This is a genomic window from Lacrimispora amygdalina, assembly GCF_003432035.1.
Taxonomy (GTDB): Bacteria; Bacillota; Clostridia; order Lachnospirales; family Lachnospiraceae; genus Lacrimispora; species Lacrimispora amygdalina.
Genome location: NZ_QOHO01000059.1, coordinates 1 through 52,973 on the forward strand (window position 1 = coordinate 1; position 52,973 = coordinate 52,973).

Annotated in this window: 53 protein-coding genes and 1 other RNA gene; 7 read left to right on the forward strand and 47 right to left on the reverse strand. The window is 43.4% G+C overall.

Annotation, left to right across the window (positions count from 1 at the left end; genetic code table 11):
- Positions 1-276: 276 nt before the first annotated feature.
- The 4 genes from ssrA to DS742_RS17870 form a co-directional block, all read right to left on the reverse strand.
- Positions 277-619, reverse strand: a transfer-messenger RNA (tmRNA) gene (gene ssrA, locus DS742_RS17855).
- Between the two features lie 75 nt (positions 620-694).
- On the reverse strand, positions 695-1,738 hold the full coding sequence (locus DS742_RS17860; RefSeq protein ID WP_117418378.1) for a ribonucleotide-diphosphate reductase subunit beta: 1,044 nt from the start codon (positions 1,736-1,738) through the stop codon (positions 695-697).
- Positions 1,739-1,785: 47 nt separating this feature from the next.
- Positions 1,786-4,044 carry a ribonucleoside-diphosphate reductase subunit alpha gene (locus DS742_RS17865; protein WP_117418331.1) on the reverse strand — a complete coding sequence of 753 codons (2,259 nt, stop codon included), beginning with the start codon at positions 4,042-4,044 and terminating at the stop codon, positions 1,786-1,788.
- 138 nt (positions 4,045-4,182) lie between these two features.
- Positions 4,183-5,139, reverse strand: coding sequence for a tRNA dihydrouridine synthase (locus DS742_RS17870; protein WP_117418332.1), 957 nt, complete (start codon positions 5,137-5,139; stop codon positions 4,183-4,185).
- Positions 5,140-5,274: 135 nt separating this feature from the next.
- Between DS742_RS17870 and DS742_RS17875 the strand changes: the two genes are divergently transcribed.
- On the forward strand, positions 5,275-6,156 hold the full coding sequence (locus tag DS742_RS17875; RefSeq protein WP_117418333.1) for an N-acetylmuramoyl-L-alanine amidase family protein: 882 nt from the start codon (positions 5,275-5,277) through the stop codon (positions 6,154-6,156).
- A 73-nt stretch (positions 6,157-6,229) separates the two neighbouring features.
- Positions 6,230-7,903 (forward strand): S8 family peptidase, encoded by a 1,674-nt coding sequence (locus DS742_RS17880; RefSeq protein ID WP_170313512.1) that lies wholly within the window; start codon positions 6,230-6,232, stop codon positions 7,901-7,903.
- Positions 7,904-7,982: 79 nt separating this feature from the next.
- Here DS742_RS17880 and rd read toward each other — a convergent pair whose 3' ends face one another.
- From rd to DS742_RS17910, 6 genes are all read right to left on the reverse strand, one after another.
- Positions 7,983-8,141: a rubredoxin gene (rd, locus tag DS742_RS17885; protein WP_024295966.1), complete on the reverse strand. Its 159-nt coding sequence runs from the start codon at positions 8,139-8,141 to the stop codon at positions 7,983-7,985.
- A 70-nt stretch (positions 8,142-8,211) separates the two neighbouring features.
- Positions 8,212-8,796 (reverse strand): 4Fe-4S binding protein, encoded by a 585-nt coding sequence (locus DS742_RS17890; RefSeq protein WP_117418334.1) that lies wholly within the window; start codon positions 8,794-8,796, stop codon positions 8,212-8,214.
- Positions 8,783-9,013, reverse strand: coding sequence for a 4Fe-4S binding protein (locus DS742_RS17895; protein WP_117418335.1), 231 nt, complete (start codon positions 9,011-9,013; stop codon positions 8,783-8,785). The genes DS742_RS17890 and DS742_RS17895 overlap by 14 nt, the downstream gene beginning before the upstream one ends.
- Before the next feature lie 154 nt (positions 9,014-9,167).
- Positions 9,168-9,515, reverse strand: a complete 348-nt coding sequence (locus DS742_RS17900; RefSeq protein WP_117418336.1) for a cupin domain-containing protein — start codon at positions 9,513-9,515, stop codon at positions 9,168-9,170.
- 96 nt (positions 9,516-9,611) lie between these two features.
- Complete coding sequence (locus DS742_RS17905; protein WP_117418337.1) at positions 9,612-9,953, reverse strand: arsenate reductase family protein; 342 nt, start codon at positions 9,951-9,953, stop codon at positions 9,612-9,614.
- 78 nt (positions 9,954-10,031) lie between these two features.
- Positions 10,032-11,150 (reverse strand): 5-methyltetrahydropteroyltriglutamate--homocysteine S-methyltransferase, encoded by a 1,119-nt coding sequence (locus DS742_RS17910; RefSeq protein WP_117418338.1) that lies wholly within the window; start codon positions 11,148-11,150, stop codon positions 10,032-10,034.
- A gap of 161 nt (positions 11,151-11,311) precedes the next feature.
- On the opposite strand from DS742_RS17910, the gene DS742_RS17915 reads away from it, so the two are divergent.
- Positions 11,312-12,241, forward strand: coding sequence for a LysR family transcriptional regulator (locus DS742_RS17915; RefSeq protein ID WP_117418339.1), 930 nt, complete (start codon positions 11,312-11,314; stop codon positions 12,239-12,241).
- Positions 12,242-12,327: 86 nt separating this feature from the next.
- On the opposite strand, the gene DS742_RS17920 is transcribed toward DS742_RS17915, so the two are convergent.
- From DS742_RS17920 to pepF, 21 genes are all read right to left on the reverse strand, one after another.
- A complete protein-coding gene (locus tag DS742_RS17920; RefSeq protein WP_147325822.1) occupies positions 12,328-13,707 on the reverse strand; it encodes a hypothetical protein in 1,380 nt (459 codons plus the stop codon).
- A 163-nt stretch (positions 13,708-13,870) separates the two neighbouring features.
- A complete protein-coding gene (locus DS742_RS17925) occupies positions 13,871-14,302 on the reverse strand; it encodes a BMC domain-containing protein (RefSeq protein ID WP_117418341.1) in 432 nt (143 codons plus the stop codon).
- Positions 14,303-14,329: 27 nt separating this feature from the next.
- Complete coding sequence (locus DS742_RS17930) at positions 14,330-14,764, reverse strand: EutP/PduV family microcompartment system protein (protein WP_117418342.1); 435 nt, start codon at positions 14,762-14,764, stop codon at positions 14,330-14,332.
- 4 nt (positions 14,765-14,768) lie between these two features.
- Positions 14,769-15,152 carry a BMC domain-containing protein gene (locus tag DS742_RS17935; protein ID WP_117418343.1) on the reverse strand — a complete coding sequence of 128 codons (384 nt, stop codon included), beginning with the start codon at positions 15,150-15,152 and terminating at the stop codon, positions 14,769-14,771.
- Positions 15,153-15,457: 305 nt separating this feature from the next.
- Positions 15,458-17,335, reverse strand: coding sequence for a DUF4914 family protein (locus DS742_RS17940; RefSeq protein WP_117418344.1), 1,878 nt, complete (start codon positions 17,333-17,335; stop codon positions 15,458-15,460).
- A gap of 477 nt (positions 17,336-17,812) precedes the next feature.
- On the reverse strand, positions 17,813-19,087 hold the full coding sequence (gene purD, locus DS742_RS17945; RefSeq protein ID WP_117418345.1) for a phosphoribosylamine--glycine ligase: 1,275 nt from the start codon (positions 19,085-19,087) through the stop codon (positions 17,813-17,815).
- A complete protein-coding gene (gene purN / locus DS742_RS17950; protein ID WP_117418346.1) occupies positions 19,084-19,686 on the reverse strand; it encodes a phosphoribosylglycinamide formyltransferase in 603 nt (200 codons plus the stop codon). The genes purD and purN overlap by 4 nt, the downstream gene beginning before the upstream one ends.
- Positions 19,680-20,705 carry a phosphoribosylformylglycinamidine cyclo-ligase gene (gene purM, locus DS742_RS17955; protein WP_117418347.1) on the reverse strand — a complete coding sequence of 342 codons (1,026 nt, stop codon included), beginning with the start codon at positions 20,703-20,705 and terminating at the stop codon, positions 19,680-19,682. The genes purN and purM overlap by 7 nt, the downstream gene beginning before the upstream one ends.
- Before the next feature lie 27 nt (positions 20,706-20,732).
- Positions 20,733-21,248 (reverse strand): 5-(carboxyamino)imidazole ribonucleotide mutase, encoded by a 516-nt coding sequence (purE, locus tag DS742_RS17960; RefSeq protein ID WP_117418348.1) that lies wholly within the window; start codon positions 21,246-21,248, stop codon positions 20,733-20,735.
- Positions 21,249-21,491: 243 nt separating this feature from the next.
- A complete protein-coding gene (locus DS742_RS17965) occupies positions 21,492-23,324 on the reverse strand; it encodes a methyl-accepting chemotaxis protein (RefSeq protein WP_170313513.1) in 1,833 nt (610 codons plus the stop codon).
- 108 nt (positions 23,325-23,432) lie between these two features.
- Complete coding sequence (locus DS742_RS17970) at positions 23,433-25,508, reverse strand: aminopeptidase (protein ID WP_117418350.1); 2,076 nt, start codon at positions 25,506-25,508, stop codon at positions 23,433-23,435.
- Between the two features lie 4 nt (positions 25,509-25,512).
- The gene (locus DS742_RS17975) at positions 25,513-25,833 is read right to left on the reverse strand and encodes a DUF6142 family protein (RefSeq protein WP_117418351.1); all 321 of its coding nucleotides are present in this window, start codon (positions 25,831-25,833) and stop codon (positions 25,513-25,515) included.
- Positions 25,802-26,293: a VanZ family protein gene (locus tag DS742_RS17980; RefSeq protein WP_117418352.1), complete on the reverse strand. Its 492-nt coding sequence runs from the start codon at positions 26,291-26,293 to the stop codon at positions 25,802-25,804. Before DS742_RS17980 ends, DS742_RS17975 begins: the two co-directional genes overlap by 32 nt.
- A gap of 80 nt (positions 26,294-26,373) precedes the next feature.
- Positions 26,374-26,523 carry a hypothetical protein gene (locus DS742_RS28950; RefSeq protein WP_170313514.1) on the reverse strand — a complete coding sequence of 50 codons (150 nt, stop codon included), beginning with the start codon at positions 26,521-26,523 and terminating at the stop codon, positions 26,374-26,376.
- 12 nt (positions 26,524-26,535) lie between these two features.
- On the reverse strand, positions 26,536-27,213 hold the full coding sequence (gene pyrE / locus DS742_RS17985) for an orotate phosphoribosyltransferase (protein WP_117418353.1): 678 nt from the start codon (positions 27,211-27,213) through the stop codon (positions 26,536-26,538).
- A 32-nt stretch (positions 27,214-27,245) separates the two neighbouring features.
- Entirely contained in the window at positions 27,246-28,148 is a 903-nt protein-coding gene (locus DS742_RS17990) for a dihydroorotate dehydrogenase (protein WP_117418354.1), read from the reverse strand.
- Positions 28,149-28,925 (reverse strand): dihydroorotate dehydrogenase electron transfer subunit, encoded by a 777-nt coding sequence (locus tag DS742_RS17995; protein ID WP_117418355.1) that lies wholly within the window; start codon positions 28,923-28,925, stop codon positions 28,149-28,151.
- A 9-nt stretch (positions 28,926-28,934) separates the two neighbouring features.
- Complete coding sequence (pyrF, locus tag DS742_RS18000) at positions 28,935-29,852, reverse strand: orotidine-5'-phosphate decarboxylase (RefSeq protein ID WP_117418356.1); 918 nt, start codon at positions 29,850-29,852, stop codon at positions 28,935-28,937.
- Between the two features lie 54 nt (positions 29,853-29,906).
- On the reverse strand, positions 29,907-30,563 hold the full coding sequence (locus DS742_RS18005; RefSeq protein WP_117418357.1) for a YkgJ family cysteine cluster protein: 657 nt from the start codon (positions 30,561-30,563) through the stop codon (positions 29,907-29,909).
- Positions 30,564-30,700: 137 nt separating this feature from the next.
- Positions 30,701-31,474, reverse strand: coding sequence for a nitroreductase family protein (locus tag DS742_RS18010; protein WP_117418358.1), 774 nt, complete (start codon positions 31,472-31,474; stop codon positions 30,701-30,703).
- A 34-nt stretch (positions 31,475-31,508) separates the two neighbouring features.
- The gene (gene pepF, locus DS742_RS18015; protein ID WP_242996582.1) at positions 31,509-33,293 is read right to left on the reverse strand and encodes an oligoendopeptidase F; all 1,785 of its coding nucleotides are present in this window, start codon (positions 33,291-33,293) and stop codon (positions 31,509-31,511) included.
- 140 nt (positions 33,294-33,433) lie between these two features.
- Here pepF and DS742_RS18020 point away from each other — a divergent pair, with 140 nt between their 5' ends.
- Positions 33,434-34,198, forward strand: a complete 765-nt coding sequence (locus DS742_RS18020; RefSeq protein WP_117418360.1) for a GNAT family N-acetyltransferase — start codon at positions 33,434-33,436, stop codon at positions 34,196-34,198.
- 3 nt (positions 34,199-34,201) lie between these two features.
- Here DS742_RS18020 and DS742_RS18025 read toward each other — a convergent pair whose 3' ends face one another.
- Positions 34,202-34,837 carry a GNAT family N-acetyltransferase gene (locus DS742_RS18025; RefSeq protein ID WP_117418361.1) on the reverse strand — a complete coding sequence of 212 codons (636 nt, stop codon included), beginning with the start codon at positions 34,835-34,837 and terminating at the stop codon, positions 34,202-34,204.
- Between the two features lie 173 nt (positions 34,838-35,010).
- On the opposite strand from DS742_RS18025, the gene DS742_RS29805 reads away from it, so the two are divergent.
- A complete protein-coding gene (locus tag DS742_RS29805) occupies positions 35,011-35,790 on the forward strand; it encodes a PocR ligand-binding domain-containing protein (RefSeq protein WP_117418362.1) in 780 nt (259 codons plus the stop codon).
- 59 nt (positions 35,791-35,849) lie between these two features.
- On the opposite strand, the gene DS742_RS18035 is transcribed toward DS742_RS29805, so the two are convergent.
- The 6 genes from DS742_RS18035 to DS742_RS18060 all read right to left on the reverse strand — a co-directional run bounded on the left by DS742_RS18035 (position 35,850) and on the right by DS742_RS18060 (position 42,174).
- The gene (locus tag DS742_RS18035) at positions 35,850-36,578 is read right to left on the reverse strand and encodes a YebC/PmpR family DNA-binding transcriptional regulator (protein ID WP_117418363.1); all 729 of its coding nucleotides are present in this window, start codon (positions 36,576-36,578) and stop codon (positions 35,850-35,852) included.
- 163 nt (positions 36,579-36,741) lie between these two features.
- Positions 36,742-38,148, reverse strand: a complete 1,407-nt coding sequence (locus tag DS742_RS18040; RefSeq protein WP_117418364.1) for a hemolysin family protein — start codon at positions 38,146-38,148, stop codon at positions 36,742-36,744.
- Positions 38,149-38,243: 95 nt separating this feature from the next.
- Positions 38,244-38,591: a type II toxin-antitoxin system PemK/MazF family toxin gene (locus DS742_RS18045; protein ID WP_117418365.1), complete on the reverse strand. Its 348-nt coding sequence runs from the start codon at positions 38,589-38,591 to the stop codon at positions 38,244-38,246.
- Positions 38,592-38,706: 115 nt separating this feature from the next.
- Positions 38,707-39,894: an alanine racemase gene (gene alr / locus DS742_RS18050; RefSeq protein ID WP_117418366.1), complete on the reverse strand. Its 1,188-nt coding sequence runs from the start codon at positions 39,892-39,894 to the stop codon at positions 38,707-38,709.
- A 3-nt stretch (positions 39,895-39,897) separates the two neighbouring features.
- Positions 39,898-41,424 (reverse strand): NAD(P)H-hydrate dehydratase, encoded by a 1,527-nt coding sequence (locus tag DS742_RS18055; RefSeq protein WP_117418367.1) that lies wholly within the window; start codon positions 41,422-41,424, stop codon positions 39,898-39,900.
- Positions 41,425-41,496: 72 nt separating this feature from the next.
- Positions 41,497-42,174: a redox-sensing transcriptional repressor Rex gene (locus tag DS742_RS18060; protein ID WP_117418368.1), complete on the reverse strand. Its 678-nt coding sequence runs from the start codon at positions 42,172-42,174 to the stop codon at positions 41,497-41,499.
- Between the two features lie 154 nt (positions 42,175-42,328).
- Here DS742_RS18060 and DS742_RS18065 point away from each other — a divergent pair, with 154 nt between their 5' ends.
- On the forward strand, positions 42,329-44,242 hold the full coding sequence (locus tag DS742_RS18065; protein ID WP_117418369.1) for an ABC-F family ATP-binding cassette domain-containing protein: 1,914 nt from the start codon (positions 42,329-42,331) through the stop codon (positions 44,240-44,242).
- A 41-nt stretch (positions 44,243-44,283) separates the two neighbouring features.
- Here DS742_RS18065 and DS742_RS18070 read toward each other — a convergent pair whose 3' ends face one another.
- Together DS742_RS18070 and DS742_RS28955 are read right to left on the reverse strand one after the other, a co-directional pair.
- A complete protein-coding gene (locus tag DS742_RS18070; protein WP_242996584.1) occupies positions 44,284-45,315 on the reverse strand; it encodes an N-acetylmuramoyl-L-alanine amidase family protein in 1,032 nt (343 codons plus the stop codon).
- On the reverse strand, positions 45,251-45,493 hold the full coding sequence (locus DS742_RS28955) for a hypothetical protein (RefSeq protein WP_170313511.1): 243 nt from the start codon (positions 45,491-45,493) through the stop codon (positions 45,251-45,253). Before DS742_RS28955 ends, DS742_RS18070 begins: the two co-directional genes overlap by 65 nt.
- Positions 45,494-45,553: 60 nt before the next feature.
- Here DS742_RS28955 and DS742_RS18075 point away from each other — a divergent pair, with 60 nt between their 5' ends.
- Positions 45,554-45,769 carry a hypothetical protein gene (locus DS742_RS18075; protein ID WP_117418371.1) on the forward strand — a complete coding sequence of 72 codons (216 nt, stop codon included), beginning with the start codon at positions 45,554-45,556 and terminating at the stop codon, positions 45,767-45,769.
- A 104-nt stretch (positions 45,770-45,873) separates the two neighbouring features.
- Here DS742_RS18075 and DS742_RS18080 read toward each other — a convergent pair whose 3' ends face one another.
- The 7 genes from DS742_RS18080 to DS742_RS18110 all read right to left on the reverse strand — a co-directional run.
- Positions 45,874-47,148: an adenylosuccinate synthase gene (locus DS742_RS18080; RefSeq protein WP_117418372.1), complete on the reverse strand. Its 1,275-nt coding sequence runs from the start codon at positions 47,146-47,148 to the stop codon at positions 45,874-45,876.
- Between the two features lie 101 nt (positions 47,149-47,249).
- Positions 47,250-48,143, reverse strand: coding sequence for a LysR family transcriptional regulator (locus DS742_RS18085; protein ID WP_117418373.1), 894 nt, complete (start codon positions 48,141-48,143; stop codon positions 47,250-47,252).
- 68 nt (positions 48,144-48,211) lie between these two features.
- On the reverse strand, positions 48,212-49,642 hold the full coding sequence (gene purB, locus DS742_RS18090) for an adenylosuccinate lyase (RefSeq protein WP_117418374.1): 1,431 nt from the start codon (positions 49,640-49,642) through the stop codon (positions 48,212-48,214).
- 137 nt (positions 49,643-49,779) lie between these two features.
- Positions 49,780-51,222: an amidophosphoribosyltransferase gene (gene purF, locus DS742_RS18095; protein WP_117418375.1), complete on the reverse strand. Its 1,443-nt coding sequence runs from the start codon at positions 51,220-51,222 to the stop codon at positions 49,780-49,782.
- 25 nt (positions 51,223-51,247) lie between these two features.
- Positions 51,248-51,955 (reverse strand): phosphoribosylaminoimidazolesuccinocarboxamide synthase, encoded by a 708-nt coding sequence (gene purC, locus DS742_RS18100; RefSeq protein ID WP_117418376.1) that lies wholly within the window; start codon positions 51,953-51,955, stop codon positions 51,248-51,250.
- 146 nt (positions 51,956-52,101) lie between these two features.
- A complete protein-coding gene (locus tag DS742_RS18105; RefSeq protein ID WP_117418377.1) occupies positions 52,102-52,464 on the reverse strand; it encodes a hypothetical protein in 363 nt (120 codons plus the stop codon).
- 154 nt (positions 52,465-52,618) lie between these two features.
- The coding region (locus tag DS742_RS18110) for a hypothetical protein (RefSeq protein WP_242996586.1) at positions 52,619-52,973 on the reverse strand (355 nt) is incomplete at its 5' end.

Consider the following 52,973-nt stretch of genomic DNA (forward strand, 5'->3'; position numbering starts at 1 on the left):
CATTATTTTCTACTTACTATCAATTGATTTATCAGGTTAATTGGTTGACGTAATTTATAATCAGGACACCCGGTTCTCATTAAAGGCATTCGATTCAGCAAGTTGGAACATAGCTCTCAGGTCACTCACGAACATAAATAGATAGGCCGGTCAACCGATAACGTAATGAAAATCATATACCGAGACATATAAATGAAGAATCAAAAAAAACGAATCATAAAATTAAAGTCTATGCAACACGAAAATTAAAAAGCCTAGTATATACTAGACTTTTTTGAGTGGAGCAGACGGGATTTGAACCCGTGTCCAAAAACCAATTCCCTGTTCTTCTACTATCATAGTTAGTTCATTGACATTCCCTCCACAGCCCGGGAACTAACACCCTGACTGCTTCAGTAGCTTCATCATACACCCGTATGCTCAAAGCTTTGCATACGTCGTTTCTCACATAGTCGATGCCGGGATCTTAAAGTGTGAGTGCTCTAAGGCCGACAAGCTGCATTAAGCAGCTAAAGCTAATTTATTATTGTTAGCGTTTATATTTAGGTTTGCCATTTAACGCATCGCATACGGATAGCTTCACCAGCTGCATAGCCCCTGTCGAAACCAGTACTGCCCCTGACTGGTACTCTTCAAGAGAGCATTATCATAGTATCACGAAAAAAAACAAAAGTCAAGATCCACTGCTTTCCATCTACAGATCATCAATCAGGGCGCTGCTTTTTGCATAAGCGGTGCTTCTTGCTTCAAAAAAATCAGTTTTTATTAAATTTGCATTGCTGTACTGGCTGACCCAGGACATACTCTCCGGTTCTCTCTCATGCCCTTCGTAAATCCGTTCCCAGCCCAGACTTTCGCAACGGAAATTGCCCAGGTATTTGATATAGTCGGTAATCATTTCCTTTGTTAATCCAGGAACTTCATCTCCGATGGCATAGATTCCCCACGCGATTTCCTGCTCACACCCTTCTTTGATCATGCTTCGGTACTCATTGACGCATTCCGGCGTAAACAGCTGGGGTTCTTCCTTTTTCAGCTCCAGAATGATGTTGCGAAACAGCCATAAATGGGTGTTCTCATCCCGGTTAATATAACGGATCTCCTGGGAAGAGCCTGTCATTTTGTGATTTCGCCCAAGATTATAGAAAAACATGAATCCGCTGTAAAAATAGATTCCTTCCAGAATAAAGTTGGCAACTACTGCCTTCAGAAATGCCCTGCTGCTTTTATCCTTCTGAAATTCGTTATATAAATCTCCGATAAAAGTATTGCGGGCCAGTAAATGAGGATCATTCTTCCATTGATACAGAACCTCATTTCTCGTCTGGGGTTCGCAGATCGTATCCAGCATATAGCTGTAGCTCTGGCTGTGAACCGCCTCCTGAAATGTCTGGATTGCCAGACAGAGATTGATCTCATTGGCTGTTACATACTCACTGATGGCAGGTAAATTGGCAGTCTGAATGCTGTCGAGGAACACCAGAAACGATAAAATCTTATCGTACGCTCTCCGCTCACCCGGACTTAAAAGAGGATAATCCTTGCTGTCCCTTAAAAGATTAATTTCCTCCGGTATCCAGAAATTATTCATAGCCTGACGATACCAGTCACTTACCCAGGCATACTTCATGTTGTTAAAATCATTTAAATTAGTGGTATTGCCGTTTATCATCCGGCGCTCTCTTACTTCCACGGATCCTTCCGGGTTAAAAAGAGGTCTTTTCTTTAACTGTTCCATGAGATATGTCCCACTCTCCTTTTTTGTTGTCTCGTTTCCTTTATTCCTTAACTGGAGCATGCCTCACAGTCATCCACCTCCAGGCTTTTGGACCGGATGTAATAAATGGTCTTTACTCCCGATTCCCAGGCCAGAATATAGAGTCCCAGCACCTGCCTGAGCGTATAGTCATTGGTAATATACAGGTTCATGCTCTGAGCCTGGTCCACATGGCGCTGCCTGACACCTGCTGCCTTCACAGACCACTTCTGGTCAATGTAATGAGCATTTTTATATAACCAGAACGTATCCGGCGCAAGTCCCGGCGCAACCCTGGGAACAAGCCCGTTCTTTTTCTCTTCCAGATAGTACCGGTTCATAATGGGATCAAGTCCTGCCGTTGTTCCTGCGATCATGCTGGTGCTGCTGGTCGGCGCAACCGCAATCAGCCAGCCGTTTCTCATTCCCCATTCCTTTACTTTTCTGCTTAAGTCCGCCCATTCATGTGATTCATAGCCACGCTTCTTAAAATAATCCCCTGTCTGCCAGTCACTTCCTTCAAAAAAGGAATATCTTCCTTTTTCCCTCGCAAGATCACAGCTGGCTTCAATTGCGGCATAGTTTATCGTCTCAAAAACCTTGTCTGCAAAGGCCAGATGCTCCTCCGATTCCCAGGCAACTTTGTTATTTGCAAGCATGTGGTGGTAGCCGCTGACTCCCAGACCGATGGGGCGGTAACGCTCATTACTCACCTTTGCATAAGGAACCGGAAAATAATTAAGATCAATGACATTATCAAGCGCACGGACTGCACTTCGCACCAGCTGGGTTATTTCTTCCTTGCTGTTTACATCTATTTTTCCAAGAGACAGGCTGGCCAGATTACAGACGACAAAATCCCCCGGCTTTGTCACCGTCACTACCACGGTTTCTCCATCCACAGTCTCCACACTCTGTTTCACCTGTTCCACTGCACTCATGTTCTGGGCAATTTCCGTACAGAGATTGCTGCAGTAGATCATCCCTTTATGGCTGTTGGGATTGGCTTTATTCACTGCATCCCGGTTAAATGTAAACGGAGTTCCTGTTTCCACCGCACTCTTTAAAACCAGCCGGATGATATCCTTAATGGGAACCACTCTCTTATGGATTCTGCTGTCATTCACGCACTGGAAGTAACGTTCCTCCCACAAATCCCCCCAGCAGTCTTCCAGGGCCCAGCCCTTTACAGTGAGAATCTCATGAGGACACATTAGATACCAGTCACTTTCTATGTCTTCCTTCGCCTGCCTCCAGAAAAGGTCTGGATAGCATACTGCCGGGAAAACATCGTGTGCCTTCATGCGGTCATCTCCATTATTAGTCCTGAGCATTAAAAATTCCGGGAGATCTTTGTGCCACACATCCAAGTATACCGCTACCGCACCCTGACGCATTCCCAGCTGGTCCACTGCAACAGCAGTATCATTGGCAAGCTTGATCCACCGGATCACACCTCCGGCCGCCCCCTTAAACCCGCGTATAGAGCTTCCGGCCGCCCGGACCTTACCAAAATAAAGGCCCATGCCGCCGCCAAATTTGCTGATCTTTGCAAAGCTGTCAATGCTTCGGTAAATCCCATCCAGGCTGTCCGGCACTGTATCAATAAAACAGGAAGAAAGCTGATGATAAGGCTTTCTTGCATTGGATAATGTGGGGGTCGCCATAGTCACCTTTAAGGTGCTGAGCATATCGTAGAACCGCTTTACCCAGCCGTCCCGGTCCTCCTTTTCCAGCATGGCAAGATGCATGGCAATTCCTAAAAACATCTCCTGGGGTGTTTCAAGAGGGACGTTTTCCCTGCTATGGATTACGTAACGGTTCAGCACCAGTTCCAGACCGGAATAAGTAAACAGACGGTCCCTGGTATGATCGATATAAGATTCATACCGGTCAAGTTCTTCTTTCCTGTAGTTTTCAAGAATATAACTCCCGTAAAGCTTCTCTCCTGTTAAATAAACAACTTTATCATAAAAGCTTTTTATGTTATACCTGCTAAGCTCAGCTCTCCGGATTATCCCAAACCGGACCAGATAGATTCTGGCGCTGATATATTCCCAGCCGGATGCTTCCTGGGTTGTGAGCTCTACTGCCGCCTGAATCAGTGCAGAAAGCTTTTCTTTCAGCATCATGTCCTCTTTAAAAAATGTCATAAACTTTATATAAAGTTTATCCAGACTGTAAGACGGAAGAATCCACTCTTTCTCTATCTCATCAAACACCGCACTTAATTCAGGGACTTCCTTAAAATATGCCAATATCTCATTTTTACCGTATAATTCATCCATTCTGATTCCTGCCATTCTGTCACGTTATAATAATATCAATAACTGTTATTAAAAGCTATATTCATGAATATACCACAAGATATTGTTAATTTCAACCATCCAATCACAAAATATTCGTTTTTTACTTTTTTACCAAGATCATTCACACTGGGAATCCGTAGAGGATTTTAATTCCAGATCTTTAAAAAGTGCCTCCACAGCCGGGATATAATCGAAAAGATTCTGGGACTTTTGTATCTTTTTCCCATGCTTTTCTCCGCCTTCAAAAGACGGAAGCATGTAAGCCCAGAGTTCTTTCATTTTAAACAGCACATTCCGGTCACCGGAAATAGTCTCCTGGTATCCGGAAAGGATCTGGTCGTGAAACGCCTTTAACTGTTCCTTTTGAAGACACCCTTTGCCTTTTATTTCCCCCGCAAGCATAGGATTGGACACAAGCCCCCTCCCAAGCATAACCCGCTTCAGAGACGGAAAGGTCTGAATCAGCCGCTTATAATCCTGGGGACTAAAAATATCACCGTTGTAGCAGACGGGATTTTTACTGGATGAAAGCGCCATCTGAAACATGTCCCAGTCTGGAGTATTCCGGTAAAAATCTTTTTGGATTCTGGGGTGAATAATCAGCTCTTTTACCGGGTATTGATTATAAATTTCCAGGAGCCGGTGAAATTCCTCCCGACTGTCCTTTCCAATTCTGGTTTTAATGGAGATTTTCATATCTATAGAAAAGATCCGGTCTAAAAACTGGTCTAACCGGTCCGGTACTGCCAGAAAACCGGAGCCTCTTAGTTTGGACACAACAGTCTTAGATGGACAGCCTAAATTTAAATTTACCTCTTTATATCCATATTTTTTAAGTTCCATGGCGGTCCAGACGAAACCCTCCCAGTTGTTGGTCATAATCTGGGGGATCGTCTTTATCCCCTCATTATGTTCCGGAAGTATATCATTTTTTTCTCTGGAAGAAAACTCACGGTTCTGGTTGGGGACAATGAATGGCGTATAGTAAACATCCACATCCTTAAAAAATTTATGATGTGCATTCCTGTAAATGTATCCTGTGATCCCCTCCATGGGGGCAAAGTAATAGTTCATAAGCAGTTCTCCTGTTCCATTTTTACATTCCCCATTCTACCACAGGAGATGGAAAATTCATAGAATACCATTTGCAGAATATGACATTTAGTGCTATAATATTGTGAAAAATGCCATTGCTCAGGAGGATTTATCATGATTCGTTTCAACAAGATTCTTAAACGCACCGCCGGTACGATATTGCTTGCAGCACTGTTTTCATCTTCTATTATTTCCACATCAAAAGCGGAAGAAGAAAGCGGGCCTGCTTTCGCTCCTCCGGTGAGTAAAACTACTGTGCCTGAGATCGGTCCTGGAATGAGTCTAAGATCCAATTGTGTGGTTGTACTGGACCCTGGGCACGGAAAAACAGAAGGCCATTACTCCGGCTGCCATTTCGACTACAACGGAACTACCTATTATGAAGATATCATCACGATGAAAATAGCCAACTATACGAAAGAATATCTGGAACAAAATTCCAATTATACGGTGTATCTGACCAAAGACAGCTCCGAAGTCACGGTTCCCCTGGATCAGCGTGCTGCTTTTGCTGCTTCCGTCCGCGCAGACTTATTTGTCAGTCTCCATGTGGATTCCATTGCAGGCAACGGCACCACCAGGAACGCTTACGGCGCCAGCTCCATGTCTCCCAGAACCGGACGCTTTCACAACGACATCGCCATTCAGTCCCAGGAAGCAGCAAATACGATTTTAAACCAGCTCACTGGTCTCGGGCTTCACAACCGGGGGCTAATTCTTCAGGATTCTAAAAACGGAACCTTATATCCGGATGGAAGTACTGCTGATTACTATGCAATCCCACGTTATTCCCAGATGTACGGTCTCCGGGGCTTTATTATTGAACATGGATACATCAACTGTATCAGCGACTTAACCGGGTTTCTCTCCACAGATGAGCAGTTAAAAAAACTGGGAGAGGCTGATGCCAAAGGAATCATAGAATATTTAAATAAAGCTGGAAAATCCACTTTTGTCCCTGACGGTAACAGCAGTCAGACACCTCCCACTAACTAAGAACTCATAATCCCTGCCTCCCTGCATAAAATGTATCATACATTACGGCCAAAGCCGGCAGGGAGGTATTATTTTGTCAAAAATTCTGGATAACAGCTATTATGATTTGATGATCAGCACTGCCCTGGCTCCAACCTATGATACCGGTGATAATATCACCTATTTAAACAGACAAAACTCTCTGCTTCATATCCCTGCCGGCAGCGGAGATCCCTGTGACCTTGGAAAATACTCCTACAGCAGCTTCCCTACCATCTATACCCTTGCCTCTACCATAAGCCTTGAAAAATCAGGAGTTACTACGGTACAGACCAATCCGTATCTGGCTTTATTCGGGCAGGGGGTACTGGTGGCTGTCATTGACACCGGGATTGATTACCGGCACCCTGCATTTCTCTTTAACGATGGTACTTCCCGGATTCTTACCATGTGGGATCAGACCGATCAGTCAGGCACGATTCCGGACGAATTTACCTTTGGTTCCGAATACAGCAGGGAGCAGATCAATGCTGCACTTCAGTCACCCGATCCCTTATCCGTTGTTCCCACTACAGACGTGCTGGGGCACGGAACTGCCATGGCCAGTATTCTGGCTGGTTCCCCCAATGAGCAGCAGGGATTCAGCGGCGTTGTTCCACAGGCTGATCTGGTTATTATCAAGCTGAAGGAAGCAAAACCTGTTACAAAAAAGGTGTCTTTTATTCCCGAAAACGCTATCTGTTATCAGGAGTCAGATCTGATACTTGGTATCCGCTATGCAGTTACAGCTGCCGCCCGTTTTAACCGTCCTGTTGTCATCTGCATCGCCCTTGGAAGCAGTCAGGGGGGGCATGACGGCAGAAGTGCAACCAGCGCTTATTTAGATCATCTGGCTCTTCTCCCCGGCAATGGAGTCTCCGTAGCTGCGGGCAACGAAGGAAACAATCAGCGTCACTACTACAACGCTACCACCGCTCCCCCTTATTACAATGACATTGAACTGAGAGTCGGCAGCAGTGACACTTTGTTTGCCATGGAGATCTGGTCTTATGCACCTGCCAGACTTTCCATAGATATCTCCTCTCCCAACCGGGAATCCACCCAGCCGGTCTATCCAGGTCTGAACCAATGCAGAAAATTCAACTTTATATTTAATCAGACTACAATTTATGTAAATAATATCATTTTCGAAGAGGAAACGGGAGAGCAGCTGATTCTTCTGCGGTTTAGCAATCCACTTCCAGGCATCTGGTATCTGCGGGTACAGAGTCCTGAAAACGAATCTTTTTCCTTTCATTCCTGGCTTCCCTCCGGGGATCTTTTGTCTGATGATACGTTTTTTCTGGACTCTAACCCGGATACTACAATTACATCACCAGCCAATGCAAGACACCAGCTGACTGTAACTGCCTATAACCAGCTTAATGACAGCATTCTTGCGGAATCAGGGAGAGGCTATACAAGAATCGGGCAGATAAAACCAGACATTGCAGCCCCGGGCTTTGAGCTGACATGTGCAGTCCCCGGAGGCCTTTACGGGACTGCAACCGGAACAGGAGCTGCTGCCGCTCATGCGGCAGGTATCATTGCCATGGTATTTGAATGGGCGATTGTAAGGGGAAATTACCTCAGAATCACCGGTAATGACGCCAACCGGCTTATGGTAAGCGGTGCCATACGAAATCCTGCAAATACATATCCCAATAACATATGGGGTTACGGGCAGGTTGAAATTAACCGGCTGTTTGAGCGTTTTACCAGCACCTGAAATAAAAAAAGCCTTCAAGCCGGGCGAAAAAACGCCTGTGGCTTGAAGGCATGGCGGCCGGCCAATGATGGCAGCAGCTTTATTCTTCAACAAACATATCTTTACCAACTCCACATACCGGGCAAACCCAATCCTCCGGTAAATCTTCAAACGCAGTGCCTGGCTCAATACCAGAATCAGGATCACCGATTTCCGGATCATATACATAACCGCATGGTTCACAAACATACTTTGCCATCCCTGTCACCTCCTTTAACTTCTCTGTGCTTCTTTTATAGCATATAATATGGTTTTTATCAATAGGTTTATTATGATTTGTCCTTTAACTTACAGATCTGCTGGGTCATGGTTCCCATGGGGCAATACACACACCAGGATCTGGGTTTATATAATATCATGGTAATAATGCCAAGCACTGTAGAAGTCAGCATGACACTGTAGAATCCGAAAGCAAACTGGGCAATCCAGTCCGCTGCTATGGTTCCGTGATAAGCAAAATGCCAGGGTAGTTTAAAGGTCCATAAAAGCTGCACTGCCTGTTTTAAGCTTCCTGCATCCGAAAAAACCAGATAGGTGGTAAACAGCATATTGGCAAACATCGTAAGAAAAAAGATGAGAAAACCATATCGGAATACACGGCTTTTTAAAAATGCAGGAATATCTTTCTTCCGTGATAATTTCAGTCTGTTTCCAAGGAGATCTAAAAGCTGTCCTCTGCCGCAATAATGATTGCAATAGGTTTTATTTCCCTTAACCGCGGATATTCCCAGTGGAATAAAGAAACAAAGAAGACCCAGCCAGGCAAAAAGTATGTTGAAGAATCCGAGGATTAAATAGAGCAAAGATGTCAGCCACAGATAATCATACCAGTTTTTTTTCCTATTCTTTCTCATTTTCTTCTCTCCTCTTAAGCATTTCAATGTGTATGACAGATGCAGGGCAGGCCTTTGCGCACAAGCCGCAGCCAACACAGCTTTCTATATCCACTTTTGCTGCAATTCCTTTTGGTACTGTAACAGCTCCTTTCGGACAAACTTTTATGCAGCTGCCGCAGGCAACACAATGAGCCTCATCTACGACCGCATACCTCTTGTTTTTTTGTAACGTCATTGCTTCCTCCATGTTTTTTTCATGATCTTAACAGGTATTTTTCATTTTTTCCGTGACGATGTCACGTTAACTTCCATTCAGACCATTTAAAAAGAGGAAAAAGATCTGCATCTGCCGTGGTTGTCCGGCAAAATACAGATCTCTTTTGACATGATTATGATATAAAGTCTTCTCTCATTGGAGTAAAAATATCTACCAGAATACCCTTTTCCAGGCATACACAGCCGTGCATCACTCCGTCCTGTTTTAATAAGGTATCTCCGGCTTTTACCGTCTTTGTCTCTTCACCGATGGTGAACTCAAATGCTCCGCTTGCCACATATGTAATCTGTGTATGGGGATGATTATGCATCTTACCGATGGCTCCCTGCTCAAAATGATTCTCCACACACATCATTCCGTCACAGTATGCCAGAACTTTTCTGACAACACCGTCTCCCGCTTTCTCGCCTTCTATCTCCTGATTCAATACCCATCTTTGATTTTTTTCCGGTCTTTTCATCTCGCGCCGCTCCTTTGATTTTTTTTAATTTTAAGTAATTTTTTCGATTATGTCAAGGTTAACCGGCTGCCAGGCAGCCGTATCTTCCGGCTGTTTCTACTTCCAGCCGTTCCACGTATCTGGCTGATAACCGATGGTTGCCTGTTTTCCGTTCCTGACAATGGGTGTTTTCAGTACTTCCTGGTTTTCTAAAATCTTGTCATCCTTATCCTCAGAAGCAATGTATTTAATAAGTGCCAGAACATCCTGATTTCTGCACGTTTCATCAAGCATGGCATCGGTTCCGCCTACAGCCTGTCTGACGCTGTTATATTCCCCTTTGCTCATCCCTTTTTCCTTCATATCAATGAACTGATACGGAATTTTTCGTTCTTTAAAATAACGCTCTGCTTTTTTTGTATCAAAGCATTTTTTTGTTCCAAATATCTGTACATTCATGGTCTGCCCTCCTTTGCCAGTCAAAAATGGTATTGCTGTTTTACTGTACCAAACAACAATACCATTTTAATGACGATTTTACCAGACCTCTTCTGAAATTTCTTTTACCAGTTTTATTTTTTTCCACTGTTCTTCTTCTGTCAGTTTATTCCCCTCTTCGGTTGATGCAAAACCGCATTGGGGGCTTAATGATAAGCGTTCCAGCGGGATATAGCGGGAGGCCTTGCGGATTCGTTCTATGATTCGTGACTTTTCTTCCAGATCCGGGGATTTTGTTGTAATCAGCCCAAGAACCACCTGCTTATCTCCATCTACGTAATGAAGCGGCTCAAAATCTCCGGAGCGTTCATCATCAAATTCCAGGTAGTAGGCAGAGACATTTTCTTTTCCAAATAAGTGGGGCGCAATGGGGGCATATCCGCCGGAGGATGCCCAGGTGGAATGATAATTGCCCCTGCATACATGTGTATTGATTACCAGATCCTGGGGCAGATTTTCCATGGCCAGGTTGTTTAACCTTACATATTTTTCCGCCTCGGAAGAAACAGATTTTGATTCTTTCTGTCTGGCTTCCCAATATTTTGTGTCGCAGAACATCCCCCATGTACAGTCGTCAAACTGAACATTTCTGCAGCCTGCCTCATACAGATCCAGAAGTACGGTATGGTAGGCAGTTGCAATATCCTGTATCAGTTCTTCTTCATCCGGATAGTAAGATTTTGTCTGTTCCAGATTATCGCCCCGCTCTAACTCCGCCAGAAACTGGGCGGGTGCCGGAATGGTCTGTCTCGCAGTTACCGTATCATCTTCAAACAGCTTAACAAATTTAAAATGCTCTACAAATGGATGATTTTCTCCTGAAATCTTCCCGCACAGACCGGCCGATTCACCTCGGGTAACTTCATCATGAAAGCGGTAACCCTGTTCTACTTCCAGTTTTTTAACGCCCTGAAGCCCCCACATAAAATCCAGATGCCACCAGCTTCTGCGAAACTCTCCGTCTGTAATGACTGGAAGTCCTGCATCTTTTTGCTTTTCGATCAGTTCTGTGATGGCGCGGTCTTCTGTTTTTCTTAATTCTTCGTCCGTGACCGTTCCCTTTTTCCAGCCCTCTCTTGCCTCCTTTAAATATTCGGGACGCAGAAAACTTCCTACTATATCAAACTTAAAAGGTGCTCTTTTTTTCGCCTGTGCCATGATTTTATTCTCCTCTCTTTTTTCCTGTATTGTTTTTCTTTATTCTAACGGAAACATATTTATCTGTAAAATTCTATATTTTTATGCCATGGTATAGTTTTAAACTATATCATTTTGTGTTAGAATAAAAAACAGAATGAGAAAGAGAGGAATTCATAGTAATGACGCTTCAGCAGCTTCGCTATATTATCACCATTGTTAACTGCGGCTCCATATCAGAGGCTGCAAAACAGCTTTTTATCACCCAGCCCAGCCTTTCAAACGCAGTAAAAGAGCTGGAACAGGAATATGGTATTACCATATTCAACAGAAATCCCAAGGGAATTTCCCTTTCCTTAGATGGCAGTGAATTTCTTTCCTATGCCAGGCAGGTGCTGGAACAGGCTGATTTACTGGAGCAGCATTATCTGAAGAAAATGCCGGCAAAGCGGATCTGCTCTATTTCCACCCAGCATTATGCATTTGCTGTCAATGCATTTGTTAATCTGGTGGAACAGCAGGATCATGACGAATATGAATTTACACTGCGGGAAACAAGAACTTATGAAATCATTGAAGATGTGAAGAATTTCAGAAGTGAGCTTGGAATTGTGTATTTAAATGATTTTAATGAGAAGGTACTGGGTAAGCTTTTCAAAGACAGCGGACTGATTTTTCACCCTTTGTTTGAAGCTTCTCCTCATGTATTTATCAGCTCATCACACCCTCTTTCCGGTCATTCATCTGTCACGATGGAGGAGTTAAAGCCCTATCCTTTTCTGGCTTTTGAGCAGGGGGAGAATAACTCCTTTTACTTTTCTGAGGAAATATTAAGTACTGTTCCAAGGAAAAAAATCATTTACGTCAGTGACCGTGCTACTCTGTTTAATTTATTAATTGGTTTAAACGGCTATACCATCTGCAGCGGTATTTTAAACAGCAACTTAAACGGAGATAATATTATTGCAGTTCCTCTTATAACCTCTGAATATATGAGAATCGGCTGGATTGAGAATCCAAAAATACACTTAAGCATATTCGCAAGAAATTACCTGGAAGAGTTAAAAAACCTAATCCAGAAGGACGGTCTTGAGGTTTATACAGAAAAATAGGCTGCTGCCTATGGCAGTTTAAGGATGATTTTATAATGAAACCTGCTCCTTGGAATCATCCGTAGGAGTAGGTTTCATTTAATATCTTATAAGCATGATGTTAGACAACTTTGGAGAAGTTCTACCTTAATATTTGCAGTTGCAGGAAGATTTTCTGTGCCCTCATAAACAAGATTCTCAATATCTTTCGGAGTAATATTTGTTATTGTGTTAACAACAGACGTCACATTCACTGAACTTGAAACAAGAGTATAACTGATTGTTTTTTCAAAACTTCCATTGAAAGGAATAAAAGCATCTCTGCAAATGATATCAATGCCGGCGGGCCCGATAATATCAGTATTTAAAGGAATCGGTTTGAGCGTATCAGCAAAATATGCTTCACAACCGTTGAAGCTTGAGAAATTAACCGTTAGCCCGGCGGGTATCTGCATCCGATCAAATATATCAACTACTGCATCAGGCGAATTACCCACACTTGAAATTGTCAGTTTAAAGGTTCCTACATTTCCATTGACTGAGCAGCATTTTTCGGCTCTGAATTTTACAACATTTAAATTTGTCCCACACAAATCTCCTGAATCAGTACCTTCCGCAGCGGCACGTGCAGTATTGTTTATTATATAACTACCGGGACTACTGATCCCAATACATGGAATAGTATAAGTTATAGCAACTCTTCCGCCGGGTTCGATCGTTCCGATGTTTCCGAATATTTTTACTTTTCCTGGTATATTAGTATCTACATTGAGAGAAGACGGAGATACTGTAATAGTACCTATTGATAATTGTAAAGGAATTGTTATTATATCTTCAAATTCTACAGGGTTCAAGGGGGCTTTTCCAACATTATCTACATGAACCTGATATTCAAATGAAGGCTGATTATTACTAATTACAGTACGGCATACTTTTGATACAAGCAGTTTCCCTCTTTGCACACATCCAGGTACAATAAAACAGTCGGTGCATGCAAACTTATAAACAACATTAGCAGCTTTGACACTTATTGGCTGAGCTGCTTCAGGATAATCTCCGATTATGCGTATTCTGTATTCCACGCAAAGTCCCTTATCATACCTGTCATCAGTTACAATCTTCAGAAACTGAAAACCAGCAGGGGCCGGACCAAAATTCGGATCATTCTCGATAAGTTCAAATGGTACGGTTTGAAAGATTCCGCAGCCATCGATTTTTTCTTCTACGATAATATTTGCTGAATTAATTTCAAGACAAATAGGAATTCCGATTCCGCTTATTCCTCTCGTTGTACTATTGCAATCAGTCAAAAATTTATACGTCCAAAATGAAGCGTTAAGATCAAGAACATAGGCAGGGTTGTTAACCACCAAGCCATTGGGCAGGGTTTGACACTCCGGTTGAACGACAGTTATGCCGGTTTGCGTACCACAACAACATTTATTTGAATATGGCAAACATTCGCACGGCTGTGCTGGCAAAGCCATAATATCACTCCTTAAAATATTTTATAGCTAAAAATCAGCTCAACATATTATATGAATCTTGTTAGGATATGCCTCTTAGTGTCAGCCAGCAGGTGGTTTATTAAAAGACAGCCTTATTAAAAAGCGGTTCTGCTTCATTTGATTGAACAGAACCGTTTTTTTGCTACCTCACTGTAACCGCACAGGTCTTATACTGTAAATCTTCATGAAAGTATTTAATAATCTCAATTACCGCAGTTTTTACTTCCTCCAAAGGTCCGGTCAAAATCAGAGTACCGCTGAACCGGTCCAGAAATCCCAGTTCCACGTACCCTGTTTTTACAGCAATATCCGCTGCAATAACCGTCGCTTCAGGTGGGGACATATGAATCGTGCCGATTGACATACCCGTAAAGTCCTCTCCTGCGTGGGTTCCTATATCCAGGCCCAGATTTTTATATACGGAAGGTTCGGAAACTCCGATGACATGGGCCATTGATATCTCTTTCCCGGAAACAGAGACTTTCACCACACGCAGCGGCTCATTGCCCCCATGTCTGTGTGTTTTTCCTAATATCTCCTGCAAAGCTTCCTGATCAGGCTGCTTTTCTGTCATTTTAACACACCCTTTCTGGGTTTATCCCTATTTCTCGTCACTTAAATACTCCTTAAGCTCTTCAATCCCTTCTCCGGTAATACTGCTGACTGGAAAAATTCTCTCACAACCGGCTTCCTTAAGCCACTGCCTCACCATGGAAACCTTAGCCCCCGGAGAATCTATTTTAGTTATAATACCAATCATGGGACGGTTACAGGCATTGATAATTCCCGGCGGGAAGAGATTAAAGGGTTCATCTGCCCCGCACAGCAGACCAATGACATCTGACTCATAAGAAAAACAGCAGAGGGCCTGCATGGATATGTTCTTATTTTCCACATATTCTCCCGGTGTATCAATGGTAATATCCCAGTGATTGACATACTGGGTCTTATGATAAACCACCGGTTCTCCCTTTAAAGCCTGGGTCAGTGAAGTCTTGCCTGCTTCACTTCTTCCGCATAAAAACAATTTTTTCATCTTATCACCGCTTTGTAATCTGGCAGGTCACATACCCCAGTTCATCATGAAAATACTGCACAATTTCAATAATCGCAGTCTGAACCTCTGCTATTTCACCAGTAATAATCAGAGTGCCGCTGAACCGGTCAGCAAAGCCCAGATCGATATTTCCGCTCTTTACCGCGATATCTGATGCAATGACTGCTGACTCAGGAGGTGTCATATTCATAATTCCTATGGCAGACGAACGATAATCAATTTCCGGATTCAAGCCTAACTTACGATATACGACTGGCAGCGGTCCCCCGATAATGTGGGCCAGAGTGATTTCTCTTCCAGCCACTGTTTCCTGTACGATACGGATCTGCTCCCCCTGTTCGGGTGGGGCTCCATATTCATTTCCCATTAAAATCCACCTCGATCCATGCAAATATAAACGTTACCAGTCAATTATAAGCGTTTCCCTCTAGGGCAATGTCAATGTTTTATTGTCAAATGATAGGCATGACCATATTTTCAGTATTTTAACCATTCCAGCTTTCCGCATGTAAGTTTTGGAAGCAAAAACCTTTCCCATTAGGTCAATGCTGCCTGTTCAGTTAAAATGCGAGAGAAAAAACAGCTGACACAAAAAGGGAGCGTGGCTCTGTCGATGAAAATCATCTTCAAAGCCACGCTCCCTCACACATACAGACTTATTATAGTCTGATTTTAATATCTCATAGGCATAATTTCAAGATAATCCTGAACCGTAGCCCCCTTCATGAACATCTCGATAATCTGCTTTCCTAACGGATTTAACTCATCTGTATTATATTTCACCAGCTCCTGCTTAAAGAACTCAGTTAAGATTGCAGCACCTGCATCGTAGCCTTCAATTCCCACTTCCTGCTGGGTTTCCGGTCTTAAGAATGCTCTTCTGATATATTGTCCGTCAATCTTCAATGAATCAAGACCAAAGCCTAACAGAGGACAGCGTGCTTCCACCAGATGCTCCGGCTTGAATTTCGCGCTTCCGCGGCGGGCGATGTATTCTCTGGAAATCCACTCAGGCATAAAGCTAACCTCATAAGCTCCGATATGCTGATTCGGAATCAGGACATAACGGGTATTGGTAGACTGTAATATCTGATCCAGAAGAAGATTGGCCTGTGTTACCATCTTACCTGTTGCAAACGGCCAGTAGGATCCCACTCCTTCGCTGGTCATTCCCTGGGAATCAATGATACTTGGATTGTTGTAGCCTCTTGGTGCAACCAGACGCCACAGCCATGCCAGAGCAGGCGGAAGGATATGCATGATACCCATAATTCCGTATGACGGATTGGCCTTTGTACACGCAGGCGTTCTTACACCAAAGCTTCTTACATCAACCTCAACCGGCTCATCGATGGAGTTTGGCACCAGTTTTCTTGGCATGATTACTCTTGGATTGGGGCAGGGCTTTCCGGTGCTGTCCATGGTATGCTCCCATGGAAGACAGGTGGCCTCCGGCACTCCCTGAAGGTTTAAAAAGATTAACGGTTCTTCCGGCTGAATGAATATTCTTTCATACTGTGGAGAAGCTCCGTAGCGTTTAATATTATCCACTCTTAAAAACCAGGAAGATTCCGCATCCTTTACAACCAGCTTCTTACTGCCCTGCTGCATCTTTGGATGGCACAGCGCCATATCATCCGTTACAGGAATTAAATCACAGGTCTCTGAAAGATTTAAATAGTTCTTCTCTCCTGTCACCGTATTTCTTCCTAAAATGACTCTTCCATCCATCTCTTTATGGATATCTTCCAGCATTTCACTCTTTCCGCCGCCGGAAGCACCTTCATGCATAATCACGATTTCATTGTCGTAGGGAGTAATAACTTTTACTGCAGATGCATGTGCGGTTACCCAGCCTTCTTCCTCACCAATATCCAAAAGCACGCCATAAATACCCTTCTTCGCGCTTGGACCTGGATAAAGATTATATGCATATACCTCGTGTATTCCTTTCAGGCGGTTATGAACTACTACCTGTTTTCCATTGAAATGCGTATGACGGAATGGGGGTGCTAGAAAAACAACTGCTCTCGGCTTAAAATCATATGTGACTTCGTCTATGTTTAAAAATCCCTGGAGATCCGCAAGGCCTGCTGCAAAAAATCCTGCATTGGCCGGAGCTACTAAAACTGAATCATAACCGTACTCCAGACCGCCGGACTTAAATGGGAAAAATATCAGTTCCTGATTTTTCAGCCAGTCAAAGGTATCCATTCTGAGAGATTCGAAATCTTTATGATAAACGTCCTCATATCTGGGTTTGTCCGTCGGATTCTTATCTGCGATCAGCATGGAATTGGGATCACGTCTGCGCATGTAATCTTCCATATAATTCACTACTATACCATTTTTACATTTGGTTGCAGTAGCCTCTAAAACTCTCCCCTTGCCTTCCACTTCGTAATCAATATCAAATGTAACATTCTCATCGCCGCCCATAGCAAGAGTCAACAGCTCTTTACGTGATTTTGGAATGACGACACCCTGTGACTGATTTAAAATATCCTGTACATACTCCGGTAAATTTAATTTACGTAAACATTCTAGCATATTTTCCTCCATTCCTGTGCATAATTATGCACCTGAAGTTTGTACCGAAGACCGCACTGGTACAAACTATGTAGTTTAAATTCCCAAACATTAGCATTCCATTACATAGTTTATTTTAGACATTTTTCATCATATTACTCACCCAGCATTTATTGCTAAATTTTACCATCCCCTCAACCCTTAACAGTAACTTTCCTTTTCCTGCTCCTACCGATCAGCCTCCCTTTATCAGGCATTATGGAAAAAGCCGATACCCGTAACCTGGATATCGGCTCAGTTACACCTTTATGCAACCCGTTTTATAAGTCTTCGGTATTATGAAACTGTGTAAATCCAGTCTTATCCCATGCCGTCTTAAAATAGTGGTGTAGAAAAACACTTTAAAAGATCAAAGTCCTACTGTAGAGATACAATATCATGAAAATTCTGTCGTGTCAACGTTTTTTTATGCAGGAAACCCGCTGACATAAGACGTTTTTACACTTCATCGATTGCCTTGCCGATATCATGTCTCATATATTTATTTTCAAATTCCACCCATTTTACGGCTTCATAAGCGTTGGCTCTTGCTTCCTTTAAATTGTTTCCAAGAGCTGTCACACCAAGAACTCTTCCTCCATTTGTAACAGGGATGCCCTCTTCATCAAACCGGCTGCCTGCATGGAATGCATAATAACCAGCCTGTCCCTTAAAACGTTCCAGTCCTTTGATTGGAAACCCTTTTTCATAATGTTCCGGATACCCATCAGAAGCCAGGACAACACAGACTGCCGCATTGTCTTCAAATTGTAAGTCAATCTCATTTAGTTTTCCGTCTATACAGGCCTCAAACACCTCTATAATGTCATTTTTCATTCTTGGAAGAACCACCTGTGTTTCCGGATCACCGAATCTTGCATTGTATTCTAAAACTCTGGGTCCCTCTTTTGTCAGCATCAGGCCGAAAAAGATAATTCCCTTAAATTCCCTGTTCTCAGACAGCATCGCATCCACAGTTGCCTGATAGATGTACTTTTTACAGAATGCATCGATTTCTTCTGTATAGAAAGGACTGGGAGAAAAAGTACCCATTCCTCCGGTATTAAGACCTTTGTCTCCATCCTTCGCCCTCTTATGATCCTGGGCTGAAGTCATGATTTTTATGTTCTTACCATCTACGAAAGAAAGTACAGACACTTCCCGTCCAACCATGAATTCTTCCACTACAATCCGGTCACCGGCAGATCCGAACTGCTTATCAAGCATCAGCGTCCGTACACCGTCTTTCGCCTCTTCCAGTGAATTACAGATTAAAACACCTTTGCCAAGAGCAAGGCCATCTGCCTTTAGAACAACCGGCATTTTAGCAGTTTCCAGATAAGCAAGAGCTTGCGATGCTGAATCAAATGTTTCATAAGCAGCTGTTGGAATTCCGTATTTTTTCATCAGATCCTTAGAAAAGGATTTGGAACCTTCCAGACAGGCAGCCTTCTTCTCCGGACCAAACACCCGGATTCCTGCTTTCATAAATGCATCAGCAGCCCCTGCCACAAGGGGATCATCGGGGCCAACAATTACCAGGTCAATTTCTTTCTTCCTGGCAAAGTCCACCTGCCTGTCAAAATCCATCACTCCAATATCAACGCATTCTGCGATCTCAGCAATTCCGGCATTACCCGGAGCGCAGTACAGCTTTTGGACCTTAGGGCTCTGGGCAGCCTTCCATGCAATGGCATGTTCCCTGCCGCCGCCTCCTATGATCAGAACCTTCATGCTTTTTCCTCCTGTTCCTTTGCAATCAGCGCAATCGCCTGGGGAAGAATAACCCACTCCGCTTCTTCCATCACTCTTTTCTGTAGTTCTCCCGGCGTATCGCCTTCCTTTACTTCCACTGCCTTTTGCAGGATAATGGGACCCGTATCTGTTCCCTCATCAACATAATGGACCGTAGCCCCTGTGATTTTCACACCTCTGGCCAAGGCTGCCTCATGGACCTTCAGCCCATAATAGCCGGTCCCGCAAAAGGAAGGGATCAGGGAAGGATGAATATTTATAATGCGGTTTTGGTACTTCCGGATCATAGCTTCCGGAATGGTAACCAGAAAACCTGCAAGTACGATTAAATCAAGATGGTACTCATCGATTCGGGATAAAAGTTCATCGTAGAATAACGCTCTGCTTTCATAATCCTTAGGGGAAATGCTAAGTGCATCGATTCCATGGTTCCTTGCACGTTCCAGCGCATAGGCATTGCGGTTATTGCTGATAACCACTTTGACCTCAGCGTTTTTAATCTCCCCGCTGTCAATGGCATCCAAAACAGCCTGAAGATTGGTTCCTCCGCCGGACACCAGAACGCCGACTCTTAGCATAAGACCACACCCTTTTCACCGGCTTTTGTGCAGCCGATTACATATGGGATCTCTCCTGCAGCCCTGATCGCCTCCATGGTCTTGTCCTGATCAGCCGGATCAACCGCCAGCACCATGCCAATTCCCATATTAAACGTATTGTACATGATTTCTTCCGCTATCTCACCCTTTTCTTCCATGAGTCTGAAAATGGGAGGAACGTTATAGCTGTTTTTCTCCACTTCGGCACAGATTCCATCAGGAAGCATACGTGGTATGTTCTCATAGAATCCGCCTCCGGTAATATGGCTGCAGCCTTTTATGGCCACACCGTACTCTTTTACGCCTTTTAATGCTTTCACATAAATTTTGGTAGGCACAATCAGGCTTTCTCCAAGAGTAGTTCCCAATTCATCGTAATAAACATTTAAATTTTCTTTCGTCACGTCAAATACCTTGCGGACAAGAGAAAATCCATTGCTGTGAACACCGGAAGATGCGATACCGATTAAAATGTCTCCTGCTGCTATATTCTTACCGGTAATCAGATTCTTTTCATCTACCACTCCAACTGCGAAACCTGCAAGATCATATTCATCCTCAGGATAAAAACCAGGCATCTCTGCGGTTTCCCCTCCGATCAGTGCGGCGCCTGCCTGTTTGCAGCCTTCTGCCACACCGCTGACGATATCAGCAATCTTTTCCGGATAGTTCTTTCCACAGGCTATATAATCAAGGAAAAACAGTGGTTCTCCTCCTGCACAGGCAATATCATTGACACACATGGCTACACAGTCGATTCCAACCGTATTATGTCGATCCATAAGAAATGCAAGCTTCAGCTTTGTTCCCACTCCGTCGGTTCCGGACACCAGAGTCGGCTTTTCCATTTCTTTAAAAGCTGACATGGAAAATGCTCCTGAAAAACCGCCCAGTCCGCCAAGGACTTCCGGTCTCATGGTTTCCTGCACATGCTTTTTCATTAATTCAACCGATTTGTATCCAGCTTCAATATCCACTCCGGCATTCTTATAATCCATCTCTTTTTCCTCCGCTTTTTCTTCCTGTTATTTCATCTGGGACAAATATTCCCGATACCCGATCTGCTCCAGCTTTTCTGCTTTTTTCACAACATCATTCTTTAATTTCTCAGAATAATCCTTCAGTCTTGCCAAAAGTTCCCCATCTCCTGCAGCCAGTATCTTTGCTGCCAGAATTCCTGCATTGGTACCTCCGTTAATTGCCACAGTTGCTACCGGAATACCGGAAGGCATCTGTACAATGGAATACAGGGAATCCACACCGCCCAGATCTGAAGTTTTCATCGGGATACCAATCACCGGCATTGGAAATAATGCGGCACACATTCCAGGAAGATGAGCTGCTTTTCCTGCTCCGGCGATAATCACTTTAATGCCTCTGGCTTCTGCTGTTTTTGCATATTCAAAAAATATATCCGGTTCCCTGTGTGCAGAAATGACGGTCATTTCAAACTCCACTCCCAGTTTCTCCAAAACCTCTGCAGCCTGTGCCATAACAGGCATATCTGAATCACTTCCCATAACAATTGATACGTTTGCCATAGTAATTTCTCCTTTTCCTCTTCCAAACATGTGTAATTCATTATCAGGAATTATGTTATTAATAAGTTTGCCTAATATTAACCACTTATTAATTAATTAGCACTTATTAATTATAATACTAGCTTTTCCACATCTCGTCAATAATTTTCTTTATAATTTTAAGTATACCCTGTATTAAAAAAAAACAGGCACAAAAAGCCACAAGGATGCAGCATCCCGCGGCTTTTCACACCTGTTATGTATTTAATATTTGCTGTTATTATAAGGAGAAGTATCTTCAAAGTAAACCGGGTCAATGGCTACAGGTTCAGGATCCGCTTCTTCTTTGAAAACAGGTACAAACTCCTGGTCAGGCTCTACTCTGCCAGTATTCAAAGGTGCACTGCTTTGCTGAGTCTTCCCGTTATGAACCTTGAATTGCTGAACAAGACTTTTCATAATCTGTGCCTGACCTGACAGTTCCTCACTGGCTGCAGCACTTTGCTCCGCTGTAGCAGAGGTTGTCTGAACCACACTTGAGATCTGGTCAATTCCCTGGGTAACCTGATTAACAGCAATTGCCTGCTTATCAGAAGCAGCGGCTATTTCTTCTATAATCATGTTAATGCGGCGGCTTCCTTCCACAACATCCTGCATGGCTTTCGCTGTTTCTGCAGTAATCCTGCTTCCGTTCTCCACTGCCTGTAAACTTTCCTCAATGAGAATTGTAGTATTTTTCGCTGCTTCTCCTGATTTGCTGGCAAGGTTGCGCACTTCATCGGCAACGACTGCAAACCCTTTTCCTGCTTCCCCTGCACGTGCAGCTTCCACTGCTGCGTTTAATGCAAGGATATTGGTCTGGAATGCGATATCCTCAATCGTTCTGATAATCTTACCAATTTCACTGGATTTGGTGTTAATCTCTGTCATAGCCTGATTCATTTCCATCATCTTCTGATTGCTCTTTGTTACATTGAGAGCCGCTTCTTCTGATCTCATACGCGCTTCTTTTGCACTCTCCGCGTTTTTATTGATCTGATTGGAAATGTCATTTATCGTAGCTGCCAGCTCCTGTATGGAGGAAGCCTGCTCAGTCGCGCCCTGGGACAATGCCTGCGCCCCGGAGGATACCTGCTCAGAACCGCTGGCAACTAAGTCTGCCGATTCATTAATGCGGAAAAGAGCATCACTTAAATTATCCCTGATATTCCTGATAGCCAGCAGAATGGGCTCATAATCCAGAATATACTGCTCCTGATTCTTTGACACAACCGTAAAATCTCCGGCTGCCATAGATCCTAACAGGTAGATGATATCATCAATAATACTGCCGATATTTAATATGGTGGAACGCATACTGTTGCCAAGTCCGCCAAGCTCATCTTTTGACTGATAGCCCAGTTCTACATGGAGACTGCCTTTGGACATCTCTGCGGCTGCCTTTTCAATCTCCTTAACGGGTGCTACAATACTCTTTGTCATGTATACAGCAAGAAGCAAGGTCACTCCGGCTCCAATTATCTGAAACAGGATCACGATAATCTGAGCAAAACTCATAACAGCCTGTGACTTGGTAAAATCGCTGTCAGCATTCTTCTTTGCAGTATCGCTGATTTGCATCAGATCCGTCTGGAGCTGATCAAAACATGGTTCCAGAGACTCGAAGAAAATCTCTGTCGCCTGTCTGGTTTTATTTTCTTTTGCCAGAGTGAACACTTTTTCTTTAAAGGGCTCCGCTTCCGTCAGCGTCTTCTCGATATTCTCAACAACTGATTTGTCCCCTTTGTAATGCTCTTTCAGAAATTGAACATTTTCTTTCAATTTATTAAAATCTGCTTCCGATTCATCAATATACTTCGCTCTGGTATTTAAATCCAGGCTCATGGTTGCATACCCCACGTTTTTTGCAGCCGACTGTATATTTTGTCTCATCTCTACAGTCATTAATGATACCTGGTGACCGTTGTTATAAAATTCTACAAACCTGGCATTGTTTCCCACCAGACTGTATAAGGAAGTACATGATACAATCAAAAACAAAACAAAAACCATTCCAAAAGAGACCGTAATTCTTTTGCCAATCTTTAAATTCTTCATAGGTATCCTCCATTTAGCCCTTTTGTAAAAAACACACTCTGATAGTGTTTTATCGGCAATTATATACATTACTTAATGATTTTCTCTAAATTTTTGTAAATCTAAAGTTTATAACAGAGAAAATGGCAAATTTAATTCTTCTGTTCCTTTTAATATAAATTTTCCGTCTTCTATAATCAGAGTCCGTTTCCCATCTGCACAGACAGTTTCAATTCTGTCCAGTTCTGCATAAGGTATTGTAATATCCGTATGACAGTTAAAATATGCCTTGGAAGCATCCTCTTTTCGGAGAGCAGAAATCTCATTTTCTTTCGCAATAATCTCTTTGCCATTGGGGTTATAAAACCGGCTGTCTTCCGACCAGCTGTAACACGTATCTCCAACTGCAAAATGAGGTCCCATTTTCTCCACAATTAATATTGGAAGCTTGTCAAGAATATCAAATTTTCTGGCCATGGCGTAAGCAGTTGTATTGGTTCCGATGGCAAACTCTCCCATGGGAAGTGTGTCATGGTTCTTTAAAATCACCTGCCTGATCAGTTCTTTTCCTTCCTTTGGATCTTCAAAATTACTGCAGGAATAGTCTTTAATCATGCCGTTTTCAAACGTCATAACCAGATCCTTAAACTGGAAATCAGTTATATAAACCGTGCTGACCTCTAAAACACCATTGGTTCCGGCAAGTCTTGGTGACGTAAATACTTCCCCAAGAGGAATGTTCACATCAGCCACGCAGTTTTCAAAATTAGTCTCTTTTTCTTTATCTTTTAAATGATGAAGCGCTACTGTCAGGCGGGTCTTATTCGTCCCTTTCCCTGTGATTTCTACATATTCTGCTTCATCCAGCGCATCAATTATGGTTTGCTGAAGACCTTTGTACTTTTCATAATCCAGGGTGTTGATCGCAATGGTCTCGTTAAATATTTCTTCAAAATTATCACCGATCTCAGGAACGGGAAATGCAATAATGGTGAAGCTGGTCTCATCACCGGGAACATATTGATTCAAAATTCCAGCAGTATCACCTGCCATTTCCACTGCAAGTTTCTCCTGTTTGGGATCCAGGCGGCAGGCTTCTCCTTTATTAACCGGATGAAAGCCTTCTCTGCCAAATGTCTCAATGACTGCAGGTCCTGCATAGCCGGCTGCCAGGTCTTTGTACATTTCGTATGCAACCTTCAGCACCGATGCTTTTCTGTCCTTAAATGCCTTGTTGATGTAGATGGCATCATCATAACGGTGGTCATAATCATACTGGCGGTTTGGAGAAGTCGAGTAATAACCGGATTTTCGTCCGGCATTGGTATTTACCGCCCAGACAGCCGCACGGCATAAAATCACGTTAAGCCCCAGCTGTTCAAAATTCTCCATGGCATATTTGACCATACGTTCAAATCCAAGCTCATAACGGATCTGGACCACTTTTTTCTTTGATAAATCTCTGCCCATTACCTCAAAGCCCTTTTTGTAACCTTCCGTGTAAGTATCCGCCATCAGACGGACGGTCTCCTCCGGAAGAGAATTTAAATAATCCGCAACTTTAACTTCTGTTTCCGAAATATATTCACCAAAGCGGTAAAGATAACGAAGATCGGTTAAGTCACTGTCCCGGATAATATCTGCTGCAAAGGAAAGGGAAGGGTCTAACCCTTCTCTGACACGATAGGTCACTGTATGATCGGTGTAATCACTGACGAACCAGTAAATCACCTCTTTTACAGAAGCCACCTCCGGCACTCCTTCTTCAAACATATTATAAATTTCGATTAAAGTTTCGTTTAAAATCGTAATATCCGTCAGCCTGTTTTCATGAACAAAAACAATATCGCCTCTGATTTCCTTATACAGGTAGCAAAGAAGCTGCCCGTATCCATCACTCAGTTTTTTCACAGCATAAGCCGGATTTGCATAGCTGGTTTCATAAGCATCCGGAAGAATGTCCTCATAAAATTTCCTGTTCCATTCTTTTAACTCTTCCAGGGAAGCCGTGTTGTGCTTTCCTTCCTTTAAATAATCCAGGTACTCACCCATAACACAGATAAATGCAGCTGTCCTTGTGAAATAATCATGAAACGGCTGTGCCACTGTCTGTTCTGAGGCTATCTGGCCGATCCGCTCCATGGAAAGCAGGAATCGTTCCATAATTCCTTCATTTTCCTGTTTAAACATCTCTCTATAATCCATTTTTTTACCCCTTTATGCCTATAATAAGAAGAACTGCCCAAAAAATAACCAGTAAAGCGCTGATGCCAATACCGATCTTGGACAATATGTACTTTTTTTCTTTTTCAAAGAAAGACAGAACACCATAAAACAGGGAAAAGATAGAAATCAACATGCTGCAAAAGCAGACAGCCGCAACATTTAACTGCGCCTGCCCGGCAGTAATTGCAGCGCTGGATATTCCAAGAACCCCTAAAGCCAGTGCTCCCAAAGCCAGTCCTAACGATAGAAAACTTTTTTTAGCATAAGGCTTTCTAATGTAGGACACTTTTTTCTGCTTTCCCACGCCTCATCCTCCTTACTCTTATGTGCTGTACTATTTTATACAGGATATATCCCAACATTCCTCCCAGCGAGTTTAAAATCATGTCATCTACATCAAAACTTCCCACCCTGAAAACAAGCTGGGTGGTTTCAATGCAGAGGCTGAATAAAAAACTGAGCAGCATTGTATTGAAAAAACGGCGGCTCCTGCGGCTTATGACCGGAAGGAAAAAACCAAAAGGCATGAAACCCGCTATATTCCCAACAATGTTTAAGAGGAAAGCCCGAAAGCCAACTACACGTCGGTAAATAATGAACCGCTTAATTTCCTTCAGGGGGATCAGGTTATAAGCGTATTCCTCCCGTATATGACCACCTCTTCCAAAATAATCCGAGAAAAACAGAAAGTACGCCAAAAAGATCAGGTAAATTATAAAAATCACCCAACCAAACTTCTGCCGTTTCGTCGCATTTTTAATCATAACAGCTCCATCTTTATCCAGAAAGGAGAGAGCTGCCTAAGATCCATGGATTCAGACAGCCGCCACTCCTGAGATAACGGTTAAAATGTAATTTCAGATTTTCTTTTCAGTAATATTGCTCCGTTAATGATTGATATAATACCGGCAGCAAGTCCCACAGCAGTCACTATAATTCCAACAACAATGTTTAATGCACCTGCGTTTCTCATGGTTTTATATACTCGTTCCATATCCTACTCTCCTTATTTTACGCCATAAACTTCATAATAATCATCAATCGCTTCTTTTAATGCATCATCAATGAGGATTCTTCCTTTGTATTCACGGTTATGAAGATGTCCGGTCACTTCCGCCATGGTCACGATAGCAGATGCCTTAAAACCATATTTTTCACGGATCTCATCAAGTGCACTCTGCTCTCCTTTTCCCTTTTCCATACGGTTCAGGGAAACCATAAGCCCCAGAATTGTCACATCCCCCTGTGCCTTGATGATCGGAAAAGTCTCCTCAATTGACTTTCCGGATGTGGTCACATCTTCAATAATGACTACCCTGTCTCCATCCTTAATGGGACTTCCAAGAAGGATTCCGGCATCTCCGCCATGGTCTTTTTCTTCTTTTCTGTTGGAACAGTATTTAATCTCCTTTCCATATAATTCATGAAAGGCGATTGCAGTTGCAACGCTTAAAGGAATTCCTTTATAAGCCGGTCCGAACAGCACATCAAAATCTGTACCAAAATTATCATGAATTGCTTTGGCATAATACTCTCCCAGCTTCTTTAACTGTGCTCCTGTTACATAAGAACCTGCATTCATGAAAAACGGGGACTTTCTTCCGCTTTTCAATGTAAAACTCCCAAATTTAAGAACATCGCTGTCCACCATAAATTCAATAAATTCCTGCTTATACTGTTCCATTTTGCTGTCCTCTCTATTCAAAAATCGTTCTGTTACCGTACGGCACCGATCAGTTCGTTTATGTCTTCCACCTGATATTTCATCATATAATCTTCCATCCCCTCAATGATTTCCACAGTTGCATAGGGGTTTACAAAGTTCGCAGTTCCAACAGAAACCGCTGTGGCACCGGCAAGAATAAATTCCAGGGCATCCTCAGCAGTCATGATTCCTCCCATTCCAATAATCGGAATTTTAACTGCACACGCCGCCTGATAAACCATACGTACTGCAACCGGCTTGATTGCAGGTCCGGATAACCCGCCTGTCTTATTGGCAACTGCAAATGCCCGGCGGTTTACATCAATCTTCATTCCTGTAAGCGTATTAATCATAGATAAAACGTCTGCTCCGCCAGCTTCGGCTGCTTTTGCCATAACGGTAATATCAGTTACATTGGGACTCAGCTTCATAATGACCGGCTGCTTTGCATACTTTTTTACTTCTCTTGTTATGGCTTCCACTGCTTTTGGATCCTGGCCAAATGCAATTCCGCCCTCTTTCACATTGGGGCAGGAAATGTTAATCTCCAGCATATCCACCGGCTCATGGGAAAGCCGCTCCACCACTTCGATATAATCTTCCGTAGTCTTTCCGCAGACATTGACAATGATTTTTGTATCATATTGCTTTAAGAAGGGAATATCACGTTCAATAAATACATCCATTCCCGGGTTTTGAAGACCAATGGCATTAATCATTCCACCATAGGTTTCTGCAATTCTGGGAGTTGGATTGCCTGTCCAGGGAATATTGGCCACGCCTTTCGTGACTACTGCTCCCAAGCGGTTTAAATCCACAAGCTCGCTGTATTCTTCACCGGAACCAAAGGTACCTGAGGCAGTCATAACCGGATTTTTTAATTCCACACCGGCAAGATTTACTTTCATATTCATCTAGAATTCAACCTCCTCAGCCTTAAATACCGGACCGTCTTTACAGACTCTTTTATTATGAACCATGGAATGTTCATCTCTGTCACTGCTTTTGCAGACACAGGCAAGACATGCACCGATTCCGCAGGCCATCTTTTCCTCCAGGGAAAGATAGCATTCGATATGATTTTCCAAAGCATATGCCTTTAAGGATTTTAACATGGGAGTAGGGCCGCATGCAAAAATCACATCGCTTCGTAAGCCATGCTCTCTGATCGCATCCATAACATTCCCCCTGGTTCCGGCAGTTCCGCTTTCTGTGGCAGGAAATGTATCTCCATAAGGCAGAAACTCTTCATTCAAAAACAGCTCGTCCCTGTATCCTAAAACCATCTGCTTTGTACAGGAAAGATTTTTCGCCAGTTCTAACATAGGCGGAATCCCGATGCCTCCTCCGATTAACAGCGCCTTCTTTCCCGAAGTCCCTGCTTCCAGAGGAAATCCGTTCCCCAAAGGCCCCATGACAGTTATGGGATCGCCTGTCTTATAACGGGAAAATTCTTCTGTTCCTCCGCCTGCAATGCGGTACACAATTCTTAAAAGCCCTTTATCCCGGTTTGTTTCACAGATACTGATGGGACGGGGCAGTAACTTTGAACTGTCCCCGGTATACACGGAAATGAACTGTCCCGGCTTAGCCTGGTCAGTGATTTCCTTAGCGTCGATCCACATGCTGTATACACCGTCTGCAAGCCTGGTCTGGCTGGCGACTGCTGCCGTAATTTTTATTTTACCCATGTTCTCCCCCTATAAAACCCGGTTAATATCAGAAACCATATCAATCACGGCCTGTCTGGAAGCTTCTCCAAAATGCTCGGGACCGAATTTCTTATATGCATCCTGTTTATAGGCAGCAATGATACCTCTTGAAGAATTCACGATTGCTCCAAGACCATCTTTATTAAAACATGGCTTTAAATCCTCTGCGGTTCCTCCCTGGGCTCCATAGCCAGGCACAAGGAAATAGGTGTTTGGCATCAGCTTTCTTAATACAGCGCTCATCTCAGGATAGGTGGCTCCTACCACTGCACCAATATTGCTGTATGTGCCATCCATACAATCCGCTCCCCATTCCACGACCTTTTTCGCAACGTGTTCATAAAGAGGTGCTCCGTCTATCAGGCGGTCCTGAAATTCTCCGCTGGACGGATTGGAGGTTTTGACCAGAACAAAAAGACCTTTGTCCTCTTCTTTGCATACATCAACAAAGGGAGCAATGCCATCTGTTCCAAGATAGGGGTTGACTGTAAGAAAATCTGTATGAAATGCCGTAAGAATCTTAGAACCCACCTTCACTTTTCCGATATGCGCCATAGCATAGGCTGCAGATGTGGAACCAATATCCCCTCTTTTCGCATCTCCTATGACGATAAGTCCCTTCTCCTGGCAATATTTAACCGTTCTGTCGTATACCTTTAAGCCTTCAATCCCGAACTGCTCATACATGGCTATCTGCGGTTTTACGGAGGGAATCAGATCATAAACATGATCCACAATTTCTTTATTGAACTGCCAGATTGCTTCTGCAGCACCCTCTAATGTCTCACCCAGTTCATGAAATGCCTTCTCTGTTACGTGATCGGGAATATAGCTTAGCATTGGATCAAGTCCCACACAAACCGGTGCATTTGTTTTTTGAATTCTGTCAATTAATTGCCTGATCATGTCTTCCTCCTCGGTTCTCTTCGCCCTTATTTTTCTCTATTCTTACCAATTCTATCATAAGAAAGTTACAGCTTCAAGCCTTTTGCCAAACTGATCATAAAAATCCTGTTCTTTCTCATAAGGGGTAAAATAAAACATTTTCAGAACATTCATGCTCACCTGACTGGTAAATGTTGGATCATTCTTCTTTTGAATCTCATTTTCTGCTTTCTTTAATAAATCATGCCAATCTGCAATAAATTTGTAGTAACGTTTTCCATCGGGATTGTCCATCCAGCTGCGTACTTTTACCTTGGTTCTGTTTTTCTTCGGACATTCATAAATCTGGAGAAAATACCGGATTCCCTCATCTTCATAAATTCTTCCCAGAGGGAACAGACGGCAGATGCCAGGGCGGAACGGGTGAACGCTGCACCGGCCCAGGCAATCCAGAAATCCGCATGGTTCTCCTTCTCCCGTCATGCGGATGTTGGGAAGAACAATTCCGTCCACAACATTTAATTCCACGTTATCCTGAAGCAGCACTTCAAACGTGCAGTTAAGCCCCTTTGTGAGCCGGAACACATCAAGGGGGTCGAGCACAATTGAGGTGCCCATTCCCTTGCAGCAGGCAGAACAGCCGCTGCAGTCTCCACAGTCAGCTTTTACCAGGTCGTTTAATTCATACATTTTACCATCTGAAATATCTCTTATATCAATTTCCCGCTTCATGATTTCTTCCTCACTTCTCCATAGTAACCAAACAGTGTCATTCTATCATCTTCTGACATTTGAATAAAGTCATAATGCGAAAAAAAGAGAAGATTTTATATAGCATATCTTCTCTTTGGTTCTGTCATGAAGCTTTCTCATAATTTATATTCCTTTAAATATGCAGTGGCAACATACGCACCGCTTTTGTATGACTTCTTTTCCATCGCTTTATCCGCTTCCAGACTGACATTGATCCACATCTCTTCCGCTGCAATGGCCAGATGGGAAAGCATAATTCCCACACTGATCTCCCTCAGAGAAAGCAGATATGGCGAAGGCAGAAATTCTCTGCAGGAAAAAACATATATTTTGTCATGATAAACAATGAACCGCCATGGCTGGGTATTCATAACAGACGGAGCAAGCCGTACCGCCTTTAAAATATTCTTCACAGACTCTCCTGCTTCCTCCTTAAACACACACAATTCCTTTAAGGGCAGACGTCTGGCCGTTGCAGGATCACGATAAAGCAATGTTTTCGGATAACCGAAAGCAATGGCAATTACCTGTTTAAACCCTGCTGGAGCCGGCTTAACTGTCTTAACACTGGCAAGGTAGCATGTTCCCAGACCCTTTCCTGTCATATATAATAAAACCGGCTCCATAATGTATCCGGCATTGACAAGATATCCCTCCTTCTCCTCCGAATAAAGCACCAGATAATAGGGGGCCTCCACCTTCCATAACCCCTTTGGCGAAAGATCCTCTTGTGTATTGTCACATATCTCCATCTTTACTTTAATGTCGCCGTACAACCTTGAAACGCAATCCCCAAAATAAAGAATATCCCTTTTCAGCTGCTCTGGAACCGGTTCTTTCTTATACTTTTTAATGGATCTTCTCTTAAATATCATCTGATACAGATTCATACCTGCTCCCCTCTCCTCTATCCGGAAATCAGTTTTAAATAAGCTTTTTCATTTCTTCCAAAAGGCCTGAAAATACCAAAAGGGCGTCTTTAACCGGCTCTGCTGTGGACATGTCAACACCGCACAGTTTTAAAAGTTCAACAGGAGGCATGGAACTTCCTCCGCTTAAAAATTCATAATATCCCTTAACCGCTTTTTCATCCCCCGTTAAAATTCTGGTGCTGATGGCCACCGCAGCCGAAAATCCGGTGGCATACTGGTAAACGTAAAACGGTGTATAAAAATGGGGAATTCTGGACCACTCGTAATCAATTTCAGGATCCACCACCATTTCCGGACCAAAGTAATCGGCATTCAGCTGATGATACAGTCCACACAGCCTTTCCGATGTCAAAACCTCTCCCTCTGCCGCAAGGCGGTGGGTCTTGTCTTCAAATTCGGCAAACATCGCCTGACGGTACAGGGTGCCGCGGAAACTATCCATAAAGTGATTGAGAAGGTAAGCCCGTTCCTTCTTATCTTCTGTAATCGCAAGAAGATGTCTGATTAAGAGAGCCTCATTGCAGGTACTGGCGACTTCGGCAACAAAAATCTTATATCCTGCATCCACATAGGTCTGGTTCTTGTCAGAAAACCAGCTGTGAAGCGCATGCCCCATCTCATGAGCCAGCGTAAATACACTGTCAAGGGTACCGTTAAAATTCAAAAGAACATAAGGATGAACTCCGTAAACCCCCCAGGAGTAGGCACCGCTGCGCTTTCCTTCATTCTCATACACATCGATCCAGCGGTTCTCAAACCCCTCCTTTAAAAGAGACAGATACTGGTCTCCCAAAGGCTTTAACCCATCAAGAACCATGGTTTTTGCTTCTTCAAAGGATAGTTTCCGTTCTTCCCTGGAAACCATGGGCACATAAAGATCATACATATGAAGGGTTTCCACTCCCAGCGCTTTCTTTCTCAATGATACATACTCATGAAGATATGGAAGTCCCTCATGAACTGCCTGAATGAGATTATCATAAACCTCTTCTGAAACTTCGTTCTCTGTCAGCGAATGTACTCTGGCTGAGGTATAGTTCCTTGCTTTTGCGTAAAACGCAGCCTGTTTTACATTGGAAGAAAATGTAGCAGCCAGAGTATTCCCAAACTGCTTATAAACCCCATATAGACCATAAAATGCGGATTTTCGAACTTCCCTGTCCTGCTTTTCCATAAGAGCAACGTAATTGCCGTGGGTGATTTTCACAGGATTTCCGTTTTCATCTTTGATCTCAGGAAATTTGACATCTGCATTATTAAACATATTAAAAATTTCTGATGATCCTGAAGTTGCTTCCATGGAGCTGGCAAGCAGCGCTTCCATAGATGCCGTCAGCGTATGGGCCTTCTTTTTTAATATGATTTCAAAAGTCCGGTCATAGCGTTTCAGTTCCGGGACCTTTTGCCTGTATTCCTTTAAAAGATCTTCCGGTATGGTTATAATCTCCGGAATAATATAGGCTGACAATCCTGCAGCCTGATATGACAGTGCCCTCGCTTTCGATGACAGTCCCTGATATCTTGAGTTTCCGGTGTCTTCGTCAGATTTCTGCCTGCCATACACGAATAATGTCTCGATCTTTAATGATATCTCCTCATCAAATTTGAGACAGGAAAAAAGCATCTCGCCGGATTCGGCCAGATGTCCTTCAAATTTTTTATAACCTGAAAGCGAGCGTTCTGTTTCGCGGAATAAATCTTCCCAGGCCTCCTCAGACGGCAGTATGTCCGCCAGATTCCAGGTGTCGCAAACCGGTATTTCTTCTCTCTTTTTCAATGTGATCCCTCCAACTGCTTTACATGTGTTTATTCTATCACCCATATTTCAAAGAAACAATCAGCAATATGGAAAATATTTGATTGAATTTTACTGTTTTATTGTATTATACTATACGAAAACAAATCAGGAGTAAAGCCATGAATCTAATCCGAACAGCCAGTCCAGATGCCCGCCTGTCAAAAGACCTCATTCTACTACAGGAAGCCTGCAATCAGTATGATCATATTTCTCTCTCTTTTCCCCTGGAAGAGGACTGCATCTGCTGTTTATTATATGAAAATGAACGCCTCTTATCCGCTCTGATTACTTTTTTTACTGATTCTGATACCATGGAATGCTACGGCTGTACCCTTCCCGGCGAACGGCAGAAAGGACATTTTACCTCACTCTTAAAAGACCTGGTAAATGATTATCCGGACTGCGATTTCATCTTTCCTGTTTATGAGAACTGCCAGGATGGGTTAAAGGCCATACAGGCCATGGAAGCTACTTTCTGCTATAAAGAATATTTTATGGAACTTTCCATACCAGAGTCAGAGAAATCCTTTTTTTTGAAAGGAAATAAAGATGGGAGCGTTTTAACCATTTCCTCCTTCAAAAACCCGGATGGTTTCCAATGCTATGAGTTTTTAAAGGACAACTCCGTAGTAGGAACGTGCAGTCTTGACATCCAGGAAAACAGTGCTTATTTATTCGGATTTGAAATTTCCAAACCCCTGCGCGGGCAGGGCCTTGGAACTGCCTGTCTTAATTTATTCTTAAAGACATATGTTTCCCTTGCCGGTGATCAAAGAAAGGATATGATTTATTTACAGGTTTCCGGTGAGAATTCTGCCGCTGTGTCCCTGTATAAAAAAGCCGGTTTTCACATCCGGGAGAGCCTGTCCTACTATTTGTACTGATCTCTAGCGCATCTCTCTTATCATACAGTACTGTTTTAAATGAAAATGCTTTTCCACCACACCGAAAAGCCGGAAACCAAAATGCTCGTAAAAGCTTACATTGCTGTGTTTATGGGTTTCCAGTGATATCATCAGATGATTTCTGTCTGCAAATTCTATGGCCTCTTTCAGCAGGCAGGCAGAAATTCCATGATGCTGCATACTGGGCCTTACTGCCAGATAGATTATATGAAGCCGCTCTTCCTGGTGGAGCTGGTCGGTCCATCTGGAATTCAAATAATCCCTGCCATGAAAAAAATTCCAGAACGTCTTTAAGGTTTTGTCTTCCCGTATTAAATAACCATCTGTTTTCAAGGTCGCTGCTGCTTCTGCCAGGTAATAGTGAACCGGATCATAGACCTCAGATTCATCATCCACAACCATAATTCCGTTAATATCCGGACTGTCTGCATATATTTCACAGGTCTCAAAAAATTCTTCCATATCGCATTCAAACAATTCCGGGAGAAGTCGTTTTCTTGTATCCATATCCGGGATCAGATTGCAATAAAGCGGATCTTCCTTAAAACACTCCGTCAGCAGCTGCTTCAATTTCTCAATATCCTTTTTTTCTACCCGGTACAATCGGTCACTTTCCATAATCCTGCCTCTTTTTTATCTTTTTCACGGTGATTGTAGCACAATAATCCGTAAGCTTCAATGGATTTTCGCAGATATGGCTGCTTACTTCCCTGCTTGTATTTATCTTACCATTATTATATAATAAGAATGATAAAACGGTACCGCAAATACAAGAGAGGGGCATGCATCATATGATCGATATCAGAAAGTTCGTTGATTTGAGCGCATTGCAGTCGATTCAGGACCAATTTTCAGAAGCGACAGGGTTAGCAGCAATCGCGGTGGATACAGAGGGTAAATACATTACAAAAGGCAGCAATTTCACTGATTTTTGCATGAATTACACAAGAAACAGCGAAGAAGGGGTAAAACGATGTGAAACGTGTGACAAAGATGGAAGGGGAACTTATTTCTGCCATGCGGGGCTTATGGATTTTTCCTCTGACATTGTCATTAAAGGTGAAAAGGTTGGGGCAATTATCGGCGGACAGGTTTTGCCTGCACAGCCGGATGAAGAAAAATTCCGTTCTATTGCCAGAGAACTGGGGATCAATGAAGAGGAATATATCAATGCACTGAGAAAAGTGCCCGTACGCCCGGAAACTACCATCAAGGCGGCAGCACAGATGCTTGGCAGTATTGTCAATCAACTGGTTAATTTAGAATACATACAGGCAATCTCAGGAAAAAGAGACAGCGTACTGGATTCAGAGATTGACAGCATCAAAAACTCTTTAAATGAAGTAACAGCAAAAACCCATGACTTGCAAAAGGTAGCCTCCATGGAGAATATTCTGTCTATTAACGCTTCCATCGAAGCAGCAAGAGCAGGCGAAGCAGGAGTTGGATTCGCTGTCGTGGCAAGAGAATTCGGGGAAATCTCCAAAAGCTCAGGGGAAGTTTATGAACGCATCCACGAGCTGGTGGCGGATATCCAGAAATCAGTCCGGAATTTAACTGAGATCGTGTGAACTTTCTGATTTTTCATGATAAAAGGGCCTGCTCCGATTTCCGGTGCAAGCCCTCATTTTTATTCATCCCAGTTATGATAAGTCGCCTGTACATCGTCTTCCGCATCTAAAAGATCCAGAATCCGGTTCATCTTCTTTAAGGAATCTTCATCCGTCAGTTCCACCCAGGTCTGGGGAATCATCGTGACTTCAGCCTGAACCATGGGAATTTTAGCCGCTTCCAATGCTTCACGTACTCCGCTGAACTCCTCCGGTGCCGTGAGAACTTCGTAGCTGTCCTCTTCCTCTGAAAAATCTTCCGCACCTGCATCCAGAGCAATCATCATGAGTTCATCTGCATCCATATCGCAGTCTTCTTTATCTATAATAATCTGGCCCTTCTTATCAAACATAAAGGATACACAGCCTGGAGTACCAACATTTCCGCCGCCTTTTGTAAACGCGTTTTTTACGTTGGCAGCAGTCCGGTTTTTATTGTCTGTCAGAGTATCTACGATGATCGCCACTCCATTCGGGCCGTATCCTTCGTATGTAATTGTCTCATAGTTAACAGAACCGGCATCTCCGGCCGCTTTTTTAATGCCTCGGTCAATGGTGTCATTGGGCATGTTGTTGGCTTTCGCTTTTGCTATTACATCACGGAGCCTACTGTTGTTTGCAGGGTCTGGTCCGCCTTCTTTTACTGCTACTGCAAGTTCTCTTCCGATAACAGTAAAAATTTTACCTTTCGCAGAATCGTTTCTTTCTTTTTTGTGCTTAATATTTGCGAACTTTGAATGTCCTGACATCGTTTCCAACACTCCTTTTCTTTCTCTATTTCGTCCTCATTCATTCAAAAAAATAACATCTTTTCTATTCTATCACTATTTATATCATCTTGCAAGAAAAAACAATACACAGCCGCCATATCCTTCCTGTCTTATAACAGAAAGTCCTGGCAGCTGTGTTTGCTTATGATTCTTTTTCTAAGTCCTTGATCTCGGTTTCCATCTTTCTGACCCCTTTTTCTTCCTCAGAAGGGACATCGGGATCTTCCTTCCATACCCGTACAGTCTGGATCATTTTATTTTCCACCTGAAGGATCTTAAAGCGGTAACCCATGATGGAAACTTCCGATTCCTCCCCTTCCTGGGGAATCCGGTCCAGTCTGGAAATCAGCAGGCCATTTATTGTATCATAGGAGTCATAATCCTCCTCATCAAGCTCAATATTTAACGCCCGTTCCACATCTTCCAGCGTCGTCATGCCATTCATAACGTAAGAACCGTCATCTGATGGCACAATAAATTCCTCATCCATATCATACTCATCGAGAATATTGCCTACGATCTCTTCCAGAATATCTTCCATCGTTACAATACCCGAAGTCTGACCATATTCATCAACCACAATTACCATGTGGATCTTTCTGGACTGCATTTCTTTAAACAGCGTATCAAGATTTCTTGTCTCAGGGATGAAATGAGCCTCTCTTAAAAGCCCTTCGATCTCCCAGAGCTGCCGGCTGCCATTGTCTTCTATCTCAGCTGCAATCAGCGCATCTTTCATGTGAAGAATCCCAATGATGTCATCCACATCTTTTCTATAGACCGGATACCTGGAATTATACCCTTCTGTCAGGATAAATTTCACCGCTTCTTTCAGAGTAATCTCACCATCTAAGGAAACCAGATTCTTTCTATGGGTCATGATATCTGCTGCTTCCTTGTCGTTAAGTTCAAAGATGTTGGTGATCATCTCCGCTTCCCTGGCTTCTAAAACACCCTGCTCATGCCCTTCATTTACCATGGACATAATATCTTCTTCGGTTACGTTCTCACTGTCTGATGCCATATCAATGCCCATAATTTTAAGAACCATGAATGCGATTAAATTGGCAACCCACGCAAAAGGAATCAGGGGAATCATAATAAAGGTCACTGCAGGAAGCATCCGGTATCCCCACTTCTCAGGATTCTCAGCTGCACAGCGCTTGGGGATAATAATTCCGAAGCTGATAAGCAGAATGATTAATAAGGCGCCTACAAGGAAAAGACTGAAAAGGGATATCCACCGGTTGGGGCCGTCACTCCCCTTTCGTAATATCGCCTCCAGCGTAATTCCAAACTGCCCTAATACAAACGCTCCCGTCACCATTCCAATTAAGTTGGTTGTTATCTGAATGGTGTTAACAAATCTGGTCGGTCTGTTAACAATGTGCAGCAGCTTTGCCGCCTTCTCGCTGCCTTCTTCCATCTGATGCTCCAGTTCTGTCGTATTCACATTCTGGATTGCTGCACCAAATCCATAAAAAATTGCATCCAATACGATAAAAGCAATAAAAATAATCACGCGTATAAGCGGATTGCCATCGTCCATCTGAAAAATCTACTCCTTTTGTTCATTTTCTTTCGTATTTTTTCTCACAACTATTTAAGAATATACCATTTTATCAGCATTCCGTCAATGGTGAACTATGTATTCAGTTCTAAGCTGACCCTTAATGCACAGTCCACTTCCTGCTGCAGTTTCTCATCAATATGACAGATCTTCTCTTTCAGTCTCTGCTTGTCAATGGTCCGCAGCTGTTCCAAAAGAATGACAGAATCTTTGATCATATCGCACTTTTTTGTATCCAGTTCCACATGGGTAGGCAGCTTTGCCTTATTCATTCTTGAGGTAATAGCTGCACAGATCACAGTGGGACTGTGCTTATTACCGATGTCGTTCTGTATAATAAGAACCGGGCGGATTCCGCCCTGTTCAGAGCCTACTACCGGTCTTAGATCGGCATAATAAATGTCTCCACGTCTGATTATCACATTCTCACACTCCGTCAATTTATTTAAGTCTATTATTGACCTACTTTGACTCGTGTATTCACTTAAGTTTTTCCGCCGCATACCTTATCATATGATACGGACATGGAGATGGTTATCACGCCTTTAAAAAGGAGCTGTAACAATCGTTAAAATAATCTTTGGTTCCCACCACTTCTCCGTGTTCTATATAAACCCTGGGCACCCGTTTGGTGATATCACATAGAATTTCGTAATGGAATCCGCCGCACCGTTCAGCCAGTTCTTCAACCGTAATCTGTTCCTCCCCCTGTCTGCCAACCAGAACCACTTCATCCTCTTCCTCCGCACCCTCAATGAACGTCACATCAACCATAAACTGATCCATACAAACCCGGCCAAGAATTTTAGCCCGCTGTCCTCTGATTAAGACCTCCCCTTTTCCGGATAGATTTCTTGGATATCCATCTCCATATCCCACCGGGACTGTAGCGATCGTCATCTCCTGACCGGCAGTGAACGTTCCTCCGTAACTGACGGAAGTTCCCGGCCCGATTTTTTTTATGTAGGAAATGGTGCTTTTTAATTCCATGGCAGGTTTCAGCTTTACAGGTTCTTTTTTTACTTCCCCGGAAGGATAGAGACCATAGATAGAAATCCCTGCCCGTACCAAATGAAAATTAGCCTCCTGCAAATCCAGAATCCCTGCGCTGTTGGAACAGTGGAGAATCGGGATTTTAATTCCCTTTCTGTCCAGCATTTCAACAAATTCCCGGAATTTTTCTATCTGGGCTCCTGTTGCTTTCTTATCCTTCTCATCTGCCTTGGCAAAATGAGTGAAGAGCCCTTCTGCATAAATACCAGGCAGTCTGCAGATTTCTGCAGCCTCCCGGGCCGCCTCCTCTGTCACCGGATACCCGATCCGGCTCATACCGGTATCAAGCGCCAGGTGCACCACAGCTTTCTTTCCTGCTTTCTCTGCCAGCTTCGAAAGGCGGACTGCTTTATTCAGCTGAAATACAGCAGAACTGATATCGTAATCCACCAGAAGCTTAAATCCATCGTAAGGAACCACTCCCAGAACCAGAACCGGCTTTGTGATTCCATGCTTTCTCAGTATGACACCTTCTTCAACTGTAGCCACTGCATATCCCCACACATAAGGATCAATTGTCAGCGCCACCGGAACAGAACCATGACCATATCCATCGGATTTTACAACTCCGATCATCTTTGTGCCCGGCTTTAAATTTAATTTCATGGCTTCCATGTTATGCCGGATTGCATCTAAATCTACTGTTTCAAATACTCTTCCATATGTTTTCATGATTCATTCCCTCATCTGCTCCTTCAATATTATATCGATCTCATCTGCCAGCTCCCTGGCAAGGAGACTGTAATCTCCGTATTTTTTCTTTCTCATATCTCCCGCAAGCCCGTGAAGCCATACCCCCAGTGCTGCCGCATCCGGCCCCTCCAGTCCCATTGCCAGAAGACCTGCAAGGATTCCGGTCAGAACATCCCCTGCTCCTGCCTTTGCCATGGAGCTGTTCCCGCTGCTGTTTACATAGGTTCTCTGATCATTAAGCGCCGCAACAGTCACTGCATCCTTTAATATGCAGGTGATACCAAACCGGTCCGCATACTCCCTTGCCGTCTGTATGAGATGTTTTTTTATTAATTCCACTGCGCTCCCGGTCAGCCTGGCCATCTCTCCCAGATGAGGAGTAATGATGATGTTATCTGTGTAATAACCGGTGAGCTCCGGATAAGAAGCAATGGTATTGAGCCCGTCTGCATCCACGATTACCGGAACGTAGGCATTTACAAGAACGGATTCCACCAGATTCTTCACATAATCTGCCTGCCCCAGCCCGGGACCCAGGACAATCACACTGGCCCACTCACACTGTTCAATCAAAAGCTGCTCAAAGTTCTCCGTCTTCTTTTCTGCGTCTGATGAATGATAGGAAACGATAACGGCCTCAGGAAGTTCTGTCTGCAAAATCTCCCTGTTTTCTTCCACTGTAAAGATCTTAACCAGACCGGCTCCTGTACGGTATGCTGCAAGTGCACTTAAAAATGCCGCACCGCTCATATTTTTAGAACCGGCAACCAGAAGCACTTTGCCAAAGCTCCCCTTATTGGAATAGGCGGGCCGTTTGGGAATCAGCGCCGTATCTGCCTTATGAAAGGTAAAATACTCTGTTTTTACATAATTGATGCTTTCAGGAGGAAAACCAATATCAGCCACAATGACTTGTTTGCTGTATTCTTTTCCAGGGTACAGCATGGTGCCAAGCTTTTCATAGCCAAATGTAACAGTTACGTCTGCCGGGATGGCAGCTCCCATAATCTGGCCTGTATCAGAATGAATGCCGGAAGGAATATCCACTGCAATTGTAAATTCCGGCCTGCACCCGGTTATGGATTTCATAATTTCCAGATGTCCTCCGAGAATCTCCCTGTCCAGACCTACGCCAAACAGCGCATCGATCAGCAGACTGCATTCTCCGGCTTTAAAACTGAATCCTTCCACCACGTCTACTCCTGTTTTTTCTGCAATGGAAAGCTGGGTTAAATATTCACTGCTTCCTTTCTCCTTTTTGCCGGCCAGAATAACCAGAACTTTATAACCGCTTATATGAAGCATTCTGGCAGCTGCAATTCCGTCAGCTCCGTTGTTGCCGCTGCCGCACAGCACCCAGACAGGATCCGTCTGTTTCACATGATTTACGGCTTCTTTAAAAACGGCCAGGGCTGCCCGTTCCATCAGTACCAGTGAGGGAATTCCAATCTGTTCTATGGTATATTGGTCCACACGTTTCATCTGTTCTCCCGTTACCAGATATCTCATACTGTACCCGCCTTTCACGATAGCAAACAACCGGCAGCAAAGAGGACTTCTCTTTGACTGCCGGCAGGCATATTAACTGTTTCTTGCTGTTTGTCTGTGCTTTTCTTCTTCCGTTTTCTGATCCTGCATATTGCAGACCCGGTAAGACAGCCTCATCAGACTCTCTGATAAGTGTACATTCTCTACCACAACATCATCCGGTACTGTTAAGTCCGTATGAGCGAAATTCCAGATAGCCTTGATGCCTGCCCTTACAAGACGGTCTGCAATTTCCGGTGCCTTGGTCTTTGGTATGGTCAGGGCTGCAATCTGAACATCATTATCTTTTACAAACTGTTCCAGATCATCCACGCTTCGGATCTCGATTCCGCGAACAACCAGACCGATCAGACGTGGATTGATATCAAACATTCCTTTGATTAAAAAACCACGCTTTTCGAAATTTGCATAATTTGCAATCGCCTGTCCTAAATTGCCTGCGCCAATAATCACTAAATTGTGCTGTCTGTCAATTCCTAATATCTTCGCAATCTCTGTATATAAGTATTTCACATTATATCCATAACCCTGCTGTCCGAATCCGCCAAAATTATTGAGATCCTGGCGTATCTGAGAAGCGGTCACTTTCATTCGCAAACTCAGCTCATTAGAGGATATCCGTTCCACTCCATCCTCCATAAGTTCTCCCAGATGACGATAATATCTGGGAAGCCTGGCAATCACTGCTTTTGAAATTTCTTTATCTGCCACATCTTCACCTTCTTTTACTTAGAATTAAACTAACACCATTATAACTGCGTGATAAAATAATGTCAAACGAGTTTTACGATTGTATCCTTGAAAAATAAATGGACCTATATTATACTGGTACTATTGTCCCATTTTATTCAGGAGGAAAGAAACCATGATTCTCTCATGCAGTAATATCAGCAAGGCATTTGGCACCAACGAAGTGATTAAACATGCTTCCTTTCATATAGAAGACCATGAGAAAGCCGCCATAGTAGGAATTAACGGAGCAGGCAAATCCACTCTGTTAAAGATGATTATCGGTGAACTTGCGGCCGACGAAGGAGAGGTGGTCATATCCAAAGGGAAAACCTTGGGCTATTTATCTCAGCACCAGGATTTATCCGGGGACCGGACCGTATTTGAAGAAGTTCTGGAAGTAAAACGTCCCATTATGGATATGGAAGCAAAGATCCGTAAGCTGGAGATGGATATGAAACACGCCGCCGGTGATGAACTGGAGGAGATGCTCACCGTTTACAGCCGTCTAAATCATGATTTTGAGCTTCTAAACGGCTACGCCTATCAAAGTGAAGTCACCGGTGTATTAAAGGGTCTGGGCTTTACGGAAGATGAATTCCAAAAGCCGGTATCCGCTCTCTCCGGCGGTCAGAAGACCCGTGTTGCCTTAGGACGTCTTCTCCTTACAAAGCCGGATATCATCCTGCTTGATGAGCCTACCAACCATCTGGATATGGATTCCATCGCCTGGCTGGAGGGATACTTAATTAATTACGACGGAAGCGTAATAATCGTGGCCCATGACCGGTACTTTTTAAACCGGGTGGTTACTAAGATTATTGAACTGGACAACGGCATTTTATCCGTATACCAGGGAAACTATACGGAATACAGCGGGAAAAGGGCCATGATCCGGGAGGCAAAGATGAAGGCCTACTTAAACCAGCAGCAGGAAATTAAACATCAGGAGGAAGTCATTGCAAAATTAAAATCTTTTAACAGGGAAAAATCCATACGCCGGGCAGAAAGCCGGGAAAAGATGCTGGACAAGATTGAACTGTTAGAGAAGCCTGCCGAAGTCAATGATGAGATGCGTATTCAGCTGGAGCCTAATGTAATCAGCGGAAATGATGTTTTGACAGTTAAGGACTTAAAAAAGTCCTTTGGAGATAATCTCCTGTTTGATCATATTGGATTTGAAATCAAACGGGGAGAACGGGTTGCCATAATCGGCGGCAACGGAACCGGTAAAACCACGATACTTAAGATATTAAACGGGATTCTTAACCCCGATCAGGGTGAAGTTTCTCTGGGCTCCAAGGTACATATCGGCTATTATGACCAGGAGCACCAGGTGCTTCATATGGAGAAGACTTTATTTGATGAACTTCAGGATACCTATCCATTCATGAACAACACCCAGATCCGCAACATTCTGGCTGCTTTCCTCTTTACAGGAGATGACGTATACAAGCGAATCAAGGATTTAAGCGGAGGCGAACGGGGACGGGTATCTCTGGCAAAGCTTATGCTTTCCGAAGCCAATTTTCTGATCCTTGACGAGCCGACCAACCATTTGGACATTACATCCAAGGAGATACTGGAAGGTGCTCTTGTCAATTATACGGGTACTGTTCTTTACGTATCTCATGACCGTTATTTTATCAATAAAACTGCCACACGGATTCTGGATCTGACTAACCAGACTCTTGTTAATTATATCGGTAATTATGATTATTACCTGGAGAAGAAAGATATCATGACTGGTCTGTTAAAACCGCCGTCAGAAGCCGCTCCTGAGACCAGTGAGGAAGTATCCGGGATAAAGCTTGACTGGAAGGCCCAAAAGGAAGAGCAGGCCAGAATCCGCAAGCGCCAGAATGAATTGAAGAAAACGGAAGAAGAAATACACAAACTGGAAACCAGGGACGGGGAAATCGATGAATTGCTTGTAAAGGAAGAGATTTTCACAGACGTTCCAAAACTTATGGAATTAAACCAGGAAAAAGAAACGATCAGCAAACGTCTGGAGGAACTTTATGAACTGTGGGGCGAACTGGCTGAATAAAATAACGGGAAAGCTGCTAAAATCAGCTTTCCCGTTCTGTCTCAGTTCTGTCCGTATAATATCTTTTTTAAAATTTGGGTCACTTCCGGAGCTGACTCTTCCATCTCTGATCTTGTTGAAGCACTTCCCAAATATGCTGCAGCCAGCTTTCCGAAATAAAATTTCATATCGTCTGCATAATAATCAGGTATAGAAACATATTCCTCCACCAATGCTTTACTCATTGATAAATCTGTGGCTTCCTGGTTTTTCCCGTCATAGCAGCCGTATTCATACCCGATAAATTCACAAAATGCTTCTGTGAGTTCGGAAGGATTGCAGATTTTTATTTTTTTATAGGTGGTATCAAGCGAATGGCAGACATAGTAAACTCCGCTTCCGGTATTGGGCGCAGAAAAATAACGCTTGTCCGGATAATATAGAATCTCCCAGCCTTTATCCGTAAAACGCTTCACCCAGTCTCTTGGAAGATTCTTGGACGCCTCCGTAAAAGCCTCCTTTACCTCAGCAGATACCGTAGAACTGCTTTTTTTGCTTTCAATTACTATATCAAAATTTCTGTTTCTGTTACCAGTTTCATCCATATAAGAAAGGCCTACATACTGATTGGCAGCCATCTGCCCGTTATCAAAGAAATAATACCTTCCTCCTGCAACATACTTATACCCGGAAGAAGCCATCTCTCCTTTTGTGGAAAACCAGTACCAGCTACCGTCCTGATCCTGAAACCAGCCTTTTTGAGGCGTCCCATCTTCATTATAATAATGCCATTTTTCCTCTTCATCGTTATAACACCAGCCAAGCTGAAGTTCTCCGGTTTCTGAAAAGAGATAATCCATACCACGGATTCTTGTCCAGTCCGTACTTATATAACCATCAAAGCCGAAATAATACCAGCTACCGTCAATCTTCTCCCAGCAGTTCTTTTTATAGGTCCCATCCTCTTTTATAAATTTCCAGCCTATGGAATCTTCCTTCCACTGCCAGTCCTTAGAGGCTTCCTGCTGATTACAGGCGCCGCTTTGCTCCTGCCCGTTTTCTTCTGCAGCCATGGAACTCGTCACGGTTCCCATACTCAGGATGATTCCTGCTGAAATAACTGTTAACCATCTTTTCCTCAAGAATACTCAGCACTCCTTCCACGCCGTCTGTAAATCTGTAATCTATTAAAAGTTTACTATATTTTCTGCAAAATGTACAGTTTACAATATCTGAACTTTTTGTGAAGTTTTCCCAAACTTTTCTTCCCATTCCTTCAGTTTTGGGATATAATAAAAATCAGTATGTTTTTTCAGAAAGAGAGGTTTCCCCATGAAATGGAAACGCACCCTGGCGGTTATCGGTCTGGTACTGATCTGCTCCCTGTATCTCATTGCACTTATATCTGCATTTTCTCATAGTGCGGATTCAAAAAAATGGCTGATGGCGGCGATTTATTCCACCGTTGTTGTTCCAGTATTTTTATATGCCGCACAGCTTGTTGTCAGAATTATAAGGCCGGAAGATAAACACAACAACCAGGTATAAAAATAAGCAGAGACAACAGGAATATTAATCCTGCTGCTCTGCTTAGAGTAATTATCATTTTTAGTTCAGTCCCAGTTGTTGCGGCAGTATGGCTGCAAATGATCCTAACGATAGATGATATCGTCTCTTCCCGGTCCGTTGGAAACCATGGTAATCGGAGTCTCAAGCTCTTTCTCAATAAATTCAATATAGTTTCTGCAGTTCTCAGGCAGATCCTCATATTTTTTAATTCCTCTGATCTCACATTTCCAGCCTGGAAGTGTGGTATAAACCGGTTTTGCCTTATTAAGTTCCACTGTATTGGGGAAATCTTTTGTGACTTTTCCGTCAATTTCATACCCAATGCAGACAGGAAGCTCATCCAGATAACCAAGTACATCTAAAACAGTAAGCGCTGCCTCGGTAGCCCCCTGGATTCTGCATCCATATCTGGAAGCAACTGCATCAAACCAGCCCATACGTCTTGGTCTTCCTGTGGTTGCGCCATACTCACCGCCGTCACCGCCTCGGCGTCTTAACTCGTCTGCTTCATCTCCGAAGATCTCGCTGACGAATGCACCTGCACCAACTGCGCTGGAATATGCCTTTACTACTGTGGTGATGTTCTTGATTTCATATGGAGGAATGCCTGCGCCGATGGCTCCATATGCCGCCAATGTGGAAGAGGAGGTAACCATAGGATAAATTCCATGATCTGTATCCTTTAAGGATCCCAGCTGGCCTTCCAGTAAAATATTTTTGCCTTCCTTAATAGCATCGTGAAGATATTTGGAAACATCACAGACAAACGGTTTCACCATCTCACGGTATTCAAGAAGAGTCTTAAACAATTCTTCCGGATCAATGGCCGGTTTATGATATAAATGCTCCATTAAAACATTCTTCGTCTCACAAACGCGTGCAACCTTTTCCTTCAATGACTCTTCATCAAACAGCTCACTTACCTGGAAACCGATTTTTGCGTATTTATCTGAATAAAATGGTGCAATCCCTGATTTAGTAGAACCAAAGGACCGTTTTCCCAGACGCTCTTCTTCATACTGGTCAAACAGAATATGATATGGCATCAGAATCTGCGCGCGGTCAGAAACCAGGATGTTCGGCTTCGGAACTCCCTTGCTCACCAGATCTTCCACTTCCTTAATTAAATAAGGTATGTTTAATGCCACGCCATTGCCGATAATGCTGGTTGTATGGTTGTAGAATACACCTGACGGAAGAAGGTGAAGGGCAAACTTGCCGTAATTATTGATAATTGTATGTCCGGCATTGCTTCCGCCCTGATACCGGATAATGATATCAGACTCCTTTGCCAGCATATCTGTGATTTTACCTTTTCCTTCATCGCCCCAGTTGGCGCCTACGATTGCTCTTACCATTCGATTAATCCTCCTATGAGTGAAAAAATACCTTTTACTTCCCTATGATAGCGCAAAGATTCGCATAAGTAAAGTCAATAATATTTATATTTGTCATAAGTTTAAATTATATCACTTGTCATAAGTTTCAGAATCTTCTTCCCTGCAGGGGAAACAGGAGTCTTACTGTCCGTGATAATGGCAAACTGCCGCCCCGGCATGGACTCTTTAAACTGCAGTTCTATCAGAGTTCCTTTCTCAAGCTCCATCTTTGCAAATCCCGACATAACGCAGCCAATTCCTAAATTCCGCATTGCAAACTGAACGATCATATCGCTGGTGGAAAGTTCGAATTCCGGCTCCAATTCCAATCCCCGTTCCTTTAAGAAATCATCCATAAATGTACGCGTACTGGTATTTTTTTCCAAAAAAATACAGGGAAGCTCCTTCAGGATATCATAACTCAGTTTTTTCCCCTCCAGGTGCTTAAACTTCTCTCCTGCAATAAAAACATTGCGGACTTCCTTTACCGGAGTGCTTTTTACCTCACTTCTTGCCTCAAAAGGCGTGCTCACCACTCCGAAATCAATTTTTCCGTCATAAAGAAAGCGAAGTGTTTCCGGTGTGGGACCGTTGGAAACCGTTACTTTAATTCCAGGATAAAGCTCATGAAATTTTTCCAGATAGGGAAGCAGATAAAACTGAAGTGTCATATCACTAGCTCCGATTCGCACCTCTCCCGTTTCCAAATCCCTCATCCGCCTTAACATATTTTCCCCGTGCCAGATATTTTCTAAACCGGATTTCACATATTCAAATAAAAATTCTCCCTCTCTTGTCAGCTTTACTCCTTTTGACATCCGCATAAAAAGCTGACAGTCCAGCGACTGTTCCAGCTGTCTTACTGCCTGGCTGACAGCCGGCTGGGAGATGCAGAGCTTTTCTGAAGCCAGTGTAATACTCCCTAAATTTGCCACATAATAAAAAACCTTATAATATTCCAGACTGCTGCTCATGGCTCCTCCTGACAAACGAAAAACTGCAGACAGACTCATTGACAAAAATCAGTCTGTCCGCAGCTTTCTTATACATTGATTTCTGCTGTCATTCCAAGAAGTTCCTGGTTGTCCTTAAGAAGAGGACGAATCACCTCATCAAGGTATATGGTAACCTGAGCCGGGGCGCAGCCTACATATTTCTTAGGGTCCATGCTCTTTTTCAGTTCTTCTAAAGAAAGATTAAAGGAAGGGTCTGCTGCAATGAGTTCAAGCAGATTGTTATCCAGTCCGTTCACCTTAACATTCTTTCCGGCTTCCATGGAAAGCTCACGGATCCGCTCGTGAAGTTCCTGTCTGTCGCCGCCAGCCTTCACTGCATCCATCATGATGTTTTCCGTCGCCATAAAGGGAAGTTCCGCCATCATATGCTTTTCGATAACCTTTGGATAAACTACAAGACCATCCACCACATTTAAATAGAGATCAAGAATTCCGTCTATTGCAAGAAAGCCTTCCGGCACACTCAGACGCTTGTTGGCGGAATCATCCAGTGTTCGTTCAAACCACTGGGTGGAAGAAACAAGCATGGGATTCATCACATCTGCCATTACGTAGTTTGACAGTGATGCAATCCTCTCACTTCTCATGGGATTTCTCTTATAAGCCATGGCTGATGAACCGATCTGGCTCTTTTCAAACGGCTCTTCCACTTCTTTTAGATGCTGGAGCAGGCGGATATCATTGGAAAACTTATGGGCGCTCTGGGCAATACCTGCCAGAACGTTAACGACCCGGCTGTCAACCTTACGGGAATAGGTCTGCCCAGAAACCGGATAGCAACCCTTAAATCCCATCTTTTCAGCAATCATGGCGTCTACTTTTCTCACTCTGTCCATATCCCCGTCAAACAGTTCCAGGAAACTGGCCTGGGTTCCGGTAGTTCCTTTGGATCCAAGAAGGCGAATGGAGTCAACAAGATAATCCAGATCTTCTAAATCCATGGTAAGATCATGAAGCCATAACGTGGCTCTCTTACCTACCGTCGTCGGCTGAGCAGGCTGAAAGTGGGTAAATGCAAGAGTGGGCAGTTCCTTATAGCTGTCTGCAAACTTTGCAAGCTCACTGATTACGTTAATCAGCTTTTTCCGCACCAGCAAAAGCGCTTCTGTCATAACTATAATGTCTGTATTATCCCCCACATAACAGGAGGTGGCTCCAAGATGAATGATTCCTTTTGCCTTAGGACACTGTACTCCATATGCATATACGTGAGACATTACATCGTGGCGGACCTCTTTTTCCCGCTGTCTGGCAACATCGTAATTAATGTCATCCTGAAATTCTTTCAGTTCCTCTATCTGTTCATCCGTGATGGGAAGTCCCAGTTCTTTTTCTGCTTCCGCCAGAGCAATCCACAGTTTTCTCCATGTTTTAAATTTCTTATCAGGAGAAAAAATGTACTGCATCTCCTTGCTGGCATAACGCTCAGACAGCGGGCTTTGGTATCGATCTGTCATGTTCCTTTCATTCCTCCTTGGGTTTCGTTGTAGAGCTATTTTAGCATATTTTTCTTACTATGGGAAGAGCAGGCAGGGACCGTCCGCCGGTTATACGCTGTAAACCGGCCTGACAGCCCCTGATCTCTTTGTCCTTTTTATCTGCTGTATTCTCCCCGGATATCTTCTTTCGGCGGCTCGATGGGATAGTTCCCGCTGAAGCATGCCGTACAGATAGGCAATCCTTCTGCCATTTCCTTCAGACGTTCCATGTTTAAATAAGACAGGGAATCCGCCCCCAGAAGATCCCGGATCTCTTCAATGCTTCTGTTATGGGCGATCAGCTGATCTTCATCAGGAATATCCGTTCCGAAATAACAGGGGTGGAGAAAAGGAGGTGCACTGATCCGCACATGAACCTCACTGGCACCAGCCTCCCGCAGCATGTTCACGATCAGTGCGCTGGTTGTTCCCCTGACTATGGAATCATCGATCATGATTACCCGTTTTCCCACAACCGCTTCTCTTAACACATTCAGCTTAATTCTGACGGAAGATTCCCGGTTGCTCTGTTTCGGTTTAATGAAGGTTCTTCCCACATAGGAATTCTTCACAAAAGCCGTACCATAGGGGATCCCTGACTGAAGGGAATATCCAAGCGCAGCTGCATTTCCGGATTCCGGTACGCCTACCACGACATCGGCCTCTACAGGAGAATCCACAGCCAGCGCCCTGCCTGCACAAAGTCTGGAATGATAGACACTCACTCCGTCAAAAACGCTGTCCGGTCTGGCAAAATAGATATATTCAAAAATACATCTGGCCTCCTTCGCTTTCTCCTGAAAGCAAAGGCTGGTATCCGATACAATTCCGTCTTTTGTTATGGTTACAATCTCTCCCGGGAGAACATCACGGACAAATTCCGCACCGATGGTATCAAGGGCGCAGCTTTCCGATACAATGATATAAGCATTGTCCCGTTTCCCAATGCATAACGGCTTAAATCCATATGGATCCCTTGCCCCAATCAGTTTACGCGGGCTCATGACAACCAGAGAATAAGCTCCCACAATTTTTTTCATCGCATTGGCAACCGCTGCCTCGACTGAAGGGGTCTTAACCCGCTCTCTGGCAACATGATATGCAATTACTTCGGAATCAATGGTGGTTTGAAAAATCGCTCCGCTGTACTCTAATTCTCTTCGAAGCTCCGGTGCATTCACCAGATTCCCGTTATGAGCCATGGCAAGAGTTCCTTTTACATAATTAAGCACAAGGGGCTGGGCATTTTCCCGTGTACTGCTTCCAGCCGTTGAATAACGAACATGACCTACCCCGATATTGCCATGAAGACCTTCCAAAACCTCGGGAGTAAAAACCTCGTTACATAACCCCATCCCCTTATGGGCACTTACTTTTCCTTTCGGACCTTCGGTATCGCTGACAGCGATTCCGCAGCTCTCCTGTCCTCTGTGCTGTAATGCAAACAGACCGTAATAAATGGTGGAAGCAACGTCACCGCCGTCGAAATCATAGATGCCGAAGACGCCGCACTCCTCATGTAACTCTTCCTCTATGTTGAAGTTCAATTCGTTACTCATGAAATGTCTACCCTCTCTATGCTGTTTACTGAATTCCAAGGCGGCGGAATATCTCCTCGTATGCGTCTTCCACACCGCCTAAATCTCTGCGGAAACGATCCTTATCCAGCTTTTCGTGAGTATCCTTATCCCACAGTCTGCATGTATCAGGAGAAATCTCGTCGGCAAGTATAATCTGTCCGTGGTAACGGCCAAACTCGATCTTAAAGTCAATCAGATCGATATTTAAGGTATTAAAGTACTCGATAAGAACTTCGTTTACCAGAAATGCATACTTTGATATGGCTTCAATCTCTTCTTTCGTTGCAAGATTAAGAGCCAGAGCATAGTAATCATTGATAAACGGATCTCCTAAATCATCATTTTTATAGCTGAATTCAAGTGTAGGACAGGCAAATTTAATTCCCTCTTCCATTCCCATCTTTTTCGCAAAACTTCCGGCAGAATAGTTTCTGATGATTACCTCAAGAGGAACGATCTCCACTTTTTTCACTGCAGTCTCACGGTCGTTTAACTCTTCAACCAGATGAGTCGGAACACCCTTGGCTTCTAACTTTTTGAAAACAAAATTGGTCATGCGGTTATTTATCGCACCTTTTCCAACAATTGTGCCTTTTTTGAGACCATTGAAAGCTGTGGCATCATCTTTATAAGAAACAATTAACACGTCCGGATCTTCAGTAGTATAGACCTTCTTTGCTTTTCCCTCATACAGCATTTCTTTTTTCTCCACGGTATCCACCTGTCCTTTTCTGAATTAATTTATAAGTTTTTCAAATAAAACTCTGGTGTTTCAGTAGAAATTATAATACAGTAAAAATCGGATTGCAACTGGTTTTATTATTATAAATACTAATGACCAATATACATATCTGTTTCTCAATCTGACTTTTTAAGGATCTGCCGCTCCACTCTCTGCCACAATTTTAATTCTCCTTCTTTTAAATCCAGAGAAAATCCGTGCTCTCTCACCTCTCCATCTGCCGCTTTCAAAAAAGGCATGCCGGCTATCGTTTCTTCCACATATTCCTCCCTGACAGCATAGAGCTTCCTCAGTTCACTGCAAATCTGTTCTCTCTGCCGGGGAAATAAAACGGCAGCTTCAAAAAGCAGGCAGCAGTACAAAAGATAAACCAGCTCCCTCCGTCTTTTCCTGGGAGCAAATGCCCACGTTAAGCTTCTCCATGCCTTTTTTCTCTTATTAAAACTATGAAAGCGATAATTTTTTATAACTGTATTCATAAATCAGCTCCTGTCCTGGCCAAGATATAACGGTTCGGCAAATGGGAAATTTAAAAACAGATATCCAGAAATAAAGAAGTGTCTGACCTTATTATATACGATAGTAAAAAAAGCTTCAAGCATTACTTTCTGCCCGAAGCTTTTTGTTAAATAATTATTTTGCTGCTGTTGTACTCTCTGTGGTAGGCTGGCCATTGCTTTCACCAGTAATTTTATCAACGCCTTTTTCCACGCCATTTACCGCATCATTGACAACTCCTGTGCTGCTTTCCTTACCTTCATCAGCCTTTGTTGCACCGCCTGTAGTTGTTGAACCGCCTGTAGTTGTTGAACCACCTGTACCACCGCCTGTACCACCACCTGTAGTCGTACCGGCTGCTGTCGTAGCCGTTCCAGCTTTAGTTCCGTCAGTTCCATTGGTTGTGCCGCATGCTGTCAGACACATTACTGACATAATGACAAGAATTGCAAATACATATGGTTTTATTTTTTTCATAATAATCTCCATT

Coding starts and splice junctions, on each gene's coding strand:
- purD (WP_117418345.1), bottom strand. CDS start 19,087: ATGAAGGTTCTGATCATAGGAGGCGGCGGCAGGGAACATGCCATTGCA.
- DS742_RS17890 (WP_117418334.1), bottom strand. CDS start 8,796: ATGAGAAAGAATAGGAAAAAAAACTGGTATGATTATCTGTGGCTGACA.
- DS742_RS17875 (WP_117418333.1), top strand. CDS start 5,275: ATGATTCGTTTCAACAAGATTCTTAAACGCACCGCCGGTACGATATTG.
- DS742_RS17860 (WP_117418378.1), bottom strand. CDS start 1,738: ATGGAACAGTTAAAGAAAAGACCTCTTTTTAACCCGGAAGGATCCGTG.
- DS742_RS17935 (WP_117418343.1), bottom strand. CDS start 15,152: ATGGGAAATGAATATGGAGCCCCACCCGAACAGGGGGAGCAGATCCGT.
- DS742_RS18070 (WP_242996584.1), bottom strand. CDS start 45,315: ATGGGAACCGTGACGAGTTCCATGGCTGCAGAAGAAAACGGGCAGGAG.
- DS742_RS17920 (WP_147325822.1), bottom strand. CDS start 13,707: ATGGCTTTGCCAGCACAGCCGTGCGAATGTTTGCCATATTCAAATAAA.
- rd (WP_024295966.1), bottom strand. CDS start 8,141: ATGGCAAAGTATGTTTGTGAACCATGCGGTTATGTATATGATCCGGAA.
- DS742_RS17910 (WP_117418338.1), bottom strand. CDS start 11,150: ATGGCACAGGCGAAAAAAAGAGCACCTTTTAAGTTTGATATAGTAGGA.
- alr (WP_117418366.1), bottom strand. CDS start 39,894: ATGAAAACATATGGAAGAGTATTTGAAACAGTAGATTTAGATGCAATC.
- purM (WP_117418347.1), bottom strand. CDS start 20,705: ATGGATTATAAGAATGCCGGAGTGGATATTGAAGCTGGATACAAATCG.
- DS742_RS18065 (WP_117418369.1), top strand. CDS start 42,329: ATGATTCTCTCATGCAGTAATATCAGCAAGGCATTTGGCACCAACGAA.
- purF (WP_117418375.1), bottom strand. CDS start 51,222: ATGAGTAACGAATTGAACTTCAACATAGAGGAAGAGTTACATGAGGAG.
- DS742_RS17980 (WP_117418352.1), bottom strand. CDS start 26,293: ATGATTAAAAATGCGACGAAACGGCAGAAGTTTGGTTGGGTGATTTTT.
- DS742_RS17965 (WP_170313513.1), bottom strand. CDS start 23,324: ATGAAGAATTTAAAGATTGGCAAAAGAATTACGGTCTCTTTTGGAATG.
- DS742_RS18025 (WP_117418361.1), bottom strand. CDS start 34,837: ATGGAAAGTGACCGATTGTACCGGGTAGAAAAAAAGGATATTGAGAAA.
- DS742_RS18080 (WP_117418372.1), bottom strand. CDS start 47,148: ATGGTAAGAGCAATCGTAGGCGCCAACTGGGGCGATGAAGGAAAAGGT.
- pyrE (WP_117418353.1), bottom strand. CDS start 27,213: ATGGAACAGTATAAGCAGGAATTTATTGAATTTATGGTGGACAGCGAT.
- DS742_RS17925 (WP_117418341.1), bottom strand. CDS start 14,302: ATGACAGAAAAGCAGCCTGATCAGGAAGCTTTGCAGGAGATATTAGGA.
- DS742_RS17905 (WP_117418337.1), bottom strand. CDS start 9,953: ATGAATGTACAGATATTTGGAACAAAAAAATGCTTTGATACAAAAAAA.
- DS742_RS18055 (WP_117418367.1), bottom strand. CDS start 41,424: ATGAGATATCTGGTAACGGGAGAACAGATGAAACGTGTGGACCAATAT.
- DS742_RS17865 (WP_117418331.1), bottom strand. CDS start 4,044: ATGGATGAATTATACGGTAAAAATGAGATATTGGCATATTTTAAGGAA.
- purN (WP_117418346.1), bottom strand. CDS start 19,686: ATGCTAAGAGTCGGCGTTCTGGTGTCCGGCGGAGGAACCAATCTTCAG.
- DS742_RS17870 (WP_117418332.1), bottom strand. CDS start 5,139: ATGAACTATTACTTTGCCCCCATGGAGGGGATCACAGGATACATTTAC.
- DS742_RS18035 (WP_117418363.1), bottom strand. CDS start 36,578: ATGTCAGGACATTCAAAGTTCGCAAATATTAAGCACAAAAAAGAAAGA.
- DS742_RS17970 (WP_117418350.1), bottom strand. CDS start 25,508: ATGGATTATAGAGAGATGTTTAAACAGGAAAATGAAGGAATTATGGAA.
- DS742_RS17940 (WP_117418344.1), bottom strand. CDS start 17,335: ATGCTAGAATGTTTACGTAAATTAAATTTACCGGAGTATGTACAGGAT.
- DS742_RS18005 (WP_117418357.1), bottom strand. CDS start 30,563: ATGAAGCGGGAAATTGATATAAGAGATATTTCAGATGGTAAAATGTAT.
- DS742_RS18085 (WP_117418373.1), bottom strand. CDS start 48,143: ATGAGCAGCAGTCTGGAATATTATAAGGTTTTTTATTATGTGGCAAAT.
- purE (WP_117418348.1), bottom strand. CDS start 21,248: ATGGCAAACGTATCAATTGTTATGGGAAGTGATTCAGATATGCCTGTT.
- DS742_RS18040 (WP_117418364.1), bottom strand. CDS start 38,148: ATGGACGATGGCAATCCGCTTATACGCGTGATTATTTTTATTGCTTTT.
- DS742_RS17990 (WP_117418354.1), bottom strand. CDS start 28,148: ATGAATATGAAAGTAAATCTTGCCGGTGTGGAATTAAAAAATCCGGTT.
- DS742_RS17915 (WP_117418339.1), top strand. CDS start 11,312: ATGACGCTTCAGCAGCTTCGCTATATTATCACCATTGTTAACTGCGGC.
- DS742_RS17895 (WP_117418335.1), bottom strand. CDS start 9,013: ATGACGTTACAAAAAAACAAGAGGTATGCGGTCGTAGATGAGGCTCAT.
- pyrF (WP_117418356.1), bottom strand. CDS start 29,852: ATGATCAGGCAATTAATTGACAGAATTCAAAAAACAAATGCACCGGTT.
- DS742_RS17900 (WP_117418336.1), bottom strand. CDS start 9,515: ATGAAAAGACCGGAAAAAAATCAAAGATGGGTATTGAATCAGGAGATA.
- DS742_RS17930 (WP_117418342.1), bottom strand. CDS start 14,764: ATGAAAAAATTGTTTTTATGCGGAAGAAGTGAAGCAGGCAAGACTTCA.
- DS742_RS18075 (WP_117418371.1), top strand. CDS start 45,554: ATGAAATGGAAACGCACCCTGGCGGTTATCGGTCTGGTACTGATCTGC.
- DS742_RS18020 (WP_117418360.1), top strand. CDS start 33,434: ATGAATCTAATCCGAACAGCCAGTCCAGATGCCCGCCTGTCAAAAGAC.
- DS742_RS29805 (WP_117418362.1), top strand. CDS start 35,011: ATGATCGATATCAGAAAGTTCGTTGATTTGAGCGCATTGCAGTCGATT.
- DS742_RS18010 (WP_117418358.1), bottom strand. CDS start 31,474: ATGAATCTGTATCAGATGATATTTAAGAGAAGATCCATTAAAAAGTAT.
- DS742_RS28950 (WP_170313514.1), bottom strand. CDS start 26,523: ATGGAACGAGTATATAAAACCATGAGAAACGCAGGTGCATTAAACATT.
- DS742_RS18105 (WP_117418377.1), bottom strand. CDS start 52,464: ATGAATACAGTTATAAAAAATTATCGCTTTCATAGTTTTAATAAGAGA.
- DS742_RS17995 (WP_117418355.1), bottom strand. CDS start 28,925: ATGGGTAAAATAAAAATTACGGCAGCAGTCGCCAGCCAGACCAGGCTT.
- DS742_RS28955 (WP_170313511.1), bottom strand. CDS start 45,493: ATGGGAAGAAAAGTTTGGGAAAACTTCACAAAAAGTTCAGATATTGTA.
- purB (WP_117418374.1), bottom strand. CDS start 49,642: ATGACAGATCGATACCAAAGCCCGCTGTCTGAGCGTTATGCCAGCAAG.